This is a genomic window from Brevundimonas sp. (genome assembly GCF_041648615.1).
Lineage (GTDB): Bacteria > Pseudomonadota > Alphaproteobacteria > Caulobacterales > Caulobacteraceae > Brevundimonas.
In genome coordinates this window covers 1-42,785 of sequence record NZ_JBAZOS010000026.1, presented here as the reverse complement: position 1 = coordinate 42,785, position 42,785 = coordinate 1, and the positions used below count along the sequence as shown (strand labels likewise).

Genomic DNA, 42,785 nt, shown 5'->3' with positions numbered 1-42,785 from the left:
GAACGTCTCGTTCAGCTTCCGCGGCAATGAGCCGGTGCGCCGGGCGATCCACAGCGTCTTCCTGTACCACGCCATCCAGGCGGGCATGGACATGGGCATCGTCAACGCCGGCGACCTGCCCGTCTATACCGACATCGAGGCGACGCTGCGCGAAGCCGTCGAGGACGTGATCCTGAACCGGCCGCAGCGGACCAATGTCTCGAACACCGAGCGGCTGGTCGACATCGCGCCCAACTACAAGGGCGACAAGGGCGTGGCCCGGGTCGTCGACCTGAAATGGCGCGACCAGCCCGTCGGCAAGCGGATCGAACACGCCCTGGTCAACGGCATCACCGAGTTCATCGACGCCGACACCGAGGAGGCGCGCCTGTCGTTCGACCGGCCGCTGCACGTCATCGAAGGTCCGCTGATGGACGGAATGAACGTCGTCGGCGACCTGTTCGGCTCGGGCAAGATGTTCCTGCCCCAGGTGGTCAAGTCGGCGCGGGTGATGAAACAGGCCGTGGCCTGGCTGGAGCCCTATATGGAGGCCGAGAAGGCCGGCAAGCCGCGCGAGCAGGCCGGCCGCATCCTGATGGCCACGGTCAAGGGCGACGTCCACGACATCGGCAAGAACATCGTCGGCGTCGTTCTTCAGTGCAACAACTACGAGGTCATCGACCTGGGGGTCATGGTCCCGGCCGACCGCATCCTGGACGCCGCCGTCGAGCACAAGGTCGACATCGTCGGCCTGTCGGGTCTGATCACGCCGTCGCTGGACGAGATGGTCTTCGTGGCGCGCGAGATGGAGCGGCGCGGCTTCGACATCCCGCTGCTGATCGGCGGGGCGACGACCAGCCGGACCCATACGGCCGTCAAGATCGAGCCCGGCTATCGCGCCGGTTCGACCACCTATGTCGTCGACGCCAGCCGCGCCGTCGGCGTGGTCTCGGGCCTGCTGTCGAAGACCGAACGGGCGAAGAACGAGGCCGCGACGCGCGACGAATACGTCCGCATCCGCGAACAGTATGCGCGCGGTCAGGAGGTCAAGGCGCGGGCGTCCCTGCCCGCCGCCCGCGAAAACCGTTTCAAGCCCGATCCGGCGACGCCGCTGCCGGGCGCGCCGTCGTTCCTGGGCGTCCGCGCCTTCGACGGCTGGGACCTGCAGGACCTGGCCGACCACATCGACTGGACGCCCTTCTTCGCCAGCTGGGAGTTGATCGGCCGCTATCCGCTGATCCTCGAGGACGAGATCGTCGGCGAGGCGGCGCGCGACCTGTTCAAGGACGCGCGGGCGATGCTGAAGCGGATCGTCGACGAGAAATGGTTCACGGCGCGCGGCGTGGTCGGCTTCTGGCCCGCCAACGCCGACGGCGACGACATCGTGGTCTGGGCCGACGAGAGCCGCACCGAAGAGATCGCCCGCTTCCACACCCTGCGTCAGCAGATCAAGAAGTCGAACGGCAAGCCCAATCTGGCCCTGTCGGACTTCGTCGCCGAAACCGGTCAGGACTATATCGGCGCCTTCGCGGTGACCGCCGGCCACGGCGAACTGGAGATCGCAAAGCGGTTCAAGGAGGCCGGCGACGACTATTCCGCCATCATGGCCACGGCCCTGGCCGACCGTCTGGCCGAAGCCTTCGCCGAGGCCCTGCACAAGAAGGTGCGCACCGAGCTGTGGGGCCATGCGGCGGACGAGGACACCACGGTCGAGGACCTGATCGCCGAGCGATATCAGGGCATTCGCCCCGCGCCGGGCTATCCGGCCCAGCCCGACCATACCGAAAAGGCGACCCTGTTCCGTCTGCTGCAGGCCGAAACCAACGCCGGCATGGCCCTGACGGAAAGCTTCGCCATGACGCCGCCGGCCTCGGTGTCGGGTCTGTATTTCGGGCATGCCGAGAGCCACTATTTCGGCGTCGGCAAGATCGATCCGGACCAGGTCGCGGACTACGCCCGGCGCAAGGGGTGGGACGTGGCCACGGCCGAGCGCTGGCTGTCGCCGATCCTGAACTATGAGCCGGGGGCGGCGGCGAGAAGCGACGCGGCCTGACGCGCCATCCCTTCTCCCCTTGCGGGAGAAGGTGGCCGAGCGGAGCGAGGTCGGATGAGGGGTCGCGCTGGCCGGGCTGGCGAGCGATCCACCGGCGGCCGATGACTCCCGCCGTCAGCGAGACCCCTCATCCGTCAGGCTTCGCCTGACACCTTCTCCCGCAAGGGGAGAAGGGGTCGCGTTTCCGTCTCTCAAGTCCCCGAAATCCTCGTCGCCCGCCTTCGAATTCCTCGTGAATTCGTCGCCGAATTCCTCGCCTATTCCAGACCCACGTCCGCCGGGGTCGCCGGGGCGGTGGTGATGTTCTCGCGGATGCGCCGCGCGGCGTGCTCGCAGCGACCCGGCAGGCCGAAGAACAGGCCGAAGGCCTGGCTGCGCACAACCTCGTCCTGCCCCGCCAGCGGCGTCCATTTGGCCGTGGCCTCGGCGGCGGCGGCGCGGGCGGCGGCGCGGCTGGCGGGGGTCTGGCGCGGCTCGGCGGCGTCCAGCGCCGCGCGGAAGTCGGCGGCCTCCAGCCTGCCCAGACGGATGATGTCCTGATCCAGCGGATCGGCGTCGGTCAGGGTTTCGCCGAGGGCCACGTGGCCGTTCACCAGCGCCTCGCACCAGGCCACCAGCGGATAGTCGCCCTCGGGCGCGCCACGCGGCATCGGATTGGCGTAGGCGACGGCTTCACGGAAGCGCTCGGTTTCCACGGCTTCCACGCCCGGGGCGGTGTTCACCACGCCGCCGTCCTGGGCCGGCGCGGGAGTCTGGGTCGAGAGCATCAGGGCGGAAACGAGGGTGATCAGCATGAGGACGCCTGGAACGGTGGATGACGGGTGTCGGTCGCCAACGCTTGAACACCGCAAATGGTTTTTGTGCGGCGCGGGTTCGGGCAACAAAAAGGGCGGCGGACCCGAAGATCCGCCGCCCCAGTTGGTCTTGGGTATCAGGCCTTAGAAGTTGGCCGTGACACCGAAGAAGACATAGCGGCCCAGCGCATCATACAGCTGCGGATAGGTGTTGCCGTTGCCGGTCGTACCCACGCTGTAGGACAGTTGCGGATCGTTATCGAACACGTTGTTGACGCCGGCGCGGAAGGTGACGGTATCCATCACCTGCCAGGTCGCCGCCAGGTCGAAGTAGTTTTCGGCGTCGAAGTAACGGTCCAGACGGGTGCCGCCGTTGTTCAGCGAACCACCGGCGCCCAGGACGGCGAGTTCAACCTCGCCGTAGTGACGCCAGGTGCCCGACACGTCCAGGTCCCAAGGCGTGGACCAGGTCAGACGGGCGCGGTGACGCCATTCCGGGTTCGGAACGCCGCACTGGTTGGCGTAGAAGCCGGTGCAGTCATAGACCGAGTCAGACTGGCCTGCGCCCGTGTCGGTGACCAGTTCGCTGAGGTAGGTCCCGACGAACGAGCCCGACAGCGAGCCGTAGCCGGCGACGCCCCAGTCTTCCAGGTCCACGCTATAGTTGGCATTGACGTCAACGCCGGAGGTTTCGTAACCGCCGATGTTGATGTTCAGGTCCTCGACGTTGCCCGAACCAACCCACAGCTGACCGCCACCCGGGTTACGGCTGATGCGGCTACAGGCGGCGGCGTCGTTCTGGTTATAGCAGAGGTTCAGCGTGTTCAGGGCGCCGAGCGTCTGGATGGCGCCGTCGATCTTGATGCTGAAGTAGTCAACCGAGAGGTTGAAGCGCGGGAAGAAGCTGGGCTCCCAGACGACGCCGGCCGTGTAGGTGTCGGCTTCTTCCGGGTTCAGGTTCGGGTTGCCGCCCTGCAGGAAGCTGTACTGACCGGCGGGGCTGTCCAGAGCGCCGCTGGCAGCCTGGCCAGCCGTGACCTGATACGCGGCGGTGCCGATGCAGTTCGCGGGCAGGGCGCCGGCGCCGTTCGCCGCACGACCGGGGGTCGAGCAGGGATCGAAGTCGGCGTCGAACAGGTTGAAGCCCTGGGCCGTGAACAGTTCGATCACGTTCGGGGCGCGAACCGCGCGCGAGTAGCTGGCGCGGAAGCGAATGTCTTCAACCGGGGCGTAGTCGGCGCCCAGCTTGTAGGTGTCGGTGCCGTAGTTTTCGTACTCCGACCGGCGATAGGCGCCGTCGATCGAGGCCGAATAAGCCCACGGCTGATCGTCGGCCAGCGGCAGCTGGAACTCGGCGAACACTTCAGCGACGTCCGCGTCACCCGTGAAGCCGATCGTCGGGCCACCCTGACCAGCGCCGTCGCCGGACTGGAAGTTGGTGTCGGTGATCGAGCCCAGGGCGTCGCGGCGATACTCGGCGCCGAACGCGACCTGCAGGTTGCGCGAGGCCGTCGGCATGCTCCAGCCCGTGTCGCCCGTGATCGCGGCGGTCACGACCTGCTGGGTCGTTTCACCGGTCTGGATCAGCGGGATCTGCAGGTAGTCGAGAGCCGCCTGGGTCACGCCGCCGGCGATGAAGACATCGTAGGGAACGCAGGCCGGGTCGGTGCCATTGACGACCGAACGGCAGGTCGGAACGCCGCCCACGCTGACGACGTCGAGGGCCCGGCCCAGACGAGTCACCGAGAAGTCGTTCTGATAGACGCGCGACAGGTTCACACGCGAGAACTGGGCCGCAACGTCATAGTTCCAGCCGGGGACGATCTCGCCACGGACGCCGGCGACGCCGCGGTAGGATTCGTAGTTCAGCGTGTCCTGACGACCGCCGCCCTCGACGTTACGACGCCCGACGTACAGCGTACGACGATTGCCGGCGAGGATGTCGGCCGCCGTACAGCCGATCGTGGCGGCTTGTTGCGCGCCGAGCAGGGGGCTGTCGCAGTTGACATCCGGCGTGTTGAAGAAGCTGCCCGACGGAGCGATCTGCGCGACCGACTTGTAGTCGGAGAACATCAGCTGGGCGAACACTTCAGCGTGCGGGTTGATCTCGTAGCGACCGAAGGCGCCCAGGGTGTAACGCTCGTCGGGCCGCTGATAGTAGTTCACCGGACCGAAGTTGTAGTTGTTGGCGTCGGCGCTGAACGGAACGAAGGTGCGGCCCGCGCCGAGCGTCGAGTTGAAGGTGCTGAAGTCGGTGAAACGACCCGGGAACGACGTGCCCGAACCACCGCAGGTGTAGGTGGTCGGACGCACGGCGGCCGGAGCGCCGAGGCTGCAGGCCGAGTAGTCGCGGTCGCGCTGCAGGATCGCGTTGTTGTTGCGATAGCCGGCGTAGGCCATCACATTGCCCTTGCCGTCCGGCGCCGAGACGCCGACGGTCAGGTTGATCGAGCGGCTCTCACCGTCCGAGACGTTGTCGTCCGGCAGGGCGAACTGCGACGGGTTGGTCGTGCCGCGGCGCGCGATTTCCGCACGCAGGTTGCCGACGCCGTCATAGTCGTTGTTGTGCTGGTAGAAGCCATACTGGGCGTCCAGTTGAACGCCTTCGAAGTCCTTCTTCATGATGAAGTTGACGACGCCGGCGACGGCGTCCGAACCGTAGACGGCGGAAGCGCCGCCGGTCAGGACTTCAACGCGCTCGACCAGTTGTTCCGGGATCTGGTTCAGGTCGGCCGCGTCGTCGTTCGGCGAGCCGTAGCCCATGCGGCGACCGTCGATCAGCACCAGGGTGCGCGACGAACCGAGGTTGCGCAGCGAAACCGTGGCCGTGCCCGAGGCGCCGTTGGCGACCGTCGAGTTCTGGGCGGCGAAGGCTTGCGGCAGTTGGTTCACCAGGTCCTCGACCCGGGTCACGCCCGCGATGTCGATGTCCTCGCCGGTCACCTGGGTGACGGGGCTGGTGGTGACCAGATTGGTCTGCGGGATGCGCGAGCCGGTGACGACGACTTCGTCGAGCTGCGTCTCATCCTGGGGAGCCGGCGCCGTCTGCGCCATGGCGGGTGCGGCGAAGGCCAAGGCGGCGAAGCCGCCGATCATCGTCGTCGACAGAAGCCGAATACGGGTTTTCTGGGTTCTCAAAGGTCGTCTCCTGATGTTCGACGTCTCCCTGTTACCGGGGCGTCGCGGCCTTAGAATGGAATATTCCCTTCTCCCACGGACAGATTCCCCCGCCGCAGTTGACCGACGTTATGCTCTGCACCGCGCTGTTCGCCAGCATAATTACACGGTTGTAACCGTGTCGAAGCGTGACTGTCGTATTTAGGCCACGATACGGTCACAGCGCCTGTTGCGGCCCAATCCGGTTGACGCCGGGAACCACTTGACCGACTTAGGTCGCCGGGCGGGCGGACAGCTGGACGAGGACCAATCATGTCATTCATCTCGGGTCTTGCGGCCGTCGCGGCCATCGCGGCCCTGTCCGGCCAGGCCACGCCGCCGCAGGAGCGAGCGGAGACCCTGTCACGCGTGACGGCCTGCCGCGCCATCGCCGACGGGGCCGCTCGCCTGACCTGCTATGACACCGCCGTCGGCGCGCTGGATTCCGCCGAACGCCAGGGCGAGGTCGTCGTCATGGATCGCGCCCAGATCGGCGAGGCCCGACGCCAGCTGTTCGGCTTCGAGATGCCGGCCATGCCCCGCCTGTTCGGGGACGAGGGCCCGGCTTCGCTCGACTCGATCGAGACCACGCTTCAAAGCGCCACCCGGATCGCCGATAACCGCTGGGTTTTCCGCCTCGCGGATGGCGGCGTCTGGCGCCAGATCGATTCAGACCCGCTTCGCTTCCGTCCCCGCCAGGGCGACGCGGTGCGGGTGCGAAAGGCCAGCATGGGCAGCTTCCTGATGACGGTCGGCGACAGCCGCGCCGTGCGGGTGCGGCGGCAGTAGCGATGACGCCCCGTCCGCTGTCGCCGACCGTCTGGACCTCGCCGCAGCTGGCGCCGGAAGCCCTGGCGGACCTCGCCGCGGCGGGCGTGCGCCGGATCATCAGCAATCGGCCGGACCGGGAGGATCCCGGGCAGCCGACGGCGGCCGAGATGGAAGCCGCGGCGCGCAAGGCCGGAATGGACTTTGACTGGATCCCCGTGTCGGGGATGCCCGCTCCCGCCCAGGTCGCGGCGGCGGCGGCTTTGCTGGCCGACGGTCGACCCACGGTGATGTTCTGTCGCTCGGGCACGCGTTCGGCCGCCCTGTGGGCGATGTCGGAGCGAACGCGCGGCGCGGACGCGGACGACCTGCGCGCCGCGGCGGCGAGCGCGGGCTACGACCTCGGCCGGCTGCCGCTCTGACGGATCAGCGCAGAATGGCGACCCGCGTGGCGTAGGGTGCGGGTTCAGGCGTGCAGGAGGCCGCGGCCAGTTGCATCGCCATGAGACACAGGAAGGCCACAGCCACGGGCTGGAGCCGATTTGAGACAGCCAGGGCGATGGAAACGGCCAAAATGCGCACTCCGCAGAAGGTTTACGAAACCTTGACGCAAGGCCCGGGCCGCGCCGGATGATCCCGTTCGTCTCCATGCCCGCGTTCGAATACGGCCGCGCCGACGGCGTCTCGCCCCTGATCCAGCGGGTGATCGCGAACAATCCGGGACCGTTCACCTTCACCGGCACAGGAACCTACATCGTCGGCCGCCCCGACCCCGGGGCGGCGGTGGCGGTGATCGATCCGGGGCCGCTGGACGACGCCCATCTGGCGGCGCTGCTGGCGGCCGTGGCCGGCCGACGTGTCAGCCATGTGCTGGTGACCCACACCCACCGCGACCACGCCCCCCTCGCCCGCCCCTTCGCCGAGGCCACAGGCGCGCCGATCCTGGCCGCCCGGCCGCCGGCCCGGACGGTCCACGTCTCGCCCGCGCCGGATGAGGAGGAGGACGAGACCTTCGCGCCGGACGCCGTGCTGGCGGACGGAGAGATTCTGGCGGGCGACGGCTGGACCCTGGAAGCCCTCGCCACGCCTGGGCACGCCTCGAACCATCTGGCCTTCGCCCTGCGCGAGGAGAACGCCCTGTTCTGCGGCGATCATGTGATGGGCTGGTCGACCACCGTCGTGGCGCCGCCCGACGGCGACATGGCTGCCTATATGGACAGTCTGGACCGGGTGATCGCCCGCGATTTCTCGACGCTGTGGCCGACCCACGGGGGGCCGGTGACAGAGCCCGGCTCCTTCCTCGCGGCCTACAAGGCCCACCGGCTCCTGCGCGAGGCGCAGGTCATCGGGCGCCTCGCCGCCGGCGACCGGCGGATTTCCGCGATCGTGCCGAACCTCTACGCCGCCGTGGATTCCCGCCTGTGGCCGGCGGCCAGCCTTTCGGTCTGGGCGCATCTGATCGCGCTGGAGGCGGCCGGACGGGTAGCGGCCCGACCGGGGCCGGCGCTCGACGCCGACTGGACCCTGACCTGAAGCCTAGCGGCTGGTCCGCAGCGCCTCGCTGATACGGGACGCCATCCGGCAGGCGTCGCCGCCGTGGGGCCGGTCGTCGCGCGCGGCGACGCGGATGTCGGTGCGGCCGGGCCGGATACGGATCACGGCGTCATGGTCAAAGCCGAACCAGAAGCTTTCACGACTGCCGTCGGCGCGGGCCACCCCGGCCCCGCGAATGGTGAAACCGGCCTGTTCGAGCGCCCAGGCGGCGGAACCGGGCGCGACCTGGGTCATCAGCGGCAGGGCCCCGGGGCAGGCCTCGACGCCGGCGGTGACGCGCGGCCCCCGCCCCTGCCGCTCGCCGCGCAGATCGCCGAAGCCGGGAATCTCGGTCAGATCGGTGCTGATGTCCTCGGGGGGAGCGTCCGCCTGCCGGCTGTTGTGCCAGACATAGGCGGCCAGCGTTCCTCCGCTGGTCACGACCGCCGCCAAAGCGAGGAGACCCAGCCGGCGGAAATCCCGCAAGGCCAGAACGACCGCCCCGACCGCGGCAAGGCCGCCGACAAGGGCCAGCCACCAGCCGATCCGCAGGGTCAGCAGATCATAGCCCGTCTCGGGCGACAGGCCGCCCGCGCGGGTCCCCAGGGCGGCGGCCAGCACCAGCAGGGGCGCGGCCAGGCTCAGAGCCAGCAGGGCTCCGACCACACGGCCGCCCCGGACCCGTCCCCGCGCCATGGCGTCAGGCCCCCGCCGTCGGCAGGCGATAGTCCTTCATGCGCTCGCGGATCAGCTTCTTGTCGACCTTGCCCGTCGCCCCCAGCGGGATGTCGTCCACGAAGACGACGTCATCGGGCATCCACCATTTGGCGATCTTGCCCAGGAGGAAGTCGAGGTGCTCCTGTTTGTCTTCCGACTCGCCGGCCCTCAGCTTGATGATCAGAACCGGCCGTTCGTCCCATTTGGGATGGGCGGCGCCGATGACGGCGGCCAGTTCGGCCTTCGGATGGCCGACGGCGATGTTCTCGATCTCGATCGAGCTGATCCACTCGCCCCCGGACTTGATCACGTCCTTGGCCCGGTCGGTGATCTGCATGAAGCCGTGCTCGTCGATGGTCGCGACGTCGCCCGTGTCGAAGAAGCCCTCATGGTCGAGGATATCGCCGCCCTCGCCCTTGAAATAGGCCCCGGCGATGGTCGGCCCCTTGATCATCAGACGGCCGTAGGTGACCCCGTCGTGGGGCATCTCCTGACCGGCGTAGTTCTTCAGCTTGAGCTCGACGCCCAGCGGCGGCACGCCCTGTTTGACGCGCCACTTCATCTGCTCGTCGTACGGCAGGGCCAGCAGTTCGGGCGGCAGGTTGGACAGGGTGCCGATCGGCGAGGTCTCGGTCATGCCCCAGCCCTGCAGAACCTCGATGCCGAACTCCTCCTGGAAGGCGCGGATCAGGCTTTCGGGCACCGCCGAGCCGCCGATCAGGACCTTCTTGACGGTCGGGATGCGCAGATTGTTCTCGCGCAGGTGCGTCAGCAGCCCCTGCCACACCGTCGGCACGGCGGCGGAGAAGGTCACGCCCTCGCTCTCGATCAGCTCATAGATGGCCGCGCCGTCCATGCGCGCGCCCGGCATGACCAGCTTGGCGCCCGAAGCCGGCCCCGCGAAGGCGATGCCCCAGGCGTTGGCGTGGAACATCGGCACCACCGGCAGGATCACCTCCTTCGGCGACGGCCCCAGCACCGTGGACTGCATGCCCAGCAGCGTATGGATGAAGTTCGAGCGGTGCGAATACAGCACCCCCTTGGGATTGCCGGTCGTGCCCGAGGTGTAGCAGAGGCCGCAGGCGGTCTGTTCGTCGAACCCGCCCCAGGCGATGTCTTCCGAGGCCGTCGCCAGCAGGGCCTCATAGCATTCGGCGCCGGGCAGCAGCGTCGCCGGCATGGCCAGTTCGTCGGTCAGCACCACCACCCGTTCGACCGAGGGACAGTGCGGCAGCACGGCCTCCAGCAGGGGAATGAAGGTCAGATCGACGAAGATGATCTTATCCCCGGCGTGGTTGATGATGTAGGCCAGCTGCTCGGGGAACAGGCGCGGGTTCAGGGTGTGGCAGACCGCGCCCATGCCCATGATCCCGTACCAGACCTCCATGTGGCGGCCGCTGTTCCAGGCCAGGGTGGCGATGCGGTCGCCGACCTGGACGTCCCAGTCCTTCAACACGCTGGAGACGCGTTTGGCGCGGGCGTGGATCTCGGCATAGGTGGCGCGGACGATCGGCCCCTCGACCGATCGGGTGACGACCTCGCGGTGGCCGTGCCAGTTCTTTGCATGGTCCAGGATCTTGTCGACCGTCAGCGGCCAGTCCTGCATCAATCCGAGCATCACGATCCCTCAAGCCTGCGCCTGCTTTTCGAGGCGCTTTGGAGTCACGCTATCGGCGTGATGGCCGATAAGCAACGTGACGCAAGGTCACCCGGAGGCCCGCCCGGCTTGGCGAAACCGGGTGCGCGGCCCTAGAAGCGGTCCATGACCATCCTGATCGCCATCACCGGGGGCTCCGGCTCCGGCAAGAGCACCCTGGCGGAAGCCCTGGTCTCGGCCCTGCCGGACGGCAGCGCGGTGCTGTTGCGTGAGGATTCCTACTATCGCGACGCGGCGGATCTGCCCGATTTCGACCCGCGAACCTTCGATTTCGACGATGTGGCGGCGCGCGACCACGAGCTGATGATCCGCGATCTCGGCACGCTGAAGGCCGGAGGCGGCATCACCGCGCCGGTCTATTCCTTCATCCGGCACGGGCGCGAGCCGGACGGCGAGGCCGTCGCGGCGGCGGATGTGGTGATCGTCGAGGGCACGCACGTCCTGTGCACCCCCGGGCTCGTCAGCCTGTTCGACATCCGCGTCTTCGTCGACACGCCCGCCGACATCCGTTTCATTCGCCGGCTGCTGCGGGACCAGGCCGAACGGGGACGCACGGCGGAGTCGGTCATCGACCAGTATCTGGCCACCGTCCGGCCCGGACATGAACGGCTGACCGAGCCGTCGCGGCTGAACGCCGACTTCGTGGTGGCGGACGCCACCGCGGCGGTGCGGCTGGAGGACCCGCAGGCCGTGGTCCGGCTGGCCGCTCCCGTGCTGGCGCATCCCTTGCTGGCGGCCCTGCTCGACCGCTGATTGCCCGCGACCCGGCGCCCCTCTTGCTCACCGTCCGCCGCCAGGCCACCCTGGCCGCTCAGAGAGCAGCGAATTTCCATGCAGACCCCGGCCCCGTCCCCCCCCTCCTTCCCCGATCCGAAGCGGGAGGCGATCCTGCGGCACGCGCGCCGGTCGTTCATCACCGAGGGCTACGCCGGCGCCAAGATCGAACCGATCGCGCGGGACGCCGGCGTGTCCACCGCGACCCTCTACGCCCTGTTCGACGGCAAGGCGGAGCTGTTCACCGCCGTGATCCAGGACGCGGCCGTGGATTTCGACCGGCTGATGCGCCACGTCCGAACGGCGAGCGGCCCGGCCCGCGAGCGGCTGACCGGTTTCGCCATCGCCTACGCCGGCTTCATGGCCGACCCCTTCATCCGCTCGGTGTTCCGGCTGGTCATGGCCGAGCGTCCGCGGTTCCGGGACGTGGCCATGCGGTTCTTCGACCGCGGCAAGGCCGACTTCGGCAAGGTGCTGATCGACGCCCTGGGCGAACTGGTCGAGCGGGGCGAACTCAGGATCGAGCGCACGTCCTGGGCGGCGGGCCAGCTGATGGGAATGATCGAGCATCCCGTCTTCTTCATGCCGCTGGTGACCGGGGACGAGGTCATGCCCGTCCGCGCCGTGGACCAGATCGCCGCCGACGCGGTGGAGACCTTCCTCGCCCGCTACGGCGTCTGACGGATCAGGGCTGGAGCCGGGTCCGGGTCCAGACGGCGCCGTCCCGGTCGAAGCGCAGGCGGTCGTGCAGGCGGAAGGGCCGGTCGCGCCAGAACTCGACCTGGTCCGGAACGACGCGCCAGCCGGTCCAGTGCCGGGGGCGAGGCACGTCCTGGCCTTCGAACCGCGCCGCCTCGCGCGCCACGGCCTGCTCGAGGGCGGCCCGGTTCTCCAGCGGGCGTGACTGGTCGGACGCCCAGGCGCCGATGCGGCTCTCGCGCGCCCGGCTGGCGAAATAGGCGTCGGCCTCGGCCGGGGTCACCGGCTCGACCCGTCCGCGCACCCGCACCTGACGGCGCAGGGACTTCCAGTGGAACAGCAGGGCGGCCCGCGGACGCGCCGCCAACTGTCGGCCCTTGGCGCTCTCCGCGTTCGAATAGAAGGTGAAGCCGTGCGCATCGACGTCCTTCAGCAGCACCACCCGGCTGTCCGGCGCGCCGTCCGGGTCGACGGTGGACAGGGTCATGGCGTTGGCGTCGTTCGGCTCGGTCGCCTTCGCATCGGCCAGCCAGTCGATGAACAGGGCGATCGGCTCGGCCCGGTCGAAAATCGTCTCGTCCCCGTTCGCGGCGAGGGCGGCGGCGTAGTCGCGCGCATAGTCTTCACGGGTCGGGCTGGAAGGGATCACGGGTGCGGTCATGCAGGTCAGATAGGGCATCCCGCTCCGCCGGGCGAGAGCGTCACGGTTAACCGGGCATTGACCCTATGTCGCGCCTTAGTGGCGGCATGCGCGCCCGCTCGCTCCCTGAGGTCGTCTCGACCCGTGAAGCCTACGCCCTGCTCGGCCTCTCCGGCCCGGCGGAAAGCGAGGCGCTGACCGCCGCCTTCCGCACGGCGATCAAGGCCGCGCGGCCTGATGCGCCGGGCGGAGACGACACCCGGTTCCGCAAGACCATCGCCGCCTGGCGGCTGATCCAGCAGGATACGGCCCCGCTGGCCCTGGCCGCGCCCGCGCATTGCGTCCCCGCCCTGCCCGTGGTCGGTCTGGGCCCGGACGCGGCCCTGAACGGCGGCGTGGTCGAGGTCCGGCTGGGCCGCCGCAAGCTCCGGATCCGCGTTCCTGCGGGCCTGCGCAGCGGCGAACACCTGCGGCTGAAGGCGGCCGGAGACGGCGGCGCCGACCTTTATCTGCCGGTGCTGGTGCGCGGCGACGGGCGGCTCAGCGCCGTCGGCGACGACCTCCACATGACCTGCCCGGTCCCGCTGCGGCTGCTGGAAGACGGCGGGCGGCTGGAGATCGAGACCCACGCCGGGCCGCGCTCGGCCTGGCTGGTCGGCGGCCATCAGCCGCTGCGGCTGCGCCTCAAGGGCCTGGGCCTGCCGGCGCGCGGCGCGCGGCCGCAGGGGCATCTGTTCGTGACGCTGCAGCCGTCCGAGGACGCGCCGTCGGCGGCCGAGGATCTGCTGGTGCGGTTCACACGCGTCTGGACGCCGGACCGGCTGGCGGCCTAGCGTCGCCGGATGTCGCACAACACCTTCGGCCATCTGTTTCGCGTGACCACCTGGGGCGAGAGCCACGGGCCGGCGATCGGCTGCGTCGTCGACGGCTGCCCGCCATTGCTCCCCCTGACCGAGGCCGACCTTCAGCCATGGCTGGACCGGCGAAAGCCCGGCGGCAGCCGCTTCGTCACCCAGCGGCGCGAGAGCGACACGGCCCGGATCCTGTCGGGCGTGTTCGACGACGGAAACGGCCCGGTCACCACCGGCACGCCCATCGCCATCCAGATCGACAACGAGGACGCCCGCTCGAAGGACTATGGCGAGATCGCCCACGCCTTCCGGCCGGGCCACGCCGACTACACCTACCAGGCCAAATACGGCGTGCGCGATCACCGCGGCGGCGGCCGGTCGTCCGCGCGCGAGACGGCCGTGCGGGTCGCGGCCGGGGCTGTGGCGCGCAAGATTTTAGGAGATGGGGTCCGCATCCGCGCCGGGGTGGTCCAGCTCGGGCCGCACCGGATCGCGCCCGATGCGGTGAACTTCGACGCCGTATACGGCAACGCCCTGTTCGCGGCCTCGGCTGACGTCGTGCCGGCGTGGGGGGACTATCTCGACGGCGTCCGCAAGGCCGGGTCGTCGATCGGCGCCGTGGTCGCCCTGGAGGTCACGGGCGTCCCCGCCGGCTGGGGTGCGCCGGTCTATGGCAAGCTGGACGCCGAACTGGCGGCGGCGATGATGTCGATCAACGCGGTCAAGGGCGTCGAGATCGGCGCCGGCTTCGGCTCGGCGGAACTGTCGGGCGAGGAAAACGCCGACCAGATGCGCATGGGCGACGATGGGCGGCCCGTCTTCCTGTCCAACCACGCCGGCGGCGTTCTGGGCGGCATATCGACGGGGCAGCCGCTGACGGCGCGGATCGCCTTCAAGCCCACCTCCTCCATCCTGACGCCGCGCCAGACCATCACCCGCGACGGCGAGGAGACGGATCTGCGCACCAAGGGCCGGCACGACCCCTGCGTGGCCCTGCGCGGCGTGCCGGTGGTGGAGGCGATGGCGGCCTGCGTGCTGGCGGACGCCTTGCTGCGGCATCGCGCCCAGATCGGCTGACCCCTTTCAGCCACCAACACTGTTGCTTATATAGGCGCCAGCGAGGTTCCTAACCCTCGGAGTCCCGGGAGCATCCCATGATCGACGTCAGACCCTTCAACAGCCTCGGCGGCGCCGACCACGGCTGGCTGAACGCCAAACACCATTTCTCATTCGCCAACTACTACGACCCGAGCCGCATGAGCTGGGGCCGGCTGCGCGTCTGGAACGACGACGAGATCGCCGCCCGGTCCGGCTTTCCGCCCCACCCCCACGCCGACATGGAGATCATCACCTATGTCCGCACCGGGGCCATCACCCATGAGGACTCGCTGGGCAACAAGGGCCGCACCGGCGCGGGCGACGTCCAGGTGATGAGCGCGGGCACGGGCGTGCGCCATTCCGAGTTCAATCTCGAGGACGAGATGACCACCCTGTTCCAGATCTGGATCGAGGCCGATGTGCGCGGCGCCAAGCCGAGCTGGGGCGCCAAGGTGTTTCCGAAGAACGACCGGACCGGGAAGTTCTCGGTGCTGGCTTCGGGCGATTCGACCGACGACGCCCTGACCATCAACGCCGACGCCCGCGTGCTGGGCGCGACGCTGAACGCGGGCGAAAGCCTGACCTACAGCCTGGCGGAAGGCCGCCACGCCTATCTGGTCCCCGCCGTCGGCGCGGTCGAGGTCAACGGCGTGCCGCTGAACGCCCGCGACGGGGCCGCGATCAAGGACGAAACCGAGATCACGATCACGGCCACGGCGGACGCCGAGCTGGTGATGGTGGATAGTCTGTAGCGTCCCTTCTCCCCTCCGGGGGAGAAGGTGGGCCGCGGAGCGGCTCGGATGAGGGGGATGCCTGACGCATCTCCCTCGCCAGCCGGACTGAAACCGCCAGCCCCCATCCGTCAGGCTCCGCCTGACACCTTCTCCCCCGAGGGGAGAAGGAGAATGCAAAACCCCGCCCGGATCGCTCCGGGCGGGGTTCTTCTTTTGCTTCACACCGTCAGTGCGTGGCGACCACGGTCCCCGGGTCCTGCACCGGCAAGGACGCCGGCAGCGGATCGGTCGCCTCGTCCCATTCCACCGGCGTCAGGGTGCCGGTCAGGGCCCATTTCAGGGCCTCGTCGGCGGTCTTGATCGGGACGATCTCGAGCGCCGACTTCACATTGTCGGGCACGTCGGCGAGGTCCTTCTCGTTCTCTTCCGGGATCAGCACCGTCTTGATGCCCGAGCGGAGGGCCGCGAGCAGCTTCTCCTTCAGGCCGCCGATGGCGGTGACCCGGCCGCGCAGGGTGATCTCGCCGGTCATGGCGATGTCCTTGCGGATCGGGATGCCGGTCAGGACCGAGACCATGGCCACCGTCATGGCCACGCCGGCCGAGGGACCGTCCTTGGGCGTCGCGCCGTCGGGCACGTGCACGTGGATGTCGGTCTTCTCGAACGCCGGCGGCTTGACGCCGATGCTGAGCGACCGGGCCCGGACGTAGGAGGCGGCGGCGGAGATGGACTCCTTCATCACCTCCTTCAGGTTGCCGGTCACGGTCATGCGGCCGCGGCCCGGCATCTTGATCGCCTCGATGGTCAGGATCTCGCCGCCGAACTCGGTCCAGGCCAGGCCGGTGACGATGCCGACCTGATCCTCCTCGTCCGTCTCGCCGTAGCGGAACTTACGCACCCCCGCGAACTCGGCCAGCTTGGCCTCGTCGATGGTGACCGAGAGGGTCTTGTTCTTCGACATCTCGCGCACCGATTTGCGCGCCAGACCGCCCAGGGCGCGTTCCAGCGACCGCACGCCGGCTTCCCGCGTGTAGTAGCGGATCAGGTCGCGGATCGAGCTGTCCGGAACGACGAATTCCTCCGGCTTGAGCCCGTTCTCGGCCGTCACCTTGGGCAGGACGTGCCGTTTGGCGATCTCGACCTTCTCGTCCTCGGTGTAGCCGCTGACCCGGATGATCTCCATCCGGTCCATCAGGGGCTGGGGCATGTTCAGGCTGTTGGCCGTGGTCACGAACATGACGTTGGACAGGTCATAGTCGACCTCGAGGTAGTGGTCGCCGAACGCGTTGTTCTGCGCCGGATCCAGCACCTCCAGCAGGGCCGAGGACGGGTCCCCGCGCCAGTCGGCGCCCAGCTTGTCGATCTCGTCCAGCAGGATGAAGGCGTTGGTGGTCTTCACCTTCTTCATCGACTGGATGATCTTGCCCGGCATGGAGCCGATGTAGGTCCGGCGGTGACCACGGATCTCGGCCTCGTCGCGCACGCCGCCCAGCGACATGCGGATATATTCCCGGCCCGTGGCCTTGGCGATCGACTTGGCCAGCGAGGTCTTGCCGACGCCCGGAGGACCGACGAGGCACAGGATCGGGCCCTTGAGGCTGTTGGTGCGCGCCTGCACCGCCAGATACTCGATGATCCGTTCCTTGACCTTCTCGAGGCCGTAGTGGTCCTCCTCGAGGATGGCCTCGGCCTTGTCGAGATCGATGGGTTTGGTCTTGGCCTTGCCCCACGGGATAGACAGCAGCCAGTCGAGGTAGTTCCGCACCACCGTCGACTCGGCCGACATCGGGCTCATGTTGCGCAGCTTCTTGACCTCGGCCTCGGCCTTGATCCGGGCTTCCTTGGACAGGCGCGTCTTACGGATGCGCTTCTCCAGCTCCATGATCTCGTCACGGCTGTCGTCGGTCTCGCCCAGCTCGCGCTGGATCGCCTTCATCTGCTCGTTCAGATAATATTCGCGCTGGGTCTTCTCCATCTGGCGCTTCACGCGCGAGCGGATCTTCTTCTCGACCTGCAGGACGGAGATCTCGCCCTCCATCAGGCCGTAGACCTTCTCCAGGCGCGACGGCACGGCGATGGTCTCCAGCAGGCCCTGCTTGTCGGCGATCTTGACCGACAGGTGGGCGGCGACCGAGTCCGCCAGCTTGGACGGATCGGTGATCTGCGGGATGGAGCTGAGCGCCTCGGGCGGCACCTTCTTGTTCAGCTTCACATAGTTTTCGAACTGCTCGATCACGGCGCGCAGCAGGGCTTCCGACTGGGCGGGCTCGCCCGGGTCGTCGGCGATCTCGACGGCCTCGGCCTCGAAATAGTCGGTGCGGTCGGTGAATTTGGTCAGGCGCGCGCGGCTCTTGCCCTCGACCAGCACCTTGACGGTGCCGTCGGGCAGTTTGAGCAGTTGCAGGACCGTGGCCAGAACGCCGATCGGATAGATGGCGTCCGCGGCGGGGTCGTCATCGACGCTGTTCTTCTGGGTGGCCAGCAGGATCTGCTTTTCACCCTTCATGATCTCGTCGAGCGCCTTGACCGACTTCTCGCGTCCCACGAACAGCGGCACGACCATGTGCGGAAAGACGACGATGTCCCTCAGCGGCAGGACGGGCAGGGTTTTTGTCTCGGACATGGATGCGTACTTTCTACGGGGTCCTCGTTCATCTCGGACCCGCCGCTCCGGCGTGGGGAGCGCCTGTGCTCCCCCGTTTCGACTCGGCCCGCCGTTCGGCGGCCTTCGATTGAGTATGTGGTTTACCGGACGCTGCGTTCAAGCGTCGCCGGTCAGCGCCGCCGCTTTCCATCCACAAGCGCCCGGCGGCATGGCGGGCGCGCGGGTCGCTGGATATCGGCACGGGCCGTGCGGCCGGGCCGCGAACCATGGCAAGATCGCACCGATGGCGGTTGTGGCGCGGGCGCATCACGGCGGGCGCAGAAAAGGGCGGGCCCGTCGCCGGACCCGCCCTTCTTCAGTGTCAGCCCCGGATCAGGCGGCGCTGTCGGGCGCGGCCTTCTTGGACTTGGTCTCGGAGTAGATCAGCAGCGGCTGGGCCTTGCCCTCGATGACCTCGGCGTTGACGACGACTTCCTCGACGCCCTCGAAGGTGGGCAGTTCGAACATCGTCTCCAGCAGGATGCCTTCCAGGATGGACCGCAGGCCGCGGGCGCCGGTCTTGCGCGTGATGGCCTTCTTGGCCACCGCGATCAGGGCGTCGTCGGTGAACGTCAGGTCGACGTTCTCCATCTCGAACAGGCGCTTGTACTGTTTGACCAGGGCGTTCTTGGGCTCGGTCAGGATGGTGACCAGGGCTTCCTCGTCGAGGTCCTCCAGCGTCGCCAGGACCGGCAAGCGGCCGATGAACTCGGGGATCAGGCCGAAACGCATCAGATCGTCCGGCTCGACGCCCTTGAGGATGTCGCCCGTGCGGCGCTCGTCGATTTCCTTGACCTTGGCGCCGAAGCCGATCGAGGCCCCGTCGCCGCGCGCCGCGATCACCTTCTCGAGGCCGGCGAAGGCGCCGCCGACGATGAACAGGATGTTGGCCGTGTCGACCTGCAGGAACTCCTGCTGCGGGTGCTTGCGGCCGCCCTGCGGGGGCACGGAGGCGACGGTGCCTTCCATGATCTTCAGCAGGGCCTGCTGCACGCCCTCGCCCGAGACGTCGCGGGTGATCGAGGGATTGTCGGACTTGCGCGAAATCTTGTCGATCTCGTCGATGTAGACGATGCCGCGCTGGGCCCGTTCGACGTTGTAGTCGGACGACTGCAGCAGCTTGAGGATGATGTTCTCGACGTCCTCGCCCACATAACCGGCTTCGGTCAGGGTGGTGGCGTCGGCCATGGTGAAGGGCACGTCGATGATGCGGGCCAGCGTCTGGGCCAGCAGCGTCTTGCCCGAGCCGGTCGGCCCGATCAGCATGATGTTGGACTTGGCCAGTTCGACGTCGTTGTTCTTCGTCGCGTGGTTCAGCCGCTTGTAGTGGTTGTGGACCGCGACCGAGAGCACCTTCTTGGCGTGGCTCTGGCCGATGACGTAGTCGTCCAGGACCTCGCGGATCTCCTTGGGCGACGGCACGCCGTCCTTGGCCTTGGAGAATGAGATTTTGTGTTCTTCACGGATGATATCCATGCACAGTTCGACGCATTCATCGCAGATGAACACGGTCGGCCCGGCGATGAGCTTGCGCACCTCATGCTGGCTCTTCCCGCAGAACGAGCAGTAGAGCGTGCTTTTGGCGTCTGTGCCGGCGGCTTTGGTCATCGAGCCTTCTCACTCCCGCGGTTCACCCCGATATGGGGCTAACGCGCATCCTTCGCGTTGATTCCCGGAACATGGGCGCAAAGGTCTTCAAAAATTGACAATCACCCATACCGACGCCCGCCACAACCCCGGCCAAGCGTGGCCGGAGTGCGAAACGGACGGTTCACTGTTGAGGGAGATCGCGGCGAATGTCTGACATGGGAAGTCCCACAATGGTTCGCCAGTCGCCTCGCAAGGATCAGGCCATCGTCGCCTTCGATTTCGACGGAACGCTGACGGTTCGCGACAGCTTCACCCAATTCCTGCGCTGGCGGGCCGGCGCCGGCGGCTGGTACCGGGGGCTGGCGCGGATGACGCCCGATCTGGTCGCCTACCTTGCTGATCGGGACCGGGGCCGGCTGAAGGCCGCCTCGGTGCGGGAATTCCTCAAGGGGACGCCCCGGGGGCAGCTTGAGGCCGACGCCGAGGCCTACGCCGGCCAGGTCTGGCCGGGCTTCATGCGCTACGACGCCCTCGCCTGCTGGAAGGACTGGGGGGCGAAGGGGGCGTACCGGGTCATCGTCACGGCGTCTCCGGAAACCACCGTGGCGCCGTTCGCCCGCCGTCTGGGGGCCGAGGCCCTCTTGGGCACGCCGCTGACCTTCGACCCCGACCACCGGGTCACCGGCGCCTTCGCCGGCCCCAACTGCCGGGGCGAGGAGAAGGTGCGGCGGTTGCGCGCGGCCTTTGGCGAGGATGTGAAACTGGCCGCCGCCTATGGCGACACCTCCGGCGATACGGAGATGCTGGCCATCGCCGACGAAGCCGGCTTCCGGCGGTTCAAGGAGCAGTCCTGACCGTCAGCGGCCGTCGGCGTCCACGTCGAAGACCATGGCCTTGCCGCGCGACGTGGGGTTCCAGCCCGCGGCGATCGCCGAAGCCACGGCGTTGCGCACGCTGTCCAGATCGACGCGCTGCTTCTCCATGTCGGGCCGTCCGTTCGGCCGCATCGGCATGGGAAACAGCACGACCGCCTCACGCGGGAAGTCCTTCAGGCGCAGGCTCAACCCCATGCCGTCCCATTTGCCGCCGGCCAGCGGCCGGGGCTGGCGGCGGATCGCCCATTCATAGGTCTCGCCGTCGACCTCGACGGTCCCGCTGGTTTCGCGCGTCTGTTCCATGGCGGCCTGATAGCACAAAAGAAAAGGGCGCACCGGTCACGGCGCGCCCTTCCCCGGGTTGATGGAGAGGCTGGATCAGACGGTCTTGACGCCGTCGCTCTCGGCCTGCTCGCGGCGGTCGTAGACGTGATCGACGATGCCCCAGGCCTTGGCTTCCTCGGCGCTCATGAAGTGGTCGCGGTCGAGGGTCTTTTCGACTTCCTCATACGTCCGGCCGGTGTGGTGGACGTAGATCTCGTTCAGGCGACGCTTGGTGTAGCGGATGTCCTCGGCGTGGCGTTCGACGTCCGAGGCCTGGCCGCGGAAGCCGCCCGAAGGCTGGTGCACCATGATGCGGGCGTTCGGCAGGGCCACCCGCGCCCCGGCGGCGCCGGCGGCGAGGATCAACGAACCGGCCGAGGCGGCCATGCCCATGCACACCGTCGAAACCGGCGAGCGGATGTATTGCATGGTGTCGTAGATCGCGAGCGCCGAGGTCACCTGACCGCCGGGGCTGTTGATATACATGCTGATTTCCTTCTTCGGGTTTTCCGATTCCAGGAACAGCAACTGGGCGCAGATCAGCGACGCCATGCTGTCCTCGAAAGGCCCGGTCAGGAAGATGATCCGCTCGCGCAGCAGGCGCGAGAAGATGTCGAAGGCCCGCTCCCCCCGGCTGGATTGCTCGACCACCATGGGGACGAGGTTCATGTTCATCAGTTCGATCGGATCGCGCATATGGGCCTTCTGGGATGCATGGAGGCGCGACTCACCGGCCGCATGCCTGTTGGACAGGATATCGCGTCGCCGGGCCGTTGACGCAAGGCGCGACCCGCACGCCGCCCGCGATCACTCCGGCGCGGTCTCCGCCGCCGCCCGCCGGTCGCGCGTGACGGCGTCCGCCACAGCCTGCACCTGACTGTTGCGGTTGATCCGCAGCTGGTCGTGTTCGTACAGCGCCTTGAGGTAGGCCCTGTCCCAATCGGTCAGCCCCGCCGGCGCCGTCGTCGGGTCCTCGAACAGGTTCAGGATCGTGCGGTAGTCTGTCGCCTCGGCCTTCCAGTCGATCTGCGCCAGCGCCACCAGGGCCACATAGTCAGCCAGCTGGACCAGGGTGGCTCCGCCCAGCCGGTCAACGTCGAGGATGACGATCGACCGGACCATGTCGTCGCGAATCTGGCTCCGAATGCGCGAGGCGGCGAAAACCTCGATCTGCGGCGCCATGGGCCGGCCGGTGACGGGATCCACGTCGCCCGGCAGCCGGATCGCCCGTCCGCCGGTTTCCGAGTCAATCGGAATGCTGATCTGCCACCAGCGCACCGGTCGGTCGTCGGTCCTGAAGGCCTCAAAGGCGCGCGTTCCCGCGTCAGTGCCGTTGTGGCGCAGGTCGAAATTGCGCGGGCGTGACCGGACCAGCGCCGCGGCCAGCGCCGCCCCGTCCACCGTGCCCGCAATCAGGATGTTGGGTTTACAGCCCGGCTCGCCCGCCTCGACCCCCAGTTCGCGGGCCACATCCGAGACCCGATCGACCATGTACTGCCCGACCGCCGACCGCAGGTTGACGGCGCCGACGCAGATGGGCCGGTTCCAGCGGGCGAGACCGCGATTGTTCGCCGGCTCGGCCACCTCCTCGACGAAATCGCGGACCAGCGCCTCAAGTCGCCGGCCCTCGACGACGACATCGCCCAGATCGGTCGCCTGTTCCGGGGCGGGGGTCTGCGGCGGCGCGGTCGGTTCCTGGGCGAGGACCGGCCCCGCCGCGAGCGCGAAGGACAGGAGAAGGACCAGGGGCGTCTTCGGCATGTCGTGATTTTCCCAAACGCGAAGGTTCACCTGACCTCGCCTCTCGCCGAGAGCGGCGCAGATCCCGATCGAAGGTCGATGGCGCGATGCAGGGACGCCCCTCTATTCCGTCCTGTCGTCCAGATCTTCGCTGGCCCGGTCCTGGCGGTATTCCCGCGCGATCGTGTCCGAGACCGCGTGCACTTGGCTGTTCTGGTTGATCCGGTACCACGACGCGCCATACAGGCCGTTGAGGTAAGCCTGGTCCCAGCCGCTCAGACCCCGCACCCTCGAAGGGTCCTCGAACAGGTTCAGCACCGTTTCGAACCGGCTGGTGTCCGCGTCCGGGTCGATCTGCGCCAGGGCGACCATGGCGATATAGTCGCCGAGCTGGTCCAGGGTGACCTCGCCCAGACGGTCGACGTCGACGATGACGAAGGTCCGCTTCAGGTCTTGCCGATACTGCGAGGACAGCCGGGCTGTGCCGCGAACCGGGGTGTTGGGCGCATACTGGATGGCGGACCCCGTGCCGGTGCAATTGAGGTTGCATTGGCCCGGCATCCGCACGGCCGACTGGCCGGTGTCCGAGTCCGTGGGCTGGCTGACGCTCCACCAGCGGACGACCTGGTCCGAGGTCCGGAAACGCTCCAGCGCGGCCGGGCCCTGGTTCATGCCGGAACCCCCCGGCCGGAACAGCGCCGGCCGCATGGCGATGAATTTCTCGGTGAAGTCGTCGGCGTCCGTGGTGGCCACGATCAGGATGGTCGGGTGGCATGGCGGTTCGTGGGAGGTCAGCCCGATCCCGCGCGCCACGTCCGAGACCCGGTCGATCAGAGGCTGGGCAAGCTCGGGTTGAAGATTGGCCACGCCGACGCAGACGCCCCGATGCCAGCGCGCCAGCCCCCGACGCCCCACCGGGTTGGAGACTTCGTCCACGAACTCCCGGGCCGCGTCCTCGAGGCGGCGGGAGTCCACCACCACATCCTCCAGTCTGACCGCGGCGTCCGGATCCGGCGGGGGCGCGGCGCGCTCCTGTTGCGGCAGGGTCAGCGCGGCGGCGAGCATCAGTGCGGCGATCATGAAACACCCTCCAGAGATGTATTCAGCGTAACATGGTTCCGGTTATCCGTCGCGTGCTGTTCCAGGGCGCCCGGGGCGGCTGCGCGACGCGGGGGCGAAATCAGGATCGCCGGCCAGTCGGTTCGCCCGCGAACAGTCCTGCTACCTCAGCGGGTCCGCGGCGGCCGCGCGGCGTTCGCGCGTCAGTGTTCGCGCGATCGAGGCGGCTTGCCGGTTCGGATTCAGGCGCTCGGACGGCGCGTCATACAGGGCGCGAAGATAGGTCATATCCCACTCCGAAAGGCGTTGGACGCCCCCGGGGTCGGCGAACAGGTTCAGGATGGTGCTGTAGCCGCTGGTGTCGCCCTCCGGATCGACCTGGGCCAGCGCCACCATGGCGATATATTCACTCAGCGCGGCCAGGGTCGCGCCTTCCAGCTGATCGACATCGACGATGATGACGACCTTGTTGAGATCGTCGCTGATGGGCCGCCCCCGGTTCACGATGCCCTCCCCGGGAACGAAGATGGGACCGGAGTCGCCGGGCATGCGGATGGCGCGGGCATGGCTGGCGCCGATCACCGGCATGCTGACATGCCACCAGCGGACCGGTTCTTCCGAGCGCGTGAAGGCGTCCAGCGCGACGCCGCCGCGATCCAGGCCGCCCACGCCGAGATGAAAGGCGCGACGGTCCGCCTCGACCAGACTGGCCGCCAGACTCCGGGCGTCCGCCGAGAAGATGACCACGATATTGGGCCGACACCCGGGTTCGCCGATGCGCAGGCCGAGCTCGAGGGCCAGGCTGGACACATGGTCGACGACGGCCTGGGACAGGTCCCTGCGCATGTTGACGGCGCCGACGCATATCCGGCCCGGCCACCGCGCCAGACCCCGGCGTTTGGCGGGTGCGGCCACCGCGTCGACATAGGTCCTCGCCAACTCGTCCAGCCGCCGACCATCGACCACGACGTCGTCAAGCGTGGACGGTTGCTCGGCAGGCGCGACGGCGGGAGGGCTGGCGACGGTCCCGGGCGCCTCCTGCGGCGACAGAACCGCGAGAGACAGGGCGGCGATCACAGGGGCGCTGATCATGACAGTCCCTCGGGTTGCGACCGGCTCGACGGCCAGCGTCGAACTCTTGTCCCGAAAACCGCCTCCGTCAATCCGCCCCCGCAAGCCCGAAACGCGTCGTCGGGGTCGCTACGGAAGGCGCGGCCCCGGACCAGCCGGGTCCTCTTCGGCGGCGGCCTCTGCCGCGCGCCGCATCATCTGATCGACGATCTCCGCGCCCCGCGCATTGGCCCCCACGCTGTTCTGCTCGACGCTGTAGAGCGCTTTCAGATAGTCCAGGTCCCAGGGCGTCAGACCCGGGGTGGACGGGTCCGCGAAGACGTTCAGCACCGTCTCGAACGTCGCGACGTCCGCCTTGGGATCCACCTGGGCCAGCGCCACCAGGGTGCAGTAGTCCGCCAGTTGCGCCAGCGAGACAGCCGCCGTCTTCCGGACATCGACCACAATGATGGCCTTCAACAGGTCGTCGCGGATGTCCGTGCGGATTCGCGATGCGGTCGAAACGGCGGTCCGGGGCGCGTCCATGCCGGGCAGACGCGTCGCCAGCGCCCCGGTCTCGGAATCCACCGGCGCGCTGACGTGCCACCATCGGACCGGCGCCTCGGAGGTTCTGAACTCGTCGAGGGCCCGCAGCGACCGCGTCATCCCCGATCCCCCGGGCCTGAAGGCCGCCCGTCGTGCTTCAACGATGCTGTCCGCCGCCGCACGGCCGTCGTCGACGGCGATAATGAGGACGTTGGGCCGGCAGCCGGGTTCGCCCGCCGTCAGCCCCAGCTCGCGAGCGACATCCGAGGCCCGGTCCACGATATACTGGGCGACCTCGCCGCGCAGGTTGACGACGCCGATGCAGACCGGGCCGTTCCAGCGAGCCGGTCCGCGAACACCGGCCGGAGCGGCCACCTCACCGACGAAATCCTGGATGACCGTGCGCAGCCGTCGGCCCTCGACGACGACATCCTCCAGTTGGGAGGGCTCCTCTGCCGGCGGAACCTGAGGGGGCCCGGGAACCTGGACCAACAAAGCCGCGGCTAACGCCAGCGCTGAAAACGACATGAACTTCCCTCCCGCATGACGGGAGCCAGATTGAGACCGAGAAGATGGCCGTACAGGGGCCGGGCGTCAGAACGGATGCACGTCGAGGGCGGCGTCATGCCCCGGCGCGATCGGGCCCCTAGATGTCGTCGTCTTCCTTGAGCAGCTCTTCCTTGGTGATCGGCGTGTCGGTCACCTTGGCGGTGTCGAAGATCAGATCGCAGACCTTCTCCTCATAGATCGGGGCGCGCATCTGGGCGGCGGCGTTGGGGTTCTGGCGATAGAAGTCCAGCACCTGACGCTCCTGGCCCGGATAGTTGCGGGCCTCGTTCATGATGGCGTTGTTCAGCTCCTGGTCGGTGACCTGGACGTTGTTGGCGCGACCGATCTCGGCCAGCACCAGACCCAGGCGCACGCGGCGCTCGGCGATCTTCTGATACTCTTCCTTGAGCTTCTTCTCGGACTTCTTGGCGTCCTCTTCCGGCAGGCGGCCGGCTTCCTTGTCGGCCTGGACCTGCTGCCAGATGCCGTCGAACTCGGCCGTGACCATCTTGGGCGGCAGGGGGAAGTCGTGGGCCTTGTCGAGGGCGTCCAGCAGGGCGCGCTTCAGCTTGAAGCGGGCGGCGCCCGTGTACTGCTGGTTCAGATTGGTGCGCAGCAGTTCCTTCAGCTTGTCCAGCGACTCGATGCCGATGCGCTTGGCGAATTCCTCGTCGACCACGGCGGGGGCCTCGGCCTTGATGGCCTTGACCTTGACGTCGAAGGTCACGGCCTTGCCGGCCAGATGGGCGGCCTGGTAGTCGTCGGGGAAGGTCACGTTCAGGACCTTCTCGTCGCCGACCTTGGCGCCCTTCAGCTGCTCTTCAAAGCCGGGAATGAAGCGGTTGGAGCCGATCACCAGCTGGGTGTCCTCGGCCGCGCCGCCCTCGAAGGGCTCGCCGTCCAGCTTGCCGAGGAAGTCGATGGTGACCTCGTCGCCATCGGCGGCCTTCACGGTCTTGCCGGTCTTTTCGACATACGACTTGGCCTGGCCGGCCAGTTCGGTCAGGGCCTCGTCCAGATCGGCGTCCGACGCTTCGTAGGTCGGGCGTTCCAGCTTCAGCTTCTTGACGTCGGTCGGGGTGAAGTCGGGCATGACTTCCAGGGCCATTTCATAGGCCAGGTCTTCCGTACCGGCGATGACCTTGTCCATGTCCGAGGTCAGCTTCATCTCGGCGGGCGCGGCCGGACGCACCTTGGCGTCGTCCAGGGCCTTCTGGCTCGAGGTGTTCAGCGCATCGTTGACGATTTCGCCCATCAGGTCGCGACCGAAGGTCTTTTTGACGTGAGACATCGGGACCTTGCCGGGACGGAAGCCCTTGAGCTTCATCTGCGGCGCGACTTCCTTCAGCTTCGCGTCCAGCTTCTGGTTCAGCTCTGCGGCGGGAATGGTCACCGCGATGACGCGGCTGAGACCTTCGTTGGACTTTTCGACAACTTGCATGGCCGGGATTCTGACGCTCTGTGGCGGCGCCATTGAGGCAGGCGCTGCGCGGTGTGGGTAAAGCAACAAGGGCCGCCCTTTGGAGGCGGCGCCTTTGAAGCCCGCCCTTATGTCGAGGACGGTTCCAAAGGTCAACGTGAGAGGCGGGACAGGGGACGGTTTCGGTGTGCGCCCGGGCAGGCTATCTGGAGGGAATGAGCTCCTCCTCCGCCCCGATCGGCGTCGCCGTCTTCCCGGTTACGCCGCTGCAGCAGAATTGCACCCTCGTCTGGTGCCGCAAGACGATGAAGGCGGCGATCATCGATCCCGGAGCCTCGGTCGACGCCCTGCTGGCCGCCGTGGCGAAGCAGGGACTGACGCTGGACGCCATCTGGATCACCCATGGCCACCTTGATCACGCCGGCGGCGCGGCCGAGATGCAGGAGAAGACCGGGCTCGACATCATCGGCCCGCATCCGGACGACCAGTTCTGGATCGACGGCATTCCCGCCCAGGGCCAGATGTACGGCCTGCCCGACGCCCGCAGCTTCACCCCGACCCGCTGGCTGGCCGATGGCGATGTGCTGACGCTGGGGGACACGACCTGGGAGGTCTACCACTGCCCGGGCCATACGCCGGGTCATGTCATCTTCTTCAATCGCGCGGCCCGGTTCGCCCAGGTCGGCGACGTGCTGTTCCAGGGCTCGGTCGGCCGGACCGATTTCCCGCGCAGCGATCCCGCCGGCCTGCTGAACTCGATCACCGCCAAACTCTGGCCGCTGGGCGACGACGTCGCCTTCGTGCCGGGGCATGGTCCGACCTCGACCTTCGGGGCCGAGCGCCGGACCAATCCGTTCGTCTCGGACGAGGCGATGCGCCGGACGCCGATCGCGCGTCCGGCCTCCGGTCCCGCCTAGCGCGCCGCCAGCAGTCCGATCACCACGCCGATGCCGAGGGCGTAGAGGGTCGCCTTGACCGGCTCGGCCTCGACTGTGGCGCGCAGGCTCTCGGCCCTGTGACGGCCCCAGTCGCGCGCCTGGGCGGCGTCTTCGCGAACGGCTTGCCGCAGCGGCCGGGCGCCAGGGCGTCGGGCGTCGTCCCGCGCCAGGATCGCATCAGCCGCGCGGTCCAGCGCGGCGGTCGGGGTGTCGGCGTCGGTCTCGATGTCTTCGATGGTCGTCGTTCCGGCGTAGGACTCGGTCATGGCGGCTCCTTGAGGGTGCGGGGGGCAAGCCCGTCAAACCACCGCCCGACGAGGCGGTTCCGGGCAAAATGTCGCGTTTCTGAAACGTGATTGAACAGCGCCCCGACATGCGGCGTTTCCTTTGCGGAAGAGGAGATCGCCATGACCTATGTCGAACCGGACAGCCCCGGCGGACAGCCCGAAATCATGCCGCCTGACACGCCCGGACCGGACCTCGATCCGGGCAGCGCCCCGGAGGAAATGCCGCAACAGGATATCCCCGGCGGCGAGCCCGGCGACGCCCGCCCCTACGGCGGCTGATGACGCAAACCCTGTGATTCGTTCGCAATTGTGTGACCGGGCAACCGGAACCGGACGCGGACGGGAGGGTTCATTCAACAACCGCCACCGTCGCCACGAAAGGAACCCCTCCATGGCTCAAGGTCAGCCCACACGTGCCTCCGGCGTCTCCAAGCGGGGCTTCGCCTCGATGGACCCGGAACGCCAGCGCGAGATCGCGCGCAAGGGCGGAGCCAGCGTACCCAGCGAGAAGCGCAGCTTCTCCCAGGACCGCAGCCTCGCCGCCCAGGCCGGTCGCAAGGGCGGGGAAGCGTCCCACGGCGCCCGGGTTCGCGAGCCCGGCACGGCCACAGACTAACGCAGGACCAAGGCGATCGGAGGGACGGCGTCCGCAAGGGCGCCGTCCCTTTGCGCGTCAGGCCTGCAGCAACGCCAGCGCCACGGCGGGAGCCTCCCCCGCCTCGAACGCGGCGACCGACCAGCCCGCGGCGCGGGCCAGGCCGCGCACGGTCTCTTCCGTGAATTTCCGCGAGTTCTCGGTGTGGATGGTTTCGCCCCGGGCGAACCGGAGGGTCTGGCCGTCGAGGCTGACGGTCATGTCGCGCGTCGCCTCGAGATGCATCTCCATCCGTGACTCGGTCCGGTTCCAGAGAGCCCGGTGCGCGAAGGCGTCGATGTCGAAGTCCGCGCCCAGTTCGCGGTTGGCCCGAGCCAGCAGATTGCGGTTGAAGGCGGCGGTCACGCCGGCGGCGTCGTCATAGGCGGCGATCAGGGTTTCGGGCGCCTTGACCAGATCGACGCCGAGAATGAACAGGGCGTCGTCGCCCAGCAGCGAGCGCGCGGCCTTCAGGAAGGCGATCGCCTCTTCCGGCTCCAGATTGCCGATGGTCGAGCCGGGGAAGAAGCCGACCCGTCGGCCCTGGCCGATTTCCGCGGGCAAGGCCCCCAGATGCAGGAAGTCCCCGACGAGGGGCGCCACCTTCAGCGCGGGATAGGCGTCGGCGATGCGCCGCGCGGCGGCGTCCAGGGCGTCGGCGCTGATATCGATCGGCACATAGGCGGCCAGGTCCGCCGCGGCGTCCAGCACGATGCGGGTCTTCTCGCTGGCGCCCGATCCGAACTCGACCAGCACCGCGTCCGGCCCGAACCGCCCCGCCCAGTCCGACGCCACCTGCCGCAGCAAAGCGGCTTCCTGACGGGTCGGATAGTATTCGGGCAGCCGGGTGATCTCCTCGAACAGGCGAGACCCTTCGGCGTCGTAGAACCATTTGGGCGAGGCCGTCCGGGGCGAGCGGGACAGCCCCGCGATCAGGTCCCGGCGGAAACGGGCGGTCTCGCCCGGTTCGGACGCCCGCGTCAGCGGCGTCGCAGCGTCGTCGGCCAGTCGCAGTCCCATGAACGCCCACCTCTGATAGGGATAGAAGAAGTTCCGATACGTAACCCGGGCATGTTCGGACGCAGTGGCGAAGGACGAACCCCGCAGCACCATCTGGTTGGCCATGAACTTGCCGTTGTATTCCGAAGCCGTGCCCTCGGTCGGCCGGAAGCCGGCGTAGGGGGCGTAGGCGCTGGCGGTCCATTGCCACGCCTCGCCGAACGCATTCGAGAAGGCGTCGGGCCGGCAACGCACCGCGTGCTCCCATTCCGCCTCGGTCGGCAGCCGCTTGCCGGCCCAGCGGGCATAGGCGTCGGCCTCATAGAAGCTGACGTGGCTGACCGGTTCGCCAGGATCGACGTCCACGCGGCCGGTCAGGCTCATCCGCGTCCAGCGCCCCCCCTCGTCGCGCCAGTACAGAGGCGCGATCCAGCGCTCGGTCTTGACCGTCGCCCAGCCGTCCGCCAGCCACAGCTCAGGACGGGCGTAACCGCCATCCTCGATGAAGTTGAGCCAGTCGCCGTTCGTGACCAGGTCGTTGGCGAGGGCGTAAGGGTCAAGCCAGACGCGATGGGCCGGTCCCTCGTTGTCAAAGGCGAAATCACCGCCGCCATGGCCGATCTCGACCAGGCCGCCCTCGCACCGCGTCCATCCGCCGCGCGGCGGCTCCACCGGCCCCGCGCGCGGCGTCCGGTCGTAGGCCGCGGGATCCAGCGGCGAGCGCGACATCAGGTTCAGCAGGTCCATCAGGAACAGCTCCTGATGCTGCTGATCGTGATGCAGGCCGAGGGTGAACAGGTAGCGGCGCCGTGGGTCCGCATCGCCCTGCCCCAGCCAGGCGGTCATCCGCCGGTCGATCTCGCGGCGATAGGCGAGCACGTCCTCCAGCGACGGCCGGGTCATCAGGCCGCGCTCGCATCGCGCCACGCGCGGGCCCAGCGCTTCGTAATAGCTGTTGAACAGGGTCTGGAAGCGGGGATCGACCGGCTGATAGCCGGGCTCCTCGCCCAGGATCATCGCTTCGAAGAACCAGCTGGTGTGGGCCAGATGCCATTTTCCGGGGCTGCAATCCGGCATCGACTGGGCGGACAGGTCTTCCACGCCCAGACCCGAGGCCAGCGCCGGCATGGCCGAACGAACGTCTCTGAAGCGGGTCAGGTCCCCGGTGATCCCCTCGGGGATGCGCGATGGCGCGTTCATCTGGTCCGCCCCTGGCAGTTTACGCCGGACCGGCGCTCGGGCTTCGAACGGTCCCGGTCCCGGTTTGTTCCAAACTAGGAAGGGCGCCCGGAGGCTTCAAGCATTCGCCGGGCCTAAAGCGCGGAAATGGCCTCTATGAGCTCGTCCACAGCCGATTCCCGCGTGGCCCAGGAACAGACAAACCGCACTGACCCGTCGTCGAACCGGTAGCACGCCCAGCCCATGTCGTTCAGCCGCTGGTGCGCCGCCGGGGGCATGCGCACGAAGACGGCGTTGGCCTCGACCGGATGGGCGAGGATGAAGGGCGACCGCCCGGCGACGCCGGCGGCCAGGCGCTGGGCCATCAGATTGGCGTGGGCCGCGCCGTCCTCCCACCCGTTGGTTTCCAGCAGACCGAGGAAGGGCGCCGCCAGGAACCGGGCCTTCGAGGCCGTCTGGCCCGCCTGTTTCAGCCGGTTGTCGATCCGCCGCGCCAGGCTCTTGTCGAACATGACGATGGCCTCGGTGCAATTCGCTCCGGCCTTGGCCCCGCCGAACACCAGCACGTCCACCCCCAGCCGCGCGATCTGCGTCAGGTCGAAGCCCGCCGCCGCGGCGTTGGCCAGCCGGGCGCCGTCCATATGCACGCCGCAGCCCTTCAGCTTCACCGGCTCGATCAGATGGCGCAGTTCTTCCTCGGTATAGACCGTGCCGTATTCGGTCGACTGGGTCAGGCTGAGCGCCGCCGGCGGCTGGCGATGGCCGACCTCCGGCTCGTCCAGCGCGGCGTGCAACGCCAGCGGATCGATCTTGCCGGAAAAGCCCGGCAGGCCGATCAGACCCACGCCCGAGCCGAAGAAGCCCGGCGCGCCGGTCTCGTCGGTGCAGATGTGCGCCGCGTGATGCGCCAGCACCGCCTCATGCGGCCAGGCCAGCATCGACAGGGAGATGGCGTTGGCCGCCGTGCCCGAGAAGACGAAGCGGATATCCGCGTCCGCATCCAGCCGCCGCCGGATCAGGTCCGCGGCGCGCGCCGTGACGTCGTCCGCCCCATAGGCCCGCGCAAAGCCCTCGTTGGCCTCGACCACCGCCCGCAGCGCGGCCGGGGCCATGCCGGCGGTGTTGTCGGATCCGAAATCGTAGCGCACGCCTCAGCCCTCGCTGCCGCTGTCCTGATGGGCGTCGCCCGGCGACGGATCGCTGGACGTGTCCCGGCGGCGAGCCCTGCGCACCGGCGGCGCGACGGGCCCGTCGTCCTCGCCATAGGGCACGGCGACCTGATGGGGGAAGGGGATTTCGATCCCGGCGGCGTCCAGCGCCTCCTTGGCGGCCTGAAGCACGTCGGCCTTGGCCTGCCAGTAGTCGTCGGACATCGTCCACGCCTGCAGGGTCATCTCGACCGAACTGTCCTTCAGCATCGTCACGCCGGCCCAGGGCTCAGGGTCGGGCAGGACATGTTGGTGCGCCGACGCCGCGCCGACCAGCGCGTCGCGCGCCGTGTTCAGATTGGCGCCGTAGCCGACACCGAGCTTCAGCTCGATCCGCCGCGTCTTCTGGCCCGACAGGTTCAGGACGGTGTCGCTGAACACCTTGGCGTTGGGGACGACGATCTTGACGTTGTTGGCGTCCGACATCTGGGTCAGGAACAGGTCCAGCCGCTGCACCCTGCCCACCTGGCCCCCGACGTCGATCAGGTCGCCCACCCGATAGGGCCGCAGGATCAGCAGCATCACGCCCGCCGCCACATTGGACAGGGTGCCCTGCAGGGCCAGACCGACCGCCAGCGAAGCCGCGCCCAGCACGGCGATGATCGAGGTGGTCTGCACCCCCAGCCGCTGCAGCACCGCGATGAAGCCGATGATGAAGACCAGCACCCGCACCACCTGCACGGCGAAGCTGAGCACGGTCGGGTCGTGCCGGAAGCCGCGCACGCGCGACAGGGCCCGCCGCGTCACGCCCGACGCCCAGCGCGAGGCGAAGATGGTGACGACCAGAATGATCGCGGCGATGACCAGATTGATCGCGAAGTCGCCGGCCATGTCGGTCAGCTTGGCGATCATGGCGACGTCCACCGCGGCGGCTTTCTGGCCGGCGGCGACCGCCTCGTTCAGGGTGGCGACGAGGGAAGACATGGGCCGGGTCTAACGCCTCGGCCCCGATTTGGAACCCCATCGCCGGTATTTCCGGTTTCGCGTCGGGGCGTCGCCGTCCTAAACTGCACCCATGAACGACTCCGCCAAACTCTCGGCCCTGAAGGTCGGGGTCGATGTTCCCTGGGTGACCAGCTGGACCGGCGAAGCCATTCTCGGCGTGCGGCCCTGCGCCTCGGTCAACGGCGCGTTGGCGATCGTTCAGGCCGACCACGCCGGATACGGCAAGCCCCTGTATTCCCAGAACCATGCGGTGCGGCAGCGGCTGACCGTCCGCGACATGCTGTGCCCGATGTGCGGCAAGCCGACGACGCCGGAGGACCGTTACACCCAGGTGGCGCATCCCTTCACCGCCGGCGCCCTGCGCGCCACCGGTCGCGGCGGAGCCCTGCCGGCCGAAATCGAGGACGACAGGGTCCTGATCGACGCCGGCGCCATCGCGCCGCTGCACAAGGCCTGTTCGGCCCGGTCGTTGCGGTACTGCCCGCATCTGAAGGCCGATCCGCACATCGACGTGCGGCCCTTCCCCCGCTCGTGGGTGGTCCTGCCGCTGACCGTGCGGGCCGAGGCGCCGCCGCAACTGTTTCTCGCCCGGGCCGAGCCGCGCCGCGAGGTTCCCGTGATCGGCTTCCTGCAGCTGTGCGGCCTGACCGACCAGCGCGACCCGTCGTGGCGCGCCCGGAGTCAGCCCGTCGTCGGCTGAGCGATCCGTCCGCCGCCGCCCTCGATGGCGTCCAGCAGGTCCATGACGTCGGCGATGGTGTTCGCCTCGCGCGCCGGCTTGTCCCAGCGGATGCGGCTGACGCGGGGAAACCGCATCGCCACGCCCGACTTGTGCCGGGTCGAGCGGTTCAGCCCCTCGAAGGCGATCTCCAGCACCAGGCCGAAGTCCCGCTCGGCCCGCACGGACCGCACCGGGCCGAACCGCTCGACGGTGTGGTCGCGCACGAACTTGTCCAGCTGTTTCAGCTCCTCGTCCGTGAAGCCGAAATAGGCCTTGCCGACGGGGGTCAGCGGGCCCTCCTCGGTCCAGACGCCGAAGGTGTAGTCGGAATAGAAGCTGGACCGCTTCCCGTGACCGCGCCGGGCGTACATCAGGACCGCGTCGATGACATGGGGATCGCGCTTCCATTTGAACCACGGCCCCTTGGGCCGGCCGGCCAGATAGGGACTGTCCCACCGCTTCAGCATCAGCCCCTCGGCCGCCGCCCCCACCGGGGGATCGGCCCGCAGGACGGCCAGGTCGTCCCAGTCCGCATAGGGCACAACCGGCGACAGATGCAGCCGCTCCCCGCCCTGGCCGGCCACGGCCTCCAGCCGCGCCCGCCGCTCGCTCAACGCCAGCGCCCGCAGGTCCTCGCCGTGGTCCGCCAGAATGTCATAGGCGACCATGGCCGCCGGAAAGGCCGCCATGGTCTTCGCATCGACCGCCTTGCGGTTCAGCCGTTGCTGCAGGTCGCCGAACGGCGCCACCGCGCCGTCGCGCCACACCACCAGTTCTCCGTCCAGCGCGCCCTCGAAGGTCAGTCCCGCCATGACGTCGGGAAAGGCGCCCGATATCTCGTCGCCGGTGCGGGAATACAGTTTCTGGACCCCCTCCTCACGCACGGCCTGGACGCGGATGCCGTCCCATTTCCATTCGGCGGCGTAGTCGGCGGGCGAGAGGCGCGCGAAGTCGACCGCCTCGTCGATGGCGACCGCCAGCATGACCGGACGGAATCGGCCCGGCGCATCGCCGCTGGGGCGTTCCGTCCGGCCCTCCAGCCAGGCGAACAGATCGGCATAGGGCGGCTCCAGCGCGTGCCAGATCTCCTCGATGTCGGAGGCGTCGATGGGCTCCAGGGCGATCTCGCCCTCGTGCCCGTCCGGATCGGGCGGCTCGCTGACCGCCGCGGGGCGAACCATCGCCGCCGCCGTCTTGGCCAGACGCGCGGACAGGCCGACGCGCAGCCCGCCCGTCATCAGCTTCAGCAAGGCCCACCGGCCCTTGGGCTCCAGCGCCTCCAGCCAGCCCTCCAGCAGCGCCTTCACCTCGCCCCGCCCGGCGGTGCGCAGGGCCTCGACGACCTCGGCCAGTTCGGGTTCGCGATTCGGCTTGTAGTCCGGGTTCCGGGGCCAGATCAGCGCGACGGTTTCGGCCAGGTCGCCGACGTAGTCGTAGGACCAGCCGAACAGCACCGGATCGACGCGGGCCTCGACCGCCTTGCGGATCATCGCCGGCTTGGCCGCGTCGAAGGTCAGGTCGCCGGTCAGGGCCGCCAGCGCCCAGCCCCGGTCCGGATCGGGCGTGATCCGCAGATAGTCCCGCAGCAGCACCAGCTTGGCGTTGCGCGACGCGGTCAGCGACAGTCGGTCCAGCAGTTCGGCGAAGGCGCGCATCGGACCTCATCTAAACGTCTTGAACCCAAACGAAAAACGCCCCGGAGGTTTCCCTCCGGGGCGTCGTCTCTTCAGGCGCGGGTCGTTTAGTTGAACAGGCTCGCGATCACGGCGGCGATCAGGCCGCTGTTCGAGTTGGACAGGACCACGTCATGGCCGCTGCGGACGTACTGGTAGCCGCGCGGCGGGGCGCGGAGGCCATAGCGGCTGTAGTCGTTCACGACGTACTGGTTCGAGCGGTAGGAGGACGGCATGCTCTGTCCATAGGCCCACTGGCGGGTCTGATAGCCGCGCGGCGCCTGGTAGCGGCCGGCGTTGTAGCGGCGATCCGAACGCTGCCATCGGGCGTAGGCCCGCTGGTCCTGACGCGCCTCGCGGCGGTCCTCGCGGGCGTCCTGGCGCCATTCGCGACGATCGTTGCGGTCGTCGCGGCGATCGTCCTGACGGTCGTTGCGGTCATCGCGACGATCCTGGCGCTGCTCGTGATGGCCGCGCGACTGGGCTTCGGCGGCGGAGGCCACGCCGAGCGAGCTCATGGCGAGCGTCGCGGCGATGGCTGCGGTGAGAATCTTCTTCATGAGACGTCTCCAGATGCGGCCGAAAGATCTCGACTTGCCCGCACTCTGGTCCCCGGCGCTTGAGCCGGGTGTGAACGTCCATGGTCATGCCCCGTTCAGACCGCGGGCGCCTTTGGAACGCTATTGGCCGATCGGGGTCAGGCGGCGGCGACCTGGGGGGTTTCGATACAGCTGCGAACGCCCGCCCGGCCGCCGCCGACCCGGTTCATCAGATCGGCGAGGGCGGCGAAATCGATCGGCTTGTTCAGATAGGCGTCAGCTCCGGCGTCCAGACCCGCGGCATGATCCTCGCTGCGCGCCGAGGCGGACAAGACGACGATCGGCGTCTCGCGGTTGACCCCGTCGCCCGCTCGGATGGCCCGGGTGGCGGTCAGGCCGTCCATCACCGGCATGTTCACGTCCATGACGATCAGGTCGAAGGTCTGGTCCTCGGCCATGGCGACGGCGATCTGGCCGTTCTCGGCGCTGACCGAGGCGTGACCGGCCGAGCCGAGCCAGGCCTCCAGGATCATGCGGTTGACCGGATGGTCCTCGACCACCAGCACGTTCAGCGCCTGACCGTCGGTCACTTCGGCGTGGATGGGCTCCGCTGCTTCCTGCCGCGCCCATTCGACCACGTCGGTCTCGACCGAGAAGGTGAAGGTCGAGCCCTCCCCCACGGTCGAGGTCACATTGATGTCGCCGCTCATGATGTTGGCCATGCGCCGGGCGATCGTCAGGCCGAGGCCCGTGCCGCCGAAGCGGCGCGTCGACGATCCGTCGACCTGGGTGAAGGGCTGGAACAGGCGCGCCAGATCCTCGGACGAGATGCCGGCGCCGGAGTCGGTCACTCCGAAGTCGAACCGGACCCGGCCGTCCTCGAGCCGCTCGCCGCGGACGACATAGCTGACCTCGCCCCGGTCGGTGAATTTCACGGCGTTGGACAACAGATTGTGGATGACCTGACAGACCCGCAGGGGATCGCCGCGGACCACGGCGGGAATCTCGCCTTCGAAACGGGTCGCGAAGGTCAGGCCCTTGGCCTCGGCCTGGGCCTGGAAGGGTCCCGTCACCCGCTTGTGCAGGTCCTCGATCGAGACGTCGACAACCTCGAAGGTCATCTTGCCCGCTTCGATCTTGGTCATGTCCAGAATGTCGTTCAGCAGGCTGAGCAGATTGTCGCCCGAGTTGCGGATGATCGACAGATACTCACGCTGCGTCGGCTCCAGCCGCGTGGCTCCCAGCAGTTGCGCCGCGCCCAGGACGCCGTTCATGGGCGTGCGCAGCTCGTGCGAGATGACGCCCAGGAAGCTGGACTTGGCGTCGTTGGCGGCGTTGGCCCGGTCGCGGGCGGCCTCCAGCTCCTCGATCAGATGGGCCTGATGCTCCTGGAAGGCGCGGATGCGCTCTTCCCGCAGCATGGTCATCATGACCAGCACCACCAGGCCCGCGGCGGTGAAGGGCACCACGGCCACGAACTGCCAGAAGGTCGGCGTGCCCCACAGGCTGGCCGCGATGATCAGGGCGGCGACGCCGTAGGGCGAGGAAATCACGATGGCCTGACGCGGCGAACTGCGCAGCTGGGCGAACACCAGCACATAGCCCGACACCAGCAGGGCCAGGGCCAGGGCATGACCGAACTCGCCCCCGGAGAACCAGGCCAGCAGGGGCGCCGTGGCCCAGGCCGCGGTGGTCGCGGTCGCCACGGCGGGGAACACCAGTCCCCAGCCCGCGCCGACCCGGTCGCTGATGCGCTTCTCGACCGCTCCGCGGATGGCGCCCGCGGCGATCGTTCCCACGAACCAGAAGGCGGCGGTCGTCAGGCCGACGGTGGCCAGCAGGCCGAGCGCCCACGTGCCGATGATCATATAGCGGAGGTATTGCGTCTGCAGAATCGCGCGAAGGGCCTGCGCGGCCTCGCCAGCGCCCGGTTCGCCGTTGATCGACTTGCCGATGCCGTCCGATTCAACCATGCGCGCCCAGCCCCTTTAAGTCCCGGGCCGAACGCTATGGCGAAGTCTCTAAGACGAGATGAACGCTGAGGGTTTTCAGCATCAGCGTTCGACGAACGTCAACCGGCCGCGCTCGCCTCGGCCGGGGTCAGCGCCCGGATGGACAGGGCATGGACCGGACCGGCCAGTTCGGCGCGCAGCAGCTCGTTGACCGCCCGCTGCCGCTGCACCCGCCCCTGCCCCTCGAAGGCCGCCGCGACCACGACCAGGTTGAAGTGGCTTTCGCCGCCCGGGCGGCCGTCCGCCCCCCCTTCATGATGATGGCCGGCGTGCCGGGCGCTGTCGTCCTCGATGACAAGCCGGTCGGGAGACAGGCCCGCCGTCAGTTTTTCCCGGATAATCGTCGCAATCGGGCCTTCCGGCATGGGTGTGTCCTTGTTGGTGACCAATTCCACCTTACACTTGCGCCGATGTCATCCGAGTTTGAATACAAGCCCCGCTTCAAGGACATGCGGATCAAGCCGCCGCGCCCCGAAGAGGAGGCGGCCGAGGCCGATGTCCTGCACCTGAAGCCCGGCGAGAAGGCCTGCAACTGGCCGGACTGCCGCGCGCCCGCCACCGCGCGCGCCCCCAAGTCGCGCGAGCGGCTGAACGACTTCTATGATTTCTGCCAGCGCCACGCCGGCGAGTACAACAAGGGCTGGAATTTCTACGCCGGCATGAGCGACGGCGAGGTCCGCGCGGCCAAGGAAAACGAGGCCATGACCGGCGGCCGTCCGACCTGGGAGATGAAGGCCGGCAAATTCAGCCGCGAGGCCGCCGCCTTCGCCTCGAAGATGGGCACGGCCAACACCAGGGGCGCCGGCACCTGGCAGGACAGTTTCGGCCTGTTCGGCCGCCGCACGAAGGAGCAGGCCGGACCCGAAGGCGAGGACACGCTTCGCCTCGGCAAGCTGGAACGGGCGGCGCTGACCGTCCTCGACCTCGACGCCCGAACCAACAAGGCCGGGATCAAGGCGCGCTATCACGAGATGCTGAAGCGCTTCCACCCGGACCTGAACCAGGGCGACCGCGGCGCCGAGGCCAAGCTGCAGAGCGTCATCAAGGCCTACAAGACGCTGAAGAAGGCGGGCCTGGCCTAGCGCGGCCGCTCGGAGCGCCTAGCTAAGGGACCCCCATCAGGAGCCGTCCCATGCAAGTCCTCTACACCGCCCACGCCGTCTCGACCGGAGGCGGCCGCGACGAGGGCCGTTCGGCCACCGACGACGGCAAGATCGACGTCCTGCTCTCGCTTCCGGCCGAAATGGGCGGCAAGGGCGGCGCCGGGACCAATCCCGAACAGCTGTTCGCGGCCGGCTACGCCGCCTGCTACATGGGCGCGCTGAGGCTTGTCAGCGGCAAGGCGGGCACGCCGGTCGGGCCGGACACGAAGATCCATACCGCCGTCGGCATCGGTCCGAACACGCGCGGCGAAGGCTTCAACCTCGACATCGCCATCAAGGTCACCGACCACGGTCTCGAACAGGCGGTGATCGACGACCTGATCCAGAAGGCTCATCAGGTCTGTCCCTACTCCAACGCCACGCGCGGGAATGTGGACGTGGCGTTGACGGCCGGCTGAAGCTGCGGACAGCGGCCTACGGCAGACCCTCCGGCCCGAAGAGATTACGGCTCCAGGCAACCAATATTGCCTGGAGCCGTTATAGTATTTCATAGCGCATTGGAGCGCGTGAAATAATGTCGTCAAATATCAATCTCAATATTTATCCTGATCAGTTCGGCGGCGCTCATTGGTCTTCGGCGTCATATGCTGATCTGCAGATATTCGATATCTTGGGCGTCGTGAGCAGCCTCACGACCTTGGCCGGCGCACTGCTGCGCGAGTCGGCTTCCGGACCGGCCCTATCCTGACAGGCTCCCCGCCCGCCTAGTCCAGCGTGGTCCGGTAGCGCAGCATCGCCAGCGCCCCGACCACCAGCACGAACAGGGCGAGGGCGAACAGGCTGGGCCCCGCGTTTTCCAGCCCGACGCCCTTCAGCAGCGATCCCCGCACCACCCGCAGGAAATGGGTGACGGGAATCGCCGTGCCGAGGGCCTGGGCCCAGTCCGGCATGCCCCGGAACGGGAACATGAAGCCTGACAGCAGGATCGACGGCAGCATGTAGAAGACGCTCATCTGCATCGCCTGCAGCTGGGTCTTCGACACCGTCGAGATCAGGAATCCCAGCGACAGCGAGCCGATGATGAACAGCATCAGCCCCGCCCCCAGGGCGATCCAGCCGCCGCTCATCGGCACCTGGAACAGCAGCCGCGCCATGACCAGGATCACCACCGCCTGGATCAGGCCGACCAGCACATAGGGCGTCAGCTTGCCGATCATGACCTCGAGCGGCCGCACCGGGGTGGCCAGCAGGCTTTCCATCGTGCCCCGCTCCCGCTCGCGGGCCATGCCCAGAGAGGTCATCATCACCAGCGTCATCGACAGGATCACGCCCAGCAGGCCGGGTACGATGTTGTAGGCGGTGATGGCCTCCGGGTTGTAGCGCCGATGCACGATCACCTCGAACGGCTGGGTCCCCGGCCCCCGGTTGGCGAGGGGTCCGGTCAGCTCGCGCGCCAGGGCCTGGGCCGGCAGATTGGCCAGGGCCGCCACCGCGCCGCTGGTCGCCGTGGGGTCCGAGGCGTCGGCCTCGACCAGCAGCTGGGCCCGGTCGCCGCGCACGATCCGCCGGGTGAAGTCGGCGGGGATGATCACCGCGAACTGGATGGTCCCCCGCTCCATGGCCCGGTCCAGCTCGGCCTGGCTGCGGGCCTGCAGGGTGATCTCGAAATAGCCGCTGTTGTCGAGCGCGGTCAGGATCGAGCGCGAGAAGGCCCCGTTGTCCTGCACCAGCACCGCCGTCGGCAGGTTCCGCGGGTCGCCGTTGATGGCGTAGCCGAACAGCAGCAGTTGCACGATCGGCAGCAGCAGGATCATCGCATAGGTCAGCCGGTCGCGCGTCAGCTGGGTGAACTCCTTGGCCATGATGGCCCAGGTGCGGGTCAGGGACAGCATCTTCACGCCGCTCGCTTCTTTCCGGCCTCGCTGTCGTGGATCAGCTGGATGAAGACGTCCTCCAGCGTCGGCTGCGTCTCCGACCATTGCAGCGGAGCCTTGCGGTACGGTTTGATCGCCGCCTCCAGCGCCGCCCGGTCGCGGCCGGAGACGTGCAGGGTCGTCCCGAACGGGGCCGCCATCTCCACGCCCGGCCTGCCGCGCAATTCAGCCGCCAGCCGGTCCGCGCCCGGCCCTTCGGCATGGAAGGTGACCAGGCCCGACGCCTCGATCACCTCGTCCGCCGTACCCCTCGCCAGGGTCTGGCCGCCGGCGATATAGGCGATCTCGTGACAGCGCTCGGCCTCGTCCATGTAGTGGGTCGAGACCAGCACGGTCATGCCCCCGGCCGCCAGCGCATGGATCTCGTCCCAGAAGGTGCGGCGCGCCTCGGGGTCCACCCCCGCCGTCGGCTCGTCCAGCAGCAGCAGGTCCGGCCCGTGCAGGGTCGCCGCCGCCAGCGCCAGCCGCTGCTTCCACCCGCCCGACAGATGGCCGGCCAGCTGCGCCCGCCGCGCCGTCAGCCCCAGCCCGTCCAGCGCCGCCTGCACCCGCTCGCGCCGCCGGTCCAGCTCGTGCACCCGGGCCATGAAGGTCAGGTTCTGCTCGATCGACAGGTCTTCGTAGAGCGAGAATTTCTGCGTCATATAGCCGACGCGCTGTTTGATCAGCCGCGACTGTTTCATCACGTCATAGCCCAGCACCGTCCCCTCGCCGCTGTCGGGCGTCAGCAGGCCGCACAGCATCCGCAGGGTCGTGGTCTTGCCCGCGCCGTTGGGGCCCAGGAAGCCGCAGATGCGGCCCCGATTCACGGTGATGCCGAAATCCTTCACCGCATGCAGGGCGCCGAACGACTTGTTCAGCCCGCGCACGTCGATGACCGGATCGGCGACCGTATTCACCGATCCGCCTCCAGCGGCGCGACATCCACCGGCAGGCCGGGGTTCAGCATCGCCGCATTCGCCGGCAGGGCCTCGACACGATAGACCAGCCGGTCGCGGCTGCCCTCGCTGTACAGGACCGGCGGCGTGAACTCCGGCCGGGCGCTGACCCAGGTGATCCGGGCGCTGCCCGGCGTGGCGCAACCGTCGCAGCTGAAGCTGACCGTGCGGCCGGGGCGATAGCGCGCCATCCCGGCCTCGGGCACGAAGAAGACCAGCTTGACCTCATTGTCCGGCAGCAGGGCCAGGATCGGCGCATTGGCCGCCGCCCATTCGCCGCGGCGATAGAAGATCTCCTCCACCCGCGCCGGGCCGGGCGCGACGGGCGCCAGCTGGCCCAGCCGCGCCCTGGCCTCGCTGAGCCCGCCCCCGGCCTGGACCGCCTGCTGTTCGGCCTGGCGAAGCGCGTCCTCGCGCGCGCCCAG

42 protein-coding genes are annotated in these 42,785 nt (G+C 68.4%); 16 read left to right on the top strand and 26 right to left on the bottom strand.

From position 1 onward, the window contains the following. On the top strand, window positions 1-2,032 hold a 2,032-nt coding region (locus WC555_RS10815), incomplete at its 5' end, for a vitamin B12 dependent-methionine synthase activation domain-containing protein (RefSeq protein WP_373253479.1). Between the two features lie 257 nt (window positions 2,033-2,289). Here the strand turns inward: WC555_RS10815 and WC555_RS10810 are convergent. Further along, window positions 2,290-2,826, bottom strand: a complete 537-nt coding sequence (locus WC555_RS10810; protein WP_373253478.1) for a hypothetical protein — start codon at window positions 2,824-2,826, stop codon at window positions 2,290-2,292. A gap of 144 nt (window positions 2,827-2,970) precedes the next feature. Beyond that, window positions 2,971-5,964, bottom strand: a complete 2,994-nt coding sequence (locus WC555_RS10805; RefSeq protein ID WP_373253477.1) for a TonB-dependent receptor plug domain-containing protein — start codon at window positions 5,962-5,964, stop codon at window positions 2,971-2,973. A 291-nt stretch (window positions 5,965-6,255) separates the two neighbouring features. On the opposite strand from WC555_RS10805, the gene WC555_RS10800 reads away from it, so the two are divergent. Further along, on the top strand, window positions 6,256-6,771 hold the full coding sequence (locus tag WC555_RS10800; protein WP_373253475.1) for a hypothetical protein: 516 nt from the start codon (window positions 6,256-6,258) through the stop codon (window positions 6,769-6,771). Window positions 6,772-6,773: 2 nt separating this feature from the next. Then, complete coding sequence (locus WC555_RS10795) at window positions 6,774-7,172, top strand: TIGR01244 family sulfur transferase (RefSeq protein WP_373253474.1); 399 nt, start codon at window positions 6,774-6,776, stop codon at window positions 7,170-7,172. Between the two features lie 4 nt (window positions 7,173-7,176). Here the strand turns inward: WC555_RS10795 and WC555_RS10790 are convergent, their stop codons facing one another. After that, complete coding sequence (locus WC555_RS10790; RefSeq protein WP_373253485.1) at window positions 7,177-7,323, bottom strand: hypothetical protein; 147 nt, start codon at window positions 7,321-7,323, stop codon at window positions 7,177-7,179. 57 nt (window positions 7,324-7,380) lie between these two features. On the opposite strand from WC555_RS10790, the gene WC555_RS10785 reads away from it, so the two are divergent. Further along, window positions 7,381-8,283 carry an MBL fold metallo-hydrolase gene (locus tag WC555_RS10785; protein ID WP_373253472.1) on the top strand — a complete coding sequence of 301 codons (903 nt, stop codon included), beginning with the start codon at window positions 7,381-7,383 and terminating at the stop codon, window positions 8,281-8,283. Window positions 8,284-8,286: 3 nt separating this feature from the next. Here WC555_RS10785 and WC555_RS10780 read toward each other — a convergent pair whose 3' ends face one another. After that, window positions 8,287-8,979, bottom strand: a complete 693-nt coding sequence (locus WC555_RS10780; RefSeq protein ID WP_373253471.1) for a DUF1499 domain-containing protein — start codon at window positions 8,977-8,979, stop codon at window positions 8,287-8,289. A gap of 4 nt (window positions 8,980-8,983) precedes the next feature. Continuing rightward, the gene (locus WC555_RS10775) at window positions 8,984-10,618 is read right to left on the bottom strand and encodes a long-chain-fatty-acid--CoA ligase (protein ID WP_373253469.1); all 1,635 of its coding nucleotides are present in this window, start codon (window positions 10,616-10,618) and stop codon (window positions 8,984-8,986) included. 144 nt (window positions 10,619-10,762) lie between these two features. Here WC555_RS10775 and udk point away from each other — a divergent pair, with 144 nt between their 5' ends. Continuing rightward, window positions 10,763-11,410 (top strand): uridine kinase, encoded by a 648-nt coding sequence (gene udk / locus WC555_RS10770; protein WP_373253468.1) that lies wholly within the window; start codon window positions 10,763-10,765, stop codon window positions 11,408-11,410. Window positions 11,411-11,488: 78 nt separating this feature from the next. Further along, on the top strand, window positions 11,489-12,112 hold the full coding sequence (locus WC555_RS10765; protein ID WP_373253466.1) for a TetR/AcrR family transcriptional regulator C-terminal domain-containing protein: 624 nt from the start codon (window positions 11,489-11,491) through the stop codon (window positions 12,110-12,112). Between the two features lie 4 nt (window positions 12,113-12,116). Here WC555_RS10765 and pdxH read toward each other — a convergent pair whose 3' ends face one another. Continuing rightward, window positions 12,117-12,791, bottom strand: coding sequence for a pyridoxamine 5'-phosphate oxidase (pdxH, locus tag WC555_RS10760; RefSeq protein ID WP_373253483.1), 675 nt, complete (start codon window positions 12,789-12,791; stop codon window positions 12,117-12,119). An 86-nt stretch (window positions 12,792-12,877) separates the two neighbouring features. Here pdxH and WC555_RS10755 point away from each other — a divergent pair, with 86 nt between their 5' ends. The 3 genes from WC555_RS10755 (at window position 12,878) to WC555_RS10745 (ending at window position 15,471) form a co-directional block, all read left to right on the top strand. Beyond that, window positions 12,878-13,603, top strand: a complete 726-nt coding sequence (locus WC555_RS10755; protein ID WP_373253465.1) for a DnaJ C-terminal domain-containing protein — start codon at window positions 12,878-12,880, stop codon at window positions 13,601-13,603. Window positions 13,604-13,612: 9 nt separating this feature from the next. Then, a complete protein-coding gene (gene aroC, locus WC555_RS10750; protein WP_373253464.1) occupies window positions 13,613-14,698 on the top strand; it encodes a chorismate synthase in 1,086 nt (361 codons plus the stop codon). Window positions 14,699-14,775: 77 nt separating this feature from the next. Further along, window positions 14,776-15,471 (top strand): pirin family protein, encoded by a 696-nt coding sequence (locus WC555_RS10745; protein ID WP_373253463.1) that lies wholly within the window; start codon window positions 14,776-14,778, stop codon window positions 15,469-15,471. 208 nt (window positions 15,472-15,679) lie between these two features. Here the strand turns inward: WC555_RS10745 and lon are convergent, their stop codons facing one another. Next, the gene (gene lon, locus WC555_RS10740; RefSeq protein ID WP_373253462.1) at window positions 15,680-18,076 is read right to left on the bottom strand and encodes an endopeptidase La; all 2,397 of its coding nucleotides are present in this window, start codon (window positions 18,074-18,076) and stop codon (window positions 15,680-15,682) included. 354 nt (window positions 18,077-18,430) lie between these two features. Further along, window positions 18,431-19,705 carry an ATP-dependent Clp protease ATP-binding subunit ClpX gene (gene clpX / locus WC555_RS10735; protein ID WP_055832584.1) on the bottom strand — a complete coding sequence of 425 codons (1,275 nt, stop codon included), beginning with the start codon at window positions 19,703-19,705 and terminating at the stop codon, window positions 18,431-18,433. 188 nt (window positions 19,706-19,893) lie between these two features. Between clpX and WC555_RS10730 the strand changes: the two genes are divergently transcribed. Further along, the gene (locus tag WC555_RS10730) at window positions 19,894-20,541 is read left to right on the top strand and encodes an HAD-IB family hydrolase (RefSeq protein WP_373253460.1); all 648 of its coding nucleotides are present in this window, start codon (window positions 19,894-19,896) and stop codon (window positions 20,539-20,541) included. A 3-nt stretch (window positions 20,542-20,544) separates the two neighbouring features. Here WC555_RS10730 and WC555_RS10725 read toward each other — a convergent pair whose 3' ends face one another. The 7 genes from WC555_RS10725 to tig all read right to left on the bottom strand — a co-directional run bounded on the left by WC555_RS10725 (window position 20,545) and on the right by tig (window position 27,271). After that, a complete protein-coding gene (locus WC555_RS10725) occupies window positions 20,545-20,865 on the bottom strand; it encodes a hypothetical protein (protein WP_373253459.1) in 321 nt (106 codons plus the stop codon). Window positions 20,866-20,940: 75 nt separating this feature from the next. Then, a complete protein-coding gene (locus tag WC555_RS10720; RefSeq protein WP_373253457.1) occupies window positions 20,941-21,582 on the bottom strand; it encodes an ATP-dependent Clp protease proteolytic subunit in 642 nt (213 codons plus the stop codon). A 111-nt stretch (window positions 21,583-21,693) separates the two neighbouring features. Beyond that, complete coding sequence (locus WC555_RS10715; RefSeq protein ID WP_373253456.1) at window positions 21,694-22,647, bottom strand: hypothetical protein; 954 nt, start codon at window positions 22,645-22,647, stop codon at window positions 21,694-21,696. 102 nt (window positions 22,648-22,749) lie between these two features. Further along, complete coding sequence (locus WC555_RS10710) at window positions 22,750-23,706, bottom strand: hypothetical protein (protein ID WP_373253455.1); 957 nt, start codon at window positions 23,704-23,706, stop codon at window positions 22,750-22,752. Window positions 23,707-23,847: 141 nt separating this feature from the next. Further along, window positions 23,848-24,777: a hypothetical protein gene (locus WC555_RS10705; RefSeq protein ID WP_373253453.1), complete on the bottom strand. Its 930-nt coding sequence runs from the start codon at window positions 24,775-24,777 to the stop codon at window positions 23,848-23,850. Between the two features lie 108 nt (window positions 24,778-24,885). Then, on the bottom strand, window positions 24,886-25,809 hold the full coding sequence (locus tag WC555_RS10700; RefSeq protein WP_373253452.1) for a hypothetical protein: 924 nt from the start codon (window positions 25,807-25,809) through the stop codon (window positions 24,886-24,888). 118 nt (window positions 25,810-25,927) lie between these two features. Then, window positions 25,928-27,271 (bottom strand): trigger factor, encoded by a 1,344-nt coding sequence (gene tig / locus WC555_RS10695; RefSeq protein WP_373253450.1) that lies wholly within the window; start codon window positions 27,269-27,271, stop codon window positions 25,928-25,930. A gap of 194 nt (window positions 27,272-27,465) precedes the next feature. On the opposite strand from tig, the gene WC555_RS10690 reads away from it, so the two are divergent. After that, window positions 27,466-28,167 (top strand): MBL fold metallo-hydrolase, encoded by a 702-nt coding sequence (locus tag WC555_RS10690; protein ID WP_373253448.1) that lies wholly within the window; start codon window positions 27,466-27,468, stop codon window positions 28,165-28,167. Here WC555_RS10690 and WC555_RS10685 read toward each other — a convergent pair. Then, window positions 28,164-28,454 carry a hypothetical protein gene (locus tag WC555_RS10685; RefSeq protein WP_373253446.1) on the bottom strand — a complete coding sequence of 97 codons (291 nt, stop codon included), beginning with the start codon at window positions 28,452-28,454 and terminating at the stop codon, window positions 28,164-28,166. The two genes, WC555_RS10690 and WC555_RS10685, sit on opposite strands and share 4 nt — an antisense overlap. 141 nt (window positions 28,455-28,595) lie before the next feature. Here WC555_RS10685 and WC555_RS10680 point away from each other — a divergent pair, with 141 nt between their 5' ends. Then, complete coding sequence (locus WC555_RS10680) at window positions 28,596-28,754, top strand: hypothetical protein (RefSeq protein WP_373253444.1); 159 nt, start codon at window positions 28,596-28,598, stop codon at window positions 28,752-28,754. Window positions 28,755-28,866: 112 nt separating this feature from the next. After that, a complete protein-coding gene (locus WC555_RS10675) occupies window positions 28,867-29,091 on the top strand; it encodes a general stress protein (RefSeq protein ID WP_373253442.1) in 225 nt (74 codons plus the stop codon). Between the two features lie 57 nt (window positions 29,092-29,148). Here WC555_RS10675 and egtB read toward each other — a convergent pair whose 3' ends face one another. The 3 genes from egtB to WC555_RS10660 all read right to left on the bottom strand — a co-directional run bounded on the left by egtB (window position 29,149) and on the right by WC555_RS10660 (window position 33,419). Beyond that, window positions 29,149-31,308, bottom strand: a complete 2,160-nt coding sequence (gene egtB, locus WC555_RS10670) for an ergothioneine biosynthesis protein EgtB (RefSeq protein WP_373253440.1) — start codon at window positions 31,306-31,308, stop codon at window positions 29,149-29,151. Between the two features lie 113 nt (window positions 31,309-31,421). Then, complete coding sequence (locus WC555_RS10665; RefSeq protein ID WP_373253438.1) at window positions 31,422-32,435, bottom strand: low specificity L-threonine aldolase; 1,014 nt, start codon at window positions 32,433-32,435, stop codon at window positions 31,422-31,424. Window positions 32,436-32,438: 3 nt separating this feature from the next. Beyond that, the gene (locus WC555_RS10660; protein WP_373253436.1) at window positions 32,439-33,419 is read right to left on the bottom strand and encodes a mechanosensitive ion channel family protein; all 981 of its coding nucleotides are present in this window, start codon (window positions 33,417-33,419) and stop codon (window positions 32,439-32,441) included. Between the two features lie 91 nt (window positions 33,420-33,510). On the opposite strand from WC555_RS10660, the gene WC555_RS10655 reads away from it, so the two are divergent. Continuing rightward, entirely contained in the window at window positions 33,511-34,140 is a 630-nt protein-coding gene (locus tag WC555_RS10655; RefSeq protein ID WP_373253434.1) for a hypothetical protein, read from the top strand. Here WC555_RS10655 and WC555_RS10650 read toward each other — a convergent pair. From WC555_RS10650 to WC555_RS10635, 4 genes are all read right to left on the bottom strand, one after another. Next, window positions 34,122-35,816, bottom strand: coding sequence for a cisplatin damage response ATP-dependent DNA ligase (locus tag WC555_RS10650; protein WP_373253432.1), 1,695 nt, complete (start codon window positions 35,814-35,816; stop codon window positions 34,122-34,124). The genes WC555_RS10655 and WC555_RS10650 overlap by 19 nt on opposite strands. 86 nt (window positions 35,817-35,902) lie before the next feature. Next, entirely contained in the window at window positions 35,903-36,394 is a 492-nt protein-coding gene (locus WC555_RS10645) for an RcnB family protein (protein ID WP_373253430.1), read from the bottom strand. Between the two features lie 137 nt (window positions 36,395-36,531). After that, window positions 36,532-38,346, bottom strand: a complete 1,815-nt coding sequence (locus WC555_RS10640) for a response regulator (protein WP_373253428.1) — start codon at window positions 38,344-38,346, stop codon at window positions 36,532-36,534. A gap of 98 nt (window positions 38,347-38,444) precedes the next feature. Further along, complete coding sequence (locus tag WC555_RS10635) at window positions 38,445-38,750, bottom strand: BolA family protein (protein ID WP_373253426.1); 306 nt, start codon at window positions 38,748-38,750, stop codon at window positions 38,445-38,447. A gap of 45 nt (window positions 38,751-38,795) precedes the next feature. Between WC555_RS10635 and WC555_RS10630 the strand changes: the two genes are divergently transcribed. Both WC555_RS10630 and WC555_RS10625 read left to right on the top strand, forming a co-directional pair. Continuing rightward, window positions 38,796-39,467, top strand: coding sequence for a J domain-containing protein (locus WC555_RS10630; protein WP_373253424.1), 672 nt, complete (start codon window positions 38,796-38,798; stop codon window positions 39,465-39,467). Between the two features lie 50 nt (window positions 39,468-39,517). Further along, a complete protein-coding gene (locus tag WC555_RS10625) occupies window positions 39,518-39,946 on the top strand; it encodes an organic hydroperoxide resistance protein (protein WP_373253422.1) in 429 nt (142 codons plus the stop codon). Between the two features lie 306 nt (window positions 39,947-40,252). Here WC555_RS10625 and WC555_RS10620 read toward each other — a convergent pair whose 3' ends face one another. From WC555_RS10620 to WC555_RS10610, 3 genes are all read right to left on the bottom strand, one after another. Continuing rightward, window positions 40,253-41,380: an ABC transporter permease gene (locus tag WC555_RS10620; RefSeq protein ID WP_373253481.1), complete on the bottom strand. Its 1,128-nt coding sequence runs from the start codon at window positions 41,378-41,380 to the stop codon at window positions 40,253-40,255. A 2-nt stretch (window positions 41,381-41,382) separates the two neighbouring features. After that, entirely contained in the window at window positions 41,383-42,321 is a 939-nt protein-coding gene (locus WC555_RS10615) for an ABC transporter ATP-binding protein (RefSeq protein ID WP_373253420.1), read from the bottom strand. After that, window positions 42,318-42,785, bottom strand: a 468-nt coding sequence (locus tag WC555_RS10610; RefSeq protein ID WP_373253418.1) for an HlyD family efflux transporter periplasmic adaptor subunit, incomplete at its 5' end; no start/stop codon positions are given. The genes WC555_RS10615 and WC555_RS10610, both read right to left, overlap by 4 nt.

Excerpts from the sequence above, each read along its gene's own strand:
- WC555_RS10810 (WP_373253478.1), bottom strand. The coding sequence starts at position 2,826 with ATGCTGATCACCCTCGTTTCCGCCCTGATGCTCTCGACCCAGACTCCC.
- WC555_RS10800 (WP_373253475.1), top strand. The coding sequence starts at position 6,256 with ATGTCATTCATCTCGGGTCTTGCGGCCGTCGCGGCCATCGCGGCCCTG.
- WC555_RS10795 (WP_373253474.1), top strand. The coding sequence starts at position 6,774 with ATGACGCCCCGTCCGCTGTCGCCGACCGTCTGGACCTCGCCGCAGCTG.
- WC555_RS10785 (WP_373253472.1), top strand. The coding sequence starts at position 7,381 with ATGATCCCGTTCGTCTCCATGCCCGCGTTCGAATACGGCCGCGCCGAC.
- WC555_RS10780 (WP_373253471.1), bottom strand. The coding sequence starts at position 8,979 with ATGGCGCGGGGACGGGTCCGGGGCGGCCGTGTGGTCGGAGCCCTGCTG.
- WC555_RS10775 (WP_373253469.1), bottom strand. The coding sequence starts at position 10,618 with ATGCTCGGATTGATGCAGGACTGGCCGCTGACGGTCGACAAGATCCTG.
- udk (WP_373253468.1), top strand. The coding sequence starts at position 10,763 with ATGACCATCCTGATCGCCATCACCGGGGGCTCCGGCTCCGGCAAGAGC.
- WC555_RS10765 (WP_373253466.1), top strand. The coding sequence starts at position 11,489 with ATGCAGACCCCGGCCCCGTCCCCCCCCTCCTTCCCCGATCCGAAGCGG.
- pdxH (WP_373253483.1), bottom strand. The coding sequence starts at position 12,791 with ATGACCGCACCCGTGATCCCTTCCAGCCCGACCCGTGAAGACTATGCG.
- WC555_RS10755 (WP_373253465.1), top strand. The coding sequence starts at position 12,878 with ATGCGCGCCCGCTCGCTCCCTGAGGTCGTCTCGACCCGTGAAGCCTAC.
- aroC (WP_373253464.1), top strand. The coding sequence starts at position 13,613 with ATGTCGCACAACACCTTCGGCCATCTGTTTCGCGTGACCACCTGGGGC.
- WC555_RS10745 (WP_373253463.1), top strand. The coding sequence starts at position 14,776 with ATGATCGACGTCAGACCCTTCAACAGCCTCGGCGGCGCCGACCACGGC.
- lon (WP_373253462.1), bottom strand. The coding sequence starts at position 18,076 with ATGTCCGAGACAAAAACCCTGCCCGTCCTGCCGCTGAGGGACATCGTC.
- clpX (WP_055832584.1), bottom strand. The coding sequence starts at position 19,705 with ATGACCAAAGCCGCCGGCACAGACGCCAAAAGCACGCTCTACTGCTCG.
- WC555_RS10730 (WP_373253460.1), top strand. The coding sequence starts at position 19,894 with ATGTCTGACATGGGAAGTCCCACAATGGTTCGCCAGTCGCCTCGCAAG.
- WC555_RS10725 (WP_373253459.1), bottom strand. The coding sequence starts at position 20,865 with ATGGAACAGACGCGCGAAACCAGCGGGACCGTCGAGGTCGACGGCGAG.
- WC555_RS10720 (WP_373253457.1), bottom strand. The coding sequence starts at position 21,582 with ATGCGCGATCCGATCGAACTGATGAACATGAACCTCGTCCCCATGGTG.
- WC555_RS10715 (WP_373253456.1), bottom strand. The coding sequence starts at position 22,647 with ATGCCGAAGACGCCCCTGGTCCTTCTCCTGTCCTTCGCGCTCGCGGCG.
- WC555_RS10710 (WP_373253455.1), bottom strand. The coding sequence starts at position 23,706 with ATGATCGCCGCACTGATGCTCGCCGCCGCGCTGACCCTGCCGCAACAG.
- WC555_RS10705 (WP_373253453.1), bottom strand. The coding sequence starts at position 24,777 with ATGATCAGCGCCCCTGTGATCGCCGCCCTGTCTCTCGCGGTTCTGTCG.
- WC555_RS10700 (WP_373253452.1), bottom strand. The coding sequence starts at position 25,809 with ATGTCGTTTTCAGCGCTGGCGTTAGCCGCGGCTTTGTTGGTCCAGGTT.
- tig (WP_373253450.1), bottom strand. The coding sequence starts at position 27,271 with ATGCAAGTTGTCGAAAAGTCCAACGAAGGTCTCAGCCGCGTCATCGCG.
- WC555_RS10690 (WP_373253448.1), top strand. The coding sequence starts at position 27,466 with ATGAGCTCCTCCTCCGCCCCGATCGGCGTCGCCGTCTTCCCGGTTACG.
- WC555_RS10685 (WP_373253446.1), bottom strand. The coding sequence starts at position 28,454 with ATGACCGAGTCCTACGCCGGAACGACGACCATCGAAGACATCGAGACC.
- WC555_RS10680 (WP_373253444.1), top strand. The coding sequence starts at position 28,596 with ATGACCTATGTCGAACCGGACAGCCCCGGCGGACAGCCCGAAATCATG.
- WC555_RS10675 (WP_373253442.1), top strand. The coding sequence starts at position 28,867 with ATGGCTCAAGGTCAGCCCACACGTGCCTCCGGCGTCTCCAAGCGGGGC.
- egtB (WP_373253440.1), bottom strand. The coding sequence starts at position 31,308 with ATGAACGCGCCATCGCGCATCCCCGAGGGGATCACCGGGGACCTGACC.
- WC555_RS10660 (WP_373253436.1), bottom strand. The coding sequence starts at position 33,419 with ATGTCTTCCCTCGTCGCCACCCTGAACGAGGCGGTCGCCGCCGGCCAG.
- WC555_RS10655 (WP_373253434.1), top strand. The coding sequence starts at position 33,511 with ATGAACGACTCCGCCAAACTCTCGGCCCTGAAGGTCGGGGTCGATGTT.
- WC555_RS10650 (WP_373253432.1), bottom strand. The coding sequence starts at position 35,816 with ATGCGCGCCTTCGCCGAACTGCTGGACCGACTGTCGCTGACCGCGTCG.
- WC555_RS10645 (WP_373253430.1), bottom strand. The coding sequence starts at position 36,394 with ATGAAGAAGATTCTCACCGCAGCCATCGCCGCGACGCTCGCCATGAGC.
- WC555_RS10640 (WP_373253428.1), bottom strand. The coding sequence starts at position 38,346 with ATGGTTGAATCGGACGGCATCGGCAAGTCGATCAACGGCGAACCGGGC.
- WC555_RS10635 (WP_373253426.1), bottom strand. The coding sequence starts at position 38,750 with ATGCCGGAAGGCCCGATTGCGACGATTATCCGGGAAAAACTGACGGCG.
- WC555_RS10630 (WP_373253424.1), top strand. The coding sequence starts at position 38,796 with ATGTCATCCGAGTTTGAATACAAGCCCCGCTTCAAGGACATGCGGATC.
- WC555_RS10625 (WP_373253422.1), top strand. The coding sequence starts at position 39,518 with ATGCAAGTCCTCTACACCGCCCACGCCGTCTCGACCGGAGGCGGCCGC.
- WC555_RS10620 (WP_373253481.1), bottom strand. The coding sequence starts at position 41,380 with ATGCTGTCCCTGACCCGCACCTGGGCCATCATGGCCAAGGAGTTCACC.